The following is a 57,179-nucleotide window of genomic DNA, read 5'->3' as shown; positions in this document are numbered from 1 at the left end:
AACCTCAATACCTTCCACGTGCTGCAGACCGTCGCCGCGGTGGACGCCGACCTCGACGCCGGCGTCCCGGCGCGGGGCCTGCACGGCGAGGGCTACCGCGGCCACGTCTTCTGGGACGAGATGTTCGTCTACCCGGTGCTCACCCTGCGCCGCCCCGACCTGAGCCGGGCCCTGCTGGGCTACCGGTACCGCCGGTTGGGCGAGGCCAGGGCCGCCGCGCACACCGCCGGCCTCCGGGGCGCCAGGTTCCCTTGGCAGAGCGGTATCGACGGGCGCGACGTCACTCCCACCGAACTGTTCAACCCGCGCACCAACCGGTGGATGCCCGACCACTCGGGCCTGCAGCACCACGTGGGGCTGGCGATCGCCTACAGCGTCTGGGGCTATTACCAGGCCACCGGCGACGTCCAATACCTGATCGAGCAGGGCGCCGAGCTGCTGCTCGAGATCGCCAGGTTCTTCGCCTCGCTCACCGAGTACGACGACGCCGCCGACCGGTTCGACATCCCCGGCACGATGGGGCCTGACGAGTTCCACGACGGCCTGCCCGGCCACCCGGGCGAGGGGGTGCGCACCAACGCCTACACGAATGTCATGGTCGCCTGGGTGATGCGCCGCGCCGTGGACACCGTCGCCCTGCTCGAGGGCCGCGCCTGCCGGCCGCTCTGGAACCGGCTGCGGCTGGGGCCGGACGAGGTGGACACCTGGGAGAAGATCGGCCGACGGCTGCGACTGGTCTTCCACACCGACGGGGTGATCAGCCAGTTCGACGGCTACGAGACCCTGCCCGAACTGGACTGGGAGCGCTACCGCACCGCCTACGGCACCGAGGATCACTCGCTGGGCCGCCTGGACCTGATCCTGAACGCCGAGGGCGACAGCACCAACAACTACAGGGTCGCCAAACAGGCTGACGTGCTGATGCTGCTGTACCTGTTCTCCGCCGAGGAGCTGCGCGAGCTGATCGAGGAGCTGGGCTATTCGCTCTCCCCCGACGTGATCCGCCGCACCGTCGAGTTCTATCGCACCCGGTCGACGCACGGCTCGACCTTGAGCAACGTGGTGCATTCCTGGGTGGACGCCCGCGCCGACCGCGAGCGGTCCTGGGCGGCGCTCTGCCGGGCCCTGGACAGCGACCTCGGCGACATCCAGGGCGGCACCACGCACGAGGGCATCCACCTGGGCGCCATGGCAGGCTCGCTCGACATGGTCGTGCGGTGCTACACGGGCCTGGAGATCCGCGACGACATGCTCTGGCTGCACCCCGCGTTGCCGACCGAACTGGCGAAGATCGTCTTCAGCATCAACTACCGCGAGCAACCGATCAACCTCGAGGTCACCCCGACCAACCTGCGACTGCAGCTGCCCAGCGGCGGGGCCACGCCCATCCGGGTGCGCGTCGAGGGCCGTGAGGCTCAGCTCTACCCGGGGCAGACCCACGACTTCCTGCTCAGCCCGTCGTGAGCAGCCCGGCGTGAGCAGCCCGGCGTGAGCACTGTCGGACGACCCCGTTAGCCTGAGGGCATGGCCAGAAACGTCGCAACCAGCACCACCGTCTCCCTGTCCGACCTGCTGGATTTTGTCAGGCCACGGCACCGGATGCTGCTCGCGACGACCCGCGCTGACGGCCGGCCGCAGATGTCGCCGGTCTCCGGCGGTGTCGACGAGGAGGGCCGCCTGGTGATCTCGTCGTATCCGTCGCGGGCCAAGACCCGCAACGCCCAGCGCGACCCGCAGACCTCGGTGCTGGTGCTCTCGGATGAGTGGGACGGCGCCTGGGTGCAGGTCGACGGTTCGGCCGAGATCCTGCACATGCCCCAGGCCGGCGACGGGCTCGTCGACTACTACCGCTGCATCGCCGGCGAACACCCGGACTGGGACGAGTACCGCCGGGCGATGGCCCTGCAGAACAAATCCCTGATCCGGATCACGCCCACCCGGTGGAGCCCCATCGCGACCGGCGGGTTCCCCGCCGATGTGGCCGCGCGACTCGACGCGCTGAAATGACCGAGGCCATGACGAGCACGCGCGAGGCCGCTCTCGACATTCTGCGCACCCTGGTCGGCCGTCCGGACGCGGATTTCCACGAGGGCCAGTACGAGGCCATCGAGACCCTCGTCGACCAGCGCCGCCGCGCTCTCGTGGTGCAACGCACCGGCTGGGGCAAGTCGGCGGTGTACTTCGTGGCCACCCTGCTGCTGCGCCGCCAGGGCGCCGGGCCCACGATCCTGGTGTCGCCGTTGCTGGCGCTGATGCGTGACCAGGTCGCCGCCGCCGCCCGCGCCGGGGTGCGGGCGGTGTCGATCAACTCCGCGAACTCCCACGAGTGGACCGACGTGCTCGCTGCGCTCCGCGCCGACGAGGTGGATGTGCTGTTGGTCTCGCCCGAACGGCTGAACAACCCGTCCTTCCGCGACGAGCAGCTGCCGACGCTGCTCGAGCGGGCCGGGCTGCTCGTGGTCGATGAGGCGCACTGCATTTCGGACTGGGGCCACGATTTCCGGCCCGACTACCGCCGGCTGCGTGACCTGATCGCCGCGATGCCGGTGGGAGTGCCCGTGCTGGCCACCACGGCCACGGCCAACAGCCGCGTGGTGACGGATGTGGCGGAGCAGGTGGGGAGGGGCGTTTCGGCCGGAGAGGGCACGGAAGTCGTCACCATCCGCGGCCCGCTCGCCCGCGCGTCGCTGCGGCTGGGCGTGCTGCGACTGCCCGACTCCCGCGCTCGGCTGGCCTGGCTGCTCAGCCATCTGGCCGAGTTGCCCGGCAGCGGCATCATCTACACCCTCACGGTCTCCGCCGCCGAAGACACCGCCCGGCTGCTGCGGGACGCCGGCCACGCCGTACGGGCGTACACGGGCCAGACCGACACCGCCGAACGGGAGGAGTCCGAGGGACTGCTCAAGGCCAACCAGGTGAAGGCCCTCGTGGCCACCAGCGCCCTGGGCATGGGGTTCGACAAGCCCGACCTGGGCTTCGTACTGCACCTGGGGGCCCCAAGCTCCCCGGTGGCCTACTACCAGCAGGTCGGCCGCGCCGGCCGCGCCACCGAGAACGCCGACGTGCTGCTGCTGCCCGGGGTGGAGGACGAAGCCATCTGGCAGTACTTCGCCACCTCGTCGATGCCCAGCCGGCACAAGGCGGAGGCGGTCCTCGCGGCGCTCGGCGCCAATGGGGGCGCCCCGCTGTCCACACCGGCCCTGGAGGCCAGGGTGGACCTGCGCCGCTCACCGCTGGAGTTGCTGCTCAAGGTGCTCGACGTGGACGGCGCCGTGCGCCGGGTGACCGGCGGCTGGCTGGCCACCGGGCAGCCCTGGGTGTACGACAGCGACCGTTACGAACGCATCGGCGCGGCGCGGATCAGCGAGCAGAACGCGATGCTGGCCTACGAACGCCTCACCGGTTGCCGGATGGAGTTCCTGCAGCGCGCCCTCGACGACGACACCGCGGTGCCCTGCGGCCGCTGCGACACCTGCACCTCCCCCTGGTATCCCGCGGATATTCAAGGTGACGCGGCGAGCACCGCCGCCGCCGCCCTGGACCGGGTGGGCGTGGCCCTGGAGCCCCGGGCGCAGTGGCCCACCGGCGCCGACCGGCTCGGCGTCACCGCCAAGGGCCGCATCGACCCGGGCGACCGGGTGCTGCCCGGGCGCTCGCTGGCCCGGCTCACCGACCTGGGCTGGGGCAACACCCTGCGTGAGGTCTTCGCGCCCGGCACCCCGGATGCTCCCGCCTCCGCACCGCTCCTAGCCGCCTGTGTGCGCGTGCTCGCGGAGTGGGGCTGGGCCGAACGACCCGTGGGCGTGGTGGCCATGCCGTCGCGCACTCATCCGCTGCTGGTGGCGTCGGTGGCCGCCGAACTCAGCCGGGTGGGACGCCTGCCGCTGCTGGGCACCCTGAGCCTGGTCGGTGCCGGGCCCGCCGGCGAGTCCGGCGGCAACAGCGCTTACAGGCTCTCCAGCGTCTGGGGAGCGTTCGAGGTAGGCCCGGACCTCGCGGCGAACCTCGCAGCGGTCCTCGGCGAGGCCGCCGGTCCGGTGTTGCTGGTGGACGACCTCGGTGACAGCCGGTGGACGATCACTGTCGCCGGCCGGCTGCTCCGGCGCGCGGGCGCGCCGGCGGTTCTGCCGTTCACCCTGGCGCTGCGTTCCTGACCGCTGCGTTCCTGACCGCTGCGGCCCTGAAGCGCCTCACCTCACTGCGTGGAGCCGAAAGCTCTCGCGTTCGCCGGCCTCGTTGGTGTCTCGGCCGTGCGCGGCGAGCACCGACAGGCGCACCAGGTCGGCTCCGCGCAGGCCCGGCCAGCCCTGCACCAGCCGGCGCCATTCGCTGGGCACCGCGGTCAGGCCCCACGTGGCGGCCAACAGCGCACCGGCGATGCCGGCCACGGCATCGGTGTTGCCACCGCCCCGCACGGCCGCCTCGACGCCCAGCCGGTACTGCCCGCCGTTTGAACCGGCGTCTGAACCGGCGTCTGAGCCGCCGTCCGCGCCGGCCCTGGTGTGTACGATCGCGGACCAGGCGCCCTGCAGCGCCTGCACGACCCAGCCGTTGCGGGTGAAGTCGCGCGGCTGCCGGCGTTCGGCGTGGCCGATCCGGGCCGACCAGAGCTCACGGCGGCCGGGCGAGAGCGTGCCGAGCCCCACCCGCAGGTCGAGGTCGCCGGTCAGCACGGCGTGCCGGATGGCGAGACCCCAGAGCACGCAGGCGTCCCCGGCGTCGGTCTCGCAGTGGGTGAGGTCGCTCAACGTGCGTGCGGCGTCGGCGAGGGCCTCCGGGTCGTGCAGGTAGGCCAGCGCCACCGGGGCCGTGCGGATCAGGCAGCCGTTGCCGGCGCTGCGGCCGATGCGTTCGTGCTGCGCGCGGGCGGCCGCGCGCACCCCGGCGGCTGTCGGGTCGGGTCCGGACAGCGCCGCCCCGAGCTGCAGCCCGGCGAACGGCGCCGTGTCGGACCAGTCCACCCACTCCGCGGTGATCAGGTCGAGGGTCGACTCGTCCCGCAGGTCGAGCCCGTCGGCCGCGGCCCGGGCCACCGGGATCGCCAGGGCCGTGTAGTCGGTCCATTCCCCGCGCGCCCAGTTCGCGCCGCCGCCACCGCGCATCCCCACCGCGGCGGAAGGTGGCAGCGGCCCGGCGTAGGCGTAGCCGGCGCCCAGGGCGTCACCGCAGGCCATGCCCAGCAAGACAGCGGCCGAACGATCGTGTTGAACCATCGACAATTTCACGCGTACTCCTTCGGGTTGAGTGCGACGGCGGCAGCCTATGCCGAAAGCCGCGGGGCCGACAGGTGCTCGAATGGGGGGCCTGACGAGCGCAGGAGGTGTCATCCGGCGTCATCGGAATAATCCCCGGGGCCCAGGACTTGTTAACCTCGGTGTACGGGCCCGCACGCCCGCGACACCCCCTGACCCTCGATCAGCACATTGGATGACCACATACATGAAGCGCCACCTCGTCTCCGCCACCATCCTCACCCTCGCCGCAGCGGTGGCCCTGACCGGGTGCAGCAGCTCCGCCGGTGACTCCGGCAGCGACGGCGGCACGGCCGGAACCGACGATTCGCTGAGCTCGGTGCTCGAGTCCGGCACGCTGACCGTCGGAACCGAAGGCACCTACCGTCCGTTCTCCTTCCACGCCGACGGCTCCGGCGACCTCACCGGCTACGACGTCGAGGTGGCCACGGCCGTCGCCGACGAGCTGGGCGTCAAGGTCGCCTTCGAAGAGACCCAGTGGGATGCCATCTTCGCCGGCCTGGAGGCCGGCCGGTTCGACACCATCGCCAACCAGGTGTCGATCACCCCGGAGCGCGAAGCGTCCTACGCGTTCTCCACCCCGTACACCTACTCCACCGGCGTGATCGTGGTGCCGGAGGCCAACACCGACATCACCTCGTTCAAGAGCCTTGCCGGTAAGACCACCGCCCAGTCGCTCACCAGCAACTGGAACACCCTGGCCACCGAGAGCGGCGCAACCGTGCAGGGCGTCGAGGGCTGGGCGCAGTCGGTCGCGCTGGTCGAGCAGGGCCGCGTCGACGCCACCATCAACGACAAGCTCACCTACCTCGACTACAAGAAGCAGACCGGCGCCGCCGGGCTCAAGGTCGCCGCCGAGACCGAGGACCGCTCCGAGAGCGCGTTCGCGTTCGCCCAGGACGGCACCGCACTGGCCGCCGCCGTCTCTGACGCCCTGGCCACGCTGAGCGAGAACGGCACCCTCGCCGCCATCTCGGACACCTACTTCGGGGCCGACGTCTCGAAGTGACCGACTCCACCTGGCAGCTCCTGCTGGACTCGTTGTGGCCGATGATCCACGGCGCCATCACGGGAACCATACCGCTGGCCCTGTCGTCGTTCGCGATCGGGCTGGTGTTGGCCCTCGCACTGGCGCTGATGCGGTTGTCCAGGCGGCGCTGGCTGTCGTCGATCGCCCGGGTGTACATCTCGCTGGTGCGCGGCACGCCGCTGCTCGTGCAGCTGTTCGTGATCTTCTACGGCCTGCCGTCGCTCGGGGTCGTGATCGATCCCTGGCCCAGCGCCATCATCGCCTTCTCGATCAACGTCGGCGGCTACGCGGCCGAGGTGATCCGTGCGGCCATCCTGTCGGTGCCCAAGGGCCAGTGGGAAGCCGCGTACATGATCGGCATGTCGCACCGGCGTGCGCTCACCCGGATCATCCTGCCGCAGGCGGCACGGGTGTCGGTGCCGCCGCTGTCGAACACCTTCATCAGCCTGGTCAAGGACACCTCGCTGGCCTCGCTCATCCTGGTCACCGAACTGTTCCGAGAGGCCCAGCAGGTGGCGGCGTTCAGCGGGCAATTCATGGCCCTCTACCTGGAGGCCGCCCTGCTCTACTGGGTGATCTGCCTCGTTCTGTCCAGTGGCCAGGGCGTGCTCGAAAAGCGATTGGACCGATATGTCGCCCACTGACCAGAAGCTGCTCACGGTTCGCGGCCTGCAGAAGAGCTTCGGCGCGAACCAGGTGCTCACCTCCGTCGACCTCACCGTGGCCCGTGGCACGGTGCTCGCGCTGATCGGCCCGTCCGGCTCCGGCAAGACCACGGTGTTGCGGTGCCTGAACGGCCTGGAGATAGCCGACGGCGGCACCATCAGCATTGTCGGCGCCGATGACTCCAGGCACGCACCGGTGACCATCGACTTCGCCGCCGCGCACGGCACCCGCGCCGGTGTGCCCAAGAAGGCGCTCACCAACCTGCGCGACCAGTCGGCAATGGTCTTCCAGCACTACAACCTGTTCCCACACAAGACCGTGCTCGAGAACGTGATGGAAGGCCCCGTCGTCGTGCAGCGCCGAGATCGAGCCGAGGTCGAGGCAGAGGCGTTGGCGCTGCTCGAGCGGGTGGGACTCAGTGACAAGCGTGACAGCTACCCGTTCGAGCTGTCCGGTGGCCAGCAGCAGCGGGTGGGCATCGTGCGCGCCCTGGCTCTCCGCCCCACCCTGCTGCTCTTCGACGAGCCGACCAGCGCGCTGGACCCCGAGCTCGTCGGTGACGTGCTGCGCCTGATCAAGGAGCTCGCGGCCGAGGGCTGGACCATGGTGATCGTCACCCATGAGCTCGAGTTCGCCCGGGAGGTGGCCACCGAGGTGGCCTTTGTCGACGGTGGCACCATCGTGGAGCACGGCGATCCCAAGGAGATGCTGCGGAACCCGAAGCACGAGCGCACCCGGCAGTTCCTGCACCGGCTGCTCTTCCCTTTCTAGAGTGAACGCTGCACTAACCTGATCAGGTGAATTCCGCAGCTGCGCCCGCCAGACTCGACGACTCCCCGACGCCCCTCAGACGCTTCGTGGGGGTGCTGCGGATCCTGCTGGCCCTGCTCGTGCTGGCCGCCGTCGTGACCCAGATCACTGACCAGATTCTGAACGACGCGTTCGACCCTGCCGCCTACTTCGGTTTCTTCACCATCCAGTCCAGCCTGATGAACGTGGTAGTGCTCTTCGTCGGCGGGGTGCTCGCCCTCCGCGTGGCCGCCGAACCCGAGCTGCTGGCACGGGTGCGGATGTCCACACTCTCGTACGCCGTGATCACCGGGGTGGTCTACAACCTGTTGCTGCGCAACCTGCCCGCCGACGGCAGCTTCGTGGGGCTGGACTGGCCCAACGAGGTGCTGCACGTGTGGGCGCCCGCGCTGATCCTGCTCGACTGGCTGCTGGCGCCGGGCCGCCCGGCGCTGGCCTGGAAGCGGATCTGGTTCGCCCTGATCTACCCGCTGGTCTGGCTGGCCTATGCGCTGCTCCGCGGCACGTTCACCGACTGGTGGACCTACCCGTTCCTGAATCCGGGCGAACCGGGCGGCTGGCCGTCGGTGCTGCTGTACATCGTCGTCATTGCCGGGGTGATCATCGCGATTTCGGCCGCGGCCATCGGGCTGAGCCGGCTGGGGCGCCGCGAGCCGGCGCTGCTGGAACCCGACCCGGTCTGAGCTTCATCTGCCGTTCACCTCGGCGACGGATACTGGGCCGAACGTGGCCAACGGGCCATGCGAGCGTTCCGGAGGGTGAGATGAACCGTCAAGCTACTGAACAGGAGTCCGGCTACGCCGACCTGGTCGCCCACCGCGGCCGGGAGCTGGCCGGCGCGGTCGCGGTCCTCGCCGAGGGCGAGGGTCCACTACTGGTGCACGGTCCCGGCGGCGAACACCAGTCCGGCCTGGTTCTCGCCCTGGCGCTGCTGGCCGCCGGCCTGACACACGACGATGCCGTGGCTGCCGCCCTACCCGCCGAGGCAAGGCCGGATGCCCTGATCCAGGCGCTGGCCGCCATCGGCGCCCTCGGCGGCACGGAACCGTACCTGCTCCGTCACGGCCTGATGGTGTCGCACTTCCACGCGCTGCGGGAGCGGTTCGCCGGCGACGAGGCCGGTCTCGCGGCCGGCGACGTGAGCTGAGGCTCAGCGCCCCCGTACCAGGCGGCGTTCCCGCATTGCCAGGAACAGGGGGAAGGTGAACGCGAACGCGGTGACCAGCCCGAGGACGACGTAGGCCCAGCCGGCCTTCATGCCCAGCCGGCGGGCCTCCACGATGATGAAGACGCTCCCGGCGATGGCCACCACCAGCAGGTCGGTGGTCAGCGACGACACCGCGGGTCCGCTCATGGTCCAGTCGCCGATGAAATCGCTGGCGGCCAGGATGGCCTGGATGTTCCAGGTCCAGGTGCCGATCAGGCCCACGATGGCCAGGGCCAGGTAGACGAAGGTCAGGGTGGTCCAGCCCGCCGCGGCGGAGCCGGTGGCGGGCTGCTGGTCTGGCTGGGGCTCGGGCTGGGGCTGTGTGCGGCTCATGTCCATAGTGTGCCGTGATCTGCCCCGATCTGCCCGGCGTGGGCCGTTAGCCGGCCGGACCGGCGATCAGGGTGGCGGATGCTGTGTGCGCGGCGCCCGCCGCATCCGCCCAGTCGATCGTCACGGTGTCGCCGGGGTCGTGGCCGGCCAGGGCCGTTGACAGCGCGGTGGCGGTGGTCACGGCGGCGCCGTCGACCGCGGTGATGGTGTCGCCGGCGGCGAGGCCGATGGCGGCGGCCGGGGTGTCGGCGATCACGCCGGCCACGAGAGCGCTCTGGCCCGTGCCCAGTCCGATGCCGAGAAAGGCCGGGTAGCCGACGGTGATGGTGTCGGTGTCGGTGTCCGTGTCGGTGTCGGTGTCGGCGCCGGCGGCGACGGCCGCGTCGATGGCAGCGACGATCTCGAGGGCGTCTTCGATGGGGATCGCGTAGCCCGTGATGTCGGTGCTGCCGGACGATGCGGCGGTGGTGATGCCGATGACCTCGCCGTCGGCGTCGTAGAGCGGGCCGCCGGATTCGCCCGATTCGATGTCGGCGTCGACCTCGATGAGGCCGGTGAGGTCTTCGGCGTCCGAGCCGTCCGAGTCCTGCGCGGTGATCGCCTGCTCCAGGCTGAGCACGGTGCCGGCAGCTGCGGTGAGGGTGCCGGTGCCGCCGGCGTTGCCGACTCCCGTGACCGCGGCGCCGACGGTGACGTCGCCGGAGGTATCGAGGTCCGCGGTGTCGAGGTCCGCTGTGTCGAGGTCCGCGACGGCCAGGCCGCTGGCGTCGACGAGTTCGAGAACCGCGATGTCCTCGGTGGCATCGGTGCCCACCACTTCTGCGGTGTAGTCGAGACCTGTCGAGACCACGGTGACCGTGATGCTGGTGGCGCCCTCCACGACGTGGTTGTTGGTGAGGATGCGGCCGTCCGCGGTGAGGATGAGCCCGGTACCGGCGGCCTCGGCGCTCTCGTAGCCGAGCACGGTGTCGATGACGACAACGCCCACGGATTGCTCGGCGGTCGCCGCGGTCGTGTCGAGGGTGGCGGTGGTCGTGCCGGACGACGCTCCCCCGTAGCCGCCGGTCGGTCCGCCGGAGCCTCGGCCGCCGTAGAGCTGCGTGGTGGGGCCCTGTGTGGTGGAGGCGGTGTCCGATTGGGTGGTGGTCGTGTCGGCTGCGGCGGTGCTGTCCTCGATGGCGCGCGCGGCGGCGACGAGCCCGGTTCCGCCGGCTCCCACCACGAGGGCGGCCGCGAGTCCCATGGCGACGATGTCGCCGGTGCGCCAACGGGGGTGCTGCGATTCGCTCATGCTCTGTGTCCTTTCCTGGGCGACCGGGGACCGTTCGCGTCTGGATTCAGACAAGCCGTCAGGACTATGGGTGAGCTATGACGCAGCCAAGGAGAGGCTGTTGATCTCGCCGCCGTCGATCTCACTGCCGGCGATCTCGCTGTAGCCCTGCGGAGTCACCCGGATCTGCAGCTTCGCCGGGATCTGCTCCTTCATCGACTCGACGTGGCTGATCAGGCCGATGGTGCGGCCGCCGGCGCGCAGGCTGTCCAGCGTGCTCATGGCCGTTTCGAGGGTCTCCGCGTCGAGCGAGCCGAATCCCTCGTCGACGAAGAGGGTGTCAAGGGCGATGCCGCCGGCCTGGTTGGAGACCACCTCGGCCAGGCCGAGCGCGAGGGCGAGAGAGGCGAGGAAGGTCTCGCCGCCGGAGAGCGAGTGCGTCGCCCTGGCCCGGCCGGTGTGCTCGTCGCGGATCGCCAGCCCCAACCCGGCCTGACTGCCGCGGTATTGCAGGGCGTCGTCGTGTTCGAGGGCGTAACGGCCACCGGTCATGGTGCGCAGCCGGTTGTTCGCCGCGGCGATGATCTCCTCGAGCTGCGCGGCGAGCACGTAGGTCTCCAGCTTCATCCGCTTGGTGTTCGGGTCGTCGCCGTGCACCACGGCGGCGAGCTGGCGCACCTGGGCCTGGGTGGTGAGCAGGTCGGCGGCGAGGGCGATCCGGGCGCGGGCATCCGCCACCAGGGCGGTGAGCGCGCTGGAGCGTTCACGCAGCGACTCGCGCCGGGCCAGGGCGTCGTCGCGGGCGGCGCCGGCCTCTTCGCGGGCGAGCCGGGCGGGGCCCAGGTCGATGGGGTCGTCGGGCAGCCCGGCCAGGTCTGCTTCGGCCAGCACCCCGCGGGCGGCGGCGAGCTGATCGTCGTAGCCGCGGAGGGCGGCCTGGGCGGCCTGCAGAGCGGCCGGGCCGAGCCGGGCGGCGACGGCGGACTGCTCGTCGGCGAAGCCCTCCTCCCGTAATTGCCGGGCCAGGGTGTCGGCGGCGGATTCCGCGGCGCGGCGGGTGGACGCGGAATGCGCCAGCGCGTCGGCCAGGGTGCGGGCGGCGTCGAGTTCGGTCTGCAACCGGTCGGCCCGGTCGGTCACGCTGTCGAACCCGGCGCGCTGGGCCTCGACCCGGCCGGCGATGCCGTCGCGTTCGGTGCGCCGCTCGGCCAGTTGCACGGCGGTGTCGTCCCGCACCAGCTGCAGCGGGGCGACGGCGGCCTGGGCCTCGGCCTGGGCCTCGCGCAGTCTGGCCAGCTCGGCCTCGAGGGCGGGCATCCTGGCGCGGTGGTCTGTGGCCGCGGTGAGGGTGTCCCTGGCCTGCCGGAGCGCGGTAGTGATCCGCTCTGTGTTGATCCGCTCCGTGTCGACCGTCTCGGCATCCCCGTCACCGGCGCGGGTGCGGGCCGCGGTGAGCAGGTTGGCCACGGCCTGGGACTGGCTGCGGGCGGCCTCGGCGGCGGCCTGCCGGCGGCCCATCAGGCTGCGGGCGGCATCCAGGTCGGCCTCGGTGACGGGGTCGGCGGTGCCGGTCACGGGGGCCGGGTGTTCGGTGGCCCCGCAGACCGCGCAGGGGCTGCCGTCCACGAGACCGGCGGCGAGTTCGACGGCGAAGCCGCCGAGTCGGGCGTCCACGAGTTGCTGATAGTGCACGGCGGCGGCGGTGTTCTCCGCCACGGCGTCCCGTTCGGCGCGGTGCACGTCCGCCAGGTCGGTCTCCAGCCGGCGCACGTCTTCGGCCGCGGCCAGCGCCGCCTCCGCGCGGGCGACGGCCGCCTCGGCCTCCGGGGCGCGGGCGGCGCCGAGGGTGGCCTGCGCGAGTGCGTCCGAGGCCGCGTCGATGCGTTCGGGCAGGGCGAGGAGCAGCAATCTGGCCTCGTCGAGCGCGGCGACGTGGGCCGCCGAGCGGCGCTCGAGGTCGGCGATCTGCTCGTCGAGGATGGGCAGCCGGCGTTCCTCGACAAGCAGGTCGTCCAGTCCACCGAGCTGGCGCAGCCTGTCGTCGATGAGGCTCGTCAGGCCTGCGGCGTCGATGCCGTCCGCACCGGCCGGCCAGGCGTCGCGGGCGGCTGCCTCCGCGGCCTCGGCCTCGGTGACGGCGGCCCTGGCGTCGGTGGCGGCCCGCACCTGCGGCCAGACCCTGGCGGCGTGCTCGGCCAGGCGCAGGGTCTCGCGGTCGTCGTGGATCTCGTCGCCGCGGGCCTCCAGAGCGGTGAGCGTGCGTGCGGCAGCATCCCGGCGGTCCTGGCGCCGGCGGCGGTCCTCGACCGCCTGGTAGTCCGCGGTCGCGGCGGCCAGCGCCGCGGCCGCCATGTCGGCGCGCCGGGTGGCGGCCTCGAGCCGCACGTCGAGGGTGCCGAGTGCGGCCTCGAACCAGCCGAGGTCGGGGTCGACCGGGGACTCGGGACGGGTGGCATCCGCAGCATCGTCATCGTCGCGCCAGAGCTGACGCAGCGTGGCCGCCACGATCCCATCGATCTCGTGCCGCACCAGCGCCAGCTCGTCGTCGAGCACCTTGCGGCGGGCGAGCAGCTCGGCCTCCAGCTGCTGAAAGCGCAGGGTGCCGAACAGGGTGCGCAGCACGGTGAGCCTGTCGTCGGTCTTGGCCAGCAGGAACCGCTGGAACCGGTTCTGGGCGAGCAGGATCACCTGCAGGAACTGGTCCTGTTTGAGCGGCAGGATGCGGCTGAGCTCGGTGCCCACATCCACCGGGCGAGCGGCGATGCCCACCCAGGCGTCTCCGGCGGCGTCGAACCGGTCGAGGCGCGCATCCGGTTGCGCCGTGGTGGTGCCGGTGCCGCGTTTCTTCGGCTTCTCGTAGCGCGGCGTGCGGTAGACCCTGTAGGTCTCGCCCTTGAGGGTGAACTCGAGTTCGACGAAGCTCGGGTCGGCAGGATCGCAGTGGTCGCTCCGCAGCCTTAGTTCGCTGCCGTCGAAGCGGGGCACGGCGCCGTACAGGGCGAAGCAGATGGCGTCGAGGATGCTGGACTTGCCGGCGCCGGTCTTGCCGGTGATCAGGAAGATGCCGTCGGCGTCGAAGCGGGTGAAGTCCACCTGCTGCTCGGTCTTGTACGGGCCGAAGCCGGCGATGCGCAGCCGGGTGATCTTCATACCGCGGCGTCCCCGTTCTGGCCCAGCACGTCGGCGACCAGCTCCCGTTCGAAGGCGGTCAGGCCCACGCCGTTCCGCACGAATTCCAGAAAACCGGCCACGATCTCGGGGTCGCTCTTGTGCTTGACCCGGTCGGAGTAGGTCGACTCCGCGGGGGTCTCAGTGATCGCCGGGCGGTGCTCGAGGGCCACGCAGTGCCCGAAGCGTTTCTGCAGCGTGCGCATGCCGTCCAGCGGCCGCACCTGATCGGTGAGGACCGCGGCGACCCAGTCGTCTTCGAACGGCGCGAATTCGTCGTCGTGGGCGAGGGCATCCAGTTCGCCGGTGAGAACGCGCAAACGCCTCGGAATCGGGAGGTCGACCCATTCGGTCTCGGCGAGTCCGGTCGCGTCAAGCTCGACGAGCCAGGCGCCGCGGGGCTTGTCGGCCTCGGCGAAGGAGTAGTGCAGCGGAGCCCCCGAGTAGCGCACCCGGTCGGTGATCCTGGCGCGGCCGTGGATGTGGCCGAGCGCCACGTAGTCGGGGCCGTCGAACACGCTGACCGGCACGAGGTCGAGGCCGCCGGCGCTGATGTCGCGCTCCACGTCGCTCGCCGCAACGCCAGCGGCGAAGCAGTGCGAGAGCACCACGGACCGGCCGCCGCGCGCGGCCAGGTCGGCGCGCACCTGCCGCATCGCCAGGCCCAGCACCTGTTCGTGGGTCTTGAGCAGTTCGTCCGGGTAGTGGTGGCGCACCAGCGCCGGCTCCAGGAACGGGATGCCATAGAAGTGCACGGGGCCGTGTTGGTCGTCGATCGTGATCGGGGTGCGGTACTGGTCGAACCCGGTGACCACGTGGATGCCGGCCAGGCCGGCCCACTCGGACTGGAAGCCGAGCCGGGTGGCCGAGTCGTGGTTGCCGCTGGTCATCACCACGCGAGCGCCGGTGCCGTGCAGGCGTTGCAGGATGTCGCTGAGCAGGGCGTAGCTGTCGGCGGAGGGTGTGGCGGAGTCGAAGACGTCGCCGGCCACGGCGACAACGTCGACCTGGCGCTCGCGCACGATGTCGACGAGGGCGTCGAGCACTTTCGCCAAGTGGCCGAGGGTCTGGTGGGTATGGAAGGTGCGCCCGATGTGCCAGTCACTCGTGTGCAGGATCTTCATGCCACTCACGCTACCGTCGGCCACCGACAGTACTGGCCAAGCCCTGCGCGTGTACATTCCCCGTCGAACTCGTTTCTTCGAAGGTCGACTCGTAGGGAGGTAGCAACATGGCCCGTGTCAGCGGCAAGGTCGCACTCGTCAGTGGTGGAGCTCGAGGACTCGGGGCCGCCATGGCCCGGCGCCTCGTCGAGGAGGGCGCGCAGGTGGTGATCGGCGATGTGCTCAGCGAGGAGGGCAAGGACCTCGCGGCCGAGCTCGGCGAGGCGTGCCGGTACGTGCACCTCGACGTCACCCGAGCCCAGCACTGGGACGCCGCGGTCGCCACCGCCGTTGATGAATTCGGCGGCCTCGATGTGCTCGTCAACAACGCCGGCATCGTGAACTTCGGCACCGTCGAGGAGTACACCCTCGAATCCTGGAACACCATCATCGCGGTCAATCTCACCGGGGTGTTCCTGGGCATCAAGGCCGCGGTGCCCGTGATCATCCGGTCGAAGGCCGGCTCGATCATCAACGTGTCGTCGACAGCGGGCCTGCAGGGCTACGAGGCGCTGCCCGGCTACGTGGCGGCGAAGTTCGGGGTGCGCGGGCTCACCAAGGCGGTGGCGCTGGACCTCGGCAAGTACAACGTGCGGGTCAACTCGGTGCATCCGGGCGCCATCGCCACGCCGATGACCGCCGGACTCGACCTGCCGCAGAACCACGTGGCGTTGCACCGCATCGGCCAGGCCACCGAGGTGGCCAATCTGGTGTTGTTCCTGGCCAGCGACGAGTCGAGCTTCTCCACCGGTGCCGAGTTCCTCACCGACGGCGGCGAACTGAGCGGCCTGTCGCACTACCAGTAGCGCTGCGGCGCTGTCACAGGGCGGCACCCCTGGCCCGCAACCGCAGCCTGATCCGTGCCACCAACGCCGCCGGATCGCGTAGGTCGTCGTCGGTGAACTGCGGCAGGAGCTTGTAGTCGGGGTAGACGAGGTCTCCCCTGGCCAGGAACCGTCCGTGCTCGTCGAAAACGTTGTAGTTGCACTGGGGTTCAGGCAGGCCGGCGAGCACGATGATCACCCGGAGCATCGATTCCCGCGGTGATTCCGATCGGCTGCGGAGCAGGGGCAGGGCGGTTCGGGCGTGCGTGAGCCCGGTGCGGCTCGGGTACTTCTCGAGGGCGTCCGCGAGCTCGCCCCGCGTGAGGATCGGCGACCGCCAGTCGAGGAGGTCGTCGCGGTCGATCCGCAAGCTGTGGCCGACGATGTCGCGTGCCTCCATTGCGGAGGCAGGCGCAGGTATGCCTACGTGCACCGGGCGTAGCTGCGCAAGCCGCGTCGGCACGGGCAGGCCGAGCAGTAACGCCGCGGTGGTGTGCGTGAAGAATGCCTCGCGCTTCATCCGAACCAGGAGCGACCGGCAGAGCGCCTCCAACTCCGTGCGGCGCACCGGGCCACGTCCCATGCCAGACCCCACCCCGCCACTCGGGCCATCGGTGGGGCGCCGCGCCGGGGTACGGATGCCCCAGAAGGGCCGATCGAGGTCGCTGCTCCGTAACCTCGATCGCCCCACCCCGGCATCGAGGGCATCACCGACCCGAAACGGGCGGTCGGCCCATCCGTCAGGAAGAGGGATGCGTGCGGTCACCGGTCGAGGGTGCCTCACAACGCCGGGTCCCCGCTGCAGTTCTCCACAAGGAGTTGCTGGCTGGGCCTCGTTTCGGAAGAAAGCACCTTCATGGAGCCGTTCAACCCTGCGAAGTCCCGAAACGAGAGTGGTTGTTGGTCAAAACGCGCGGGCTAGTCGCCGCGAACACCCCGGAAACGTCCGGCCGGCGTCCAGGGATCTTTGTTTGTCTGTGTTTGTGTTGACAAGCAAAAACAAACGGGTCTAAAGTCAGGCATACCAACTTTTGTGCCCGGTTCCCCCTGATCGCGCACCCACCAGTTCTCACTGTCGAGGAGGCCCGATGTTCGCCGAAGAGCGTCAGTCGATGATCGCCGAAATGGTGTCCGACTTGAGCCGCGTGACCGTCAACGAACTGGCCGTCCGCTTCGACATCACCCCGGAGACCGTGCGTCGCGATCTCTCCGCCCTCGAGCTAAGCCGGCACCTGCGCCGGGTGCACGGCGGCGCCGTGGCCATCGACCGGCTGAGCATGACGGAGCCGAGCCTCGAGGAACGGCAGAGCCAGCGCCACGACGAGAAGGCCCGCATCGCCGATGCCGCCCTGGCCATGATCCCCGCGAGCACCACCGGGTCGATCATCCTGGACTCCGGTACCACCACCGAGCTGCTGGCCGACCGCCTGCTCGACTGGTCGCCCGCCACCGTCGGCGATCAGCTCCTGGTGATCACCAACGCGCTGCCCATCGCCTACAAGCTGGCCGCCAACGAGGCCATCTCGCTGCAGATCCTCGGCGGCCGGGTGCGCGGCCTCACCCGGGCCATCGTGGGCACCCGCACCACGCAGATGCTCGACGCGATGCGCCCCGACATCGCCTTCGTCGGCGCCAACGGCGTGGCCGCCGAGTTCGGCTTCAGCACCCCCGACTCGGTCGAGGCCGCCGTGAAGACCGCGATCGTGCGCTCGGCCCGCCGCGTCGTCGCCCTGGCCGACTCCTCCAAACTCGACCAGGAAACCCTGGTCAGGTTCGCTGCTCTGAGCGACATCGACGCGCTCATCACCGATGCTCCCCCTTCCCAGAAACTTGCCGAGGCCCTGGCCGCGGCGGATGTCGAGGTCGTAATCGCATGATCGTCACACTCACCCCCAACCCCAGCCTCGACCGCACCATCGAGCTCGCCGGCCCCCTGGCCCGCGGCGACGTGCAGCGGGCGCTGGACGCCCACCAGGAACCCGGGGGCAAGGGCGTCAACATCTGCCGCGCCCTCGAGGCCTCCGGCGTGCAGAGCCTGGCGATCCTGCCCGGCGATGCCGAGGACCCGGTGCTCATCGCGCTCACCGCCCAGGGCATCCCGCACCTCGGCCTGCCGATCAACGCGACCCTGCGCAGCAACATCGCGATCACCGAACCCGACGGCACCACCACCAAGGTGAACGAGCCCGGACCGGCGCTCAGCACCGACCAGCAGGCCGCCCTGGTGGAACTGGTCCTGGAGAAGGCCGCCGGCGCCGGCTGGCTGGTCCTGGCCGGCTCGCTTCCGCCCGGAGTGCCGGACACCTTCTACGCCGACCTCACCCGGGAGCTCAAGACCCGGTTCGGTGCCGATGCCCCCAAGGTGGCCATCGACTCCTCAGGCGCACCCCTGGCCGCGGCCATCAGTGCCGGCCCCGACCTGCTCAAGCCCAACGCCGACGAGCTCGCTGAGCTCACCGGCATCTCGGACCCGGAGAGCCTCGAGGCCGACCCGCACCTGGCCGCCCGTGCCGCACACACCCTGATCACCGCGGGAGTCGGCGCCGTGCTGGCCACCCTCGGCTCCAAGGGCGCCCTGCTGGTCACCGCCGAGGGCTACTGGCTCGCCACTCGTCCCCCGATCGTCGCGGTCTCCACCGTCGGCGCCGGAGATTCTTCGCTGGCAGGGTTCCTGCTGAGCGACCTGGCCGGAGCATCCGCCCCGGACTGCCTGCGTCAGGCCGTCGCCCACGGCGCCGCTGCCGCATCCCTGCCCGGCTCAACAGTGCCGGCCTTGACCCAAACCGACCCCAGCGCCGTCACAGTGACGGCATTTGCTACACATCCAAAGGAGGATGACCAGTGAGTGCACTGATTACCCCAGAGCTCGTTGCTTTGGACCAAAACCTCGGCGGCGCACCCGCGACAGTGATCCGGCACCTCGCCGAGCTCGTCGTCGGAGCCGGCCGGGCCACCGAGATCGACGGCCTCTACGCCGACGCCCTCGCCCGCGAGGCCAAGACCTCCACCGGCATCCCCGGTGGACTCGCGATCCCCCACTGCCGCTCGTCGGCGGTCACGGAGCCGACGCTGGCCGTCGCCCGCCTCTCCCAGCCCGTTGACTTCGGATCCGCAGACGGTCCCGCCGACCTGATCTTCATGATCGCCGCCCCCGAAGGCGCCGACCAGGACCACCTGAAGATCCTGTCCAAGCTGGCCCGCTCGCTCATGAAGTCCGACTTCACCACGGCCCTCCGTGCCGCGAAGACCCCCGAAGAGATCGTGACCCTGGTCACCGACATCGTCGCCCCGGTCACCGCCACGGCCGGAGCGCACTCCGGTCCGGCCGCCGCGCGTGCCACCGCAGCCCCCACCGGCGCCGGCACCGAGGGCACCCCGGCCACCGGGGCACGCCGCCTGGTCGCCGTGACCGCCTGCCCCACCGGCATCGCGCACACCTACATGGCAGCGGATGCGCTCGTCGCAGCCGCCAAGGAGATGGGCATCGACCTGCAGGTCGAAACCCAGGGCTCCGCCGGAGCGACCCCGCTGGCCGCTTCCGTCATCAACGCCGCCGACGCCGTGATCTTCGCCGTCGACGTCGACGTGCGTGACAAGGCCCGGTTCGCCGGAAAGCCCGTCATCCAGGCGCCGGTCAAGCGCGGCATCGACGAGCCCAAGAAGATGATCCAGGAGGCCCTCGCCGCCGTGGACAACCCGAACGCCCGCCGCGTCAGCGGTGGCGGCGCCGCGGCGTCCGACTCGGTCACCGAGAACGAGCACCTGGGCCAGAAGGTCAAGCGTGCCCTGCTCACCGGTGTGAGCTACATGATCCCGTTCGTCGCCGGTGGAGGCCTGCTCATCGCGCTGGGCTTCCTGCTCGGTGGCTACAAGATCACCGAGGTCGCCGACACCGTCGTGCTGCAGAACAGCCTCTGGAACCTGCCTGAGGGCGGCATGCTCATCTACCTGGGCGCCGTGCTGTTCAAGATCGGCGCACTGTCGATGGGCTTCCTGGTTCCGGCCCTGGCCGGTTACATCGCCTACGGCATCGCCGACCGGCCCGGTATCGCCCCCGGCTTCGTCGCCGGTGCGGTCTCCGGCTTCATGGGTGCCGGCTTCCTCGGCGGCATCGTGGGTGGCCTGCTCGCCGGCGTCGCTGCGGCCTACATCGGTTCCTTCAAGGTGCCGAGCTGGCTGCGGAGCCTGATGCCCGTCGTGATCATCCCGCTGCTCGCCTCGATATTCGCCTCCGGCCTGATGTTCCTGGTGCTCGGTGGACCGATCGCCTGGCTCACCGTCGCCCTGAGCGACTGGCTCAACGGCATGACCGGCGCGTCGGTCATCATCCTGGGTCTGATCCTCGGCCTGATGATGGCGTTCGACCTCGGTGGCCCGGTCAACAAGGTGGCCTACTCCTTCGCCGTCGCCGGCCTCGGTGCCGCAACGCTGGCCAACCAGGCGCCGTGGCAGATCATGGCCGCGGTCATGGCCGCCGGCATGGTTCCGCCGCTCGCCATGGCCCTGGCCACCGTGCTCGACCGCAAGCTGTTCAGCCCGGTCGAACGCGAAAACGGCAAGGCAGCCTGGCTGCTCGGTGCGTCGTTCATCTCCGAAGGCGCCATCCCGTTCGCTGCGGCCGACCCGCTGCGCGTGATCCCCGCGAGCATGCTCGGCGCGGCCACCACCGGTGCGCTGACGATGGCCTGGGGCGTCACGTCCAAGGCCCCGCACGGCGGCATGTTCGTCTTCTTCGCCATCGACAACTTCCTCCTGTTCGCTCTCGCGATCATCATCGGCACGGTCATTTCGGCCATCGCCGTGATCGTTCTGAAGCGCTACGTGCGGAAGGCGCCGACGGCCGAGAACGCCGAGCTGGCTAACACCACCCTGGTGACCGCCTAGCATTAGTGGGTTACCCACTGTTTATGAGAATCGAGGAAGTTCCGTGCAGAGTTTCACAGGAGTAGGGGTCAGCCCCGGGCGGATCGTAGGATCCGTTCGGCAGATGCCCAAGGCCGTGAGCGAGCCGCCAGCAGGAGAGAAGCTGGCCTCGTCGACGACGGCAGAGGATGCCGCCGTCACACTGCGCGCAGCCGCGAAGGCGGTGCAGGCCGAACTCAAGCAGCGTTCGGTCAGCGCCACCGGAGCGGGCAAGTCGGTTCTCGAGGCCACAGCACTGATGGCCGCGGACCCCATGCTCATCAAGGGCGCCGTCAAGTTGATCACCAACAACGACACCTCCGCTGAGCGGGCAATCTGGGAGTCCGCGGCATCCGTGGCCGAAATGCTTCACAACCTCGGCGGCTACATGGCCGAGCGGGCCACGGATGTCCTCGACGTGCGTGCCCGGATCGTCGCGGAGCTGCGTGGGGTGCCCGCACCGGGCATCCCCGCCTCCGATGAACCGTTCATCCTCGTCGCCGACGACCTCGCGCCGGCCGACACCGCCACGCTGAACCCGGCCGTCGTCCTGGCTCTGGTCACCTCAGGCGGCGGACCGCAGTCGCACACCGCCATCATCGCGCGCGCGCTCGGCCTGCCCGCTGTCGTCGCCGCCGTGGGCGTCGAGTCCATCGCGGATGGCTCCGCCGTCTACGTGGACGGCGCGGCCGGCAGCATCACCCTCGACCCCGACGCCGACCAGGTCGCCGCGGCAGAGGCCTGGGCCGCCAACGCGGCCACCCTCGCGGTGTTCGACGGCGAGGGCGTAACCGCCGACGGCCACCTCGTGCCGTTGCTCGCGAACGTGGGCGGCGCCGCGGATGCCGTCAAGGCCGCCGCAGCCGGCGCCCAGGGTGTCGGCCTGCTTCGCACCGAGTTCTGCTTCCTCGACCGCGACGAAGAACCCACTCTCGACGAGCAGGTCACCGCGTACCGCGGCGTCTTCGACGCGTTCCCCGGCAAGAAGGTCGTCGTGCGCACGCTCGACGCCGGCGCCGACAAGCCCCTCCCGTTCCTCACCGACGCGTCAGAGCCCAACCCGGCGCTCGGCGTGCGCGGTTACCGCACCGACTTCACCTCCCCCGGTGTGCTGAAGCGCCAGCTGGCCGCCATCGCGACCGCCGCCGAGGGCACCGAAGCGGATGTCTGGGTCATGGCCCCGATGATCTCCACCGCCGAAGAGGCCGGCGATTTCGCAGGTATGTGCCGCGAGGCCGGACTGAAGACCCCCGGTGTCATGGTCGAGGTTCCCTCCGCCGCATTGACGAGCGAGACCATCCTGGGTCTGGTGGACTTTGCCAGCCTGGGCACCAACGACCTCACCCAGTACGCCATGGCGGCCGACCGCCAGCTCGGCCCGCTCGCCGCGCTGAACACCCCGTGGCAGCCCGCCGTGCTCAAGCTGATCCAGCTCACCGTGGCCGGTTCCGTCGCCGAGGGCAACAACAAGCCCGTCGGTGTCTGCGGCGAGGCCGCGGCCGACCCGGCCCTGGCCGTGGTGCTGGTGGGTCTCGGCGTGAACACCCTCTCGATGACCGCCAGGGCCCTCGCGGCCGTCGCGGCCGTGCTGGCCAAGGTGACCCTGCCCGAGGCCCAGCGCCTCGCAGGCATCGCCCTGTCCGCGCCGAGCGCTCTCGAGGCACGCGCCCGGGTGCGCGCCGAGCTGCCCGTTCTCGACGAGCTGGGGCTCTAAGCCCCAGGCGTGAACCGCGCGATGTGCTCCCGTCTCAGGGCGTGCGCACATCGTGCGGGCAATACAGTTGTAATCCGTACAGTTTCAGGAGGAACCATGTCAGAACGTACCGCCACCATCGCCAGCCGCGTTGGCCTGCACGCCCGCCCCGCAGCGATCTTCGCTGAGGCCGTCGGCGCCCTGCCGGTCGAGGTCACCATCGCCCTCGAGGGCGACCCGGCCGACGACGCCATGGACGCGTCGAGCATCCTGTCGCTCATGAGCCTGGGTGCCGCAAACGGCCAGGTCGTCGTGCTGCGCGCCGAGGGCGACGGAGCGGATGAGGCCCTCGAAAGCCTCGTCAAGATCCTCGAGACTGACCTCGACGCCGAGTAATTCCCGCGTCACACCGAACAGCCCGCTCGCCTCTGGCGAACGGGCTGTTTTTGTGTGCGGGGCCGGGCCCCAGAGAGCCCAGCAGATCCCCAGTTCCGCCGCGCCGCGCCCCGCTATCGTGGCCCTATCCTCAACGACGAGCGAATAGGAATTGCCTCATGACCGATCTGCAGAATGACTCCGTCGAATCCGTGCCGGCCTCCGGACCGGACGCACACAGCATCCAGGACTGGACCGACCTGGGCAAGGAGATGTGGTCGTATCTCACCGGCAAGAGTGCCGTGATCGACTACAGCTTCATCGACATGACGGTCGAGGTTCCCCGCGACATCGGGCCGGATGCGCCCCGGGCGACCTGGAAGCTCAACGGCACGGTGCGGGTGACCACCAGCGAGAAGCCGGCCGACTAAGGCCATGGGCACGCACCTCGACATCGATCTGGCTTTCACGATCGAACCGGCGGGCGAGGAACCACCCGGCCTGCATGGCACGATTCGCGCGGACGGCCTGGACATCGACGTGTTCCTCAGCGACCCCGAGCGTTTCGTGCGTGCGCGGATGTCGTCGTTGCCGGCCCTGCGCACGGTAGCGGCCGATCTGGCCGAGCGAGGTCTCGTGGTGTCGGTGAGCGGCCCGGACGGGGTGATCGCCCGGATGGGCGCCGTTCAGGCCCCGCTGGCCCAACGCCTGGTCACGAGGTCGCCGCACCTCATGCTGGGCAGCGCGGCAGCGGTGACTCAACTCCTGCGGCGCTGGCGCCAGCCGGACGCTGCCGGACGGGCGGTGCCGGCACCGCCGCCCACACCTTTCCCGCTGGTGCCCACCCTGGCCAGGCGCATCCGGCGGCGCGTCACGACCACCCATTACGCGCCGGGGGCCGGGCGGCCCCGCCTGATCTTCGTGGTGGGCTCGGAGAACTGGAACGGCCGCCCCCCGCGCGAATTCGACCTACTGCCCGGCGTGACCCGCATCGGCAGCGACGCGGACGCCGACCTGCGCCTGGACGGGTTGTCGGGATTGCATGCCGAGATCCGGCACGACGAGAACGATGAATACCTGCTCATCGCCCACGGCCCGGTGGGCGGGGGTGCCAAAGCGGATGCGCCCTCAGCCGGCCTGATCCTGCGCACCGGCGCCCGCCTCGAGATGGGTCCGTGGCGAATGGGCTTCTTCCGCGAGGAGTATGCCGACCACGGCCGCCCGTTCGGCGGCCGCTTGGGCGGCGAACTCTCGGTGCAGAAGCCGCAGCCGAGCAGAACGGGGGCTATCCGGCGGCCGTCGTCCTGACCGGTTCCTCCTCGTGCTCGACGGGACGCGCGGTGAGCCGCAGGGTCGCGAGGAGACCGACCACCAGGAACCCGGCGGCCGCGTAGGCCGAGTACCTGGTGCCCTCGCTGAATGCCTCCCTGGCGGCTTCCGCCACCGCGGGGCTCTGGGCATCGAGTGACGGGATGACGGCGCCGGCGCTGTCCACGACGGCATCGACGATCTGGGTGCTGGTGGCCGCCGGAATATCCAGTTCGGCGAGCTTGGCGTCCAGCGAGAGCCCCACCGAGGTGAACAGCACGGTGCCGAGCACCGCGATGCCCAGCGCCGAGCCGATCTGCCTGGCCGTGCTTGAGGTGCCGGAGCCCTGGCCGCTCTGGTCGATCGGCACGTCGCCGAGCACCACGCCGGTGAGCTGGGCCGTGGCGAGGCCGACACCCAGGCCGTAGACGAAGAGGAACGGCACGATCGACACCCACGTCGCATCCACCGAGATCATGGTGCCCAGGCCGGCGACGCCGACGATCTCCGCCACAATGCCCACCCGCACGATGGTCAACGGGGTCACCTTGTTGCCGAACGCGCCGGCGAGGCCGCTGGCCACGAATGAGCCGATGGCCAGGGCCAGAAGCACGAACCCGGTCTGCAGGGCGTCGTAGCCCAGCACGTTCTGCAGCCAGAGCGGCAGCGAGAGGATGATGCCGAACTCACCGAGAGACACGATCAGGGCGGCGATGTTGCCGTTGCGGAACGACGGGATCCGGAACAGCGAGAACGCCAGCAGGGTGGACTTGCCCTGGCGTTGCCGGTGCAGGCCCCACCAGATGAACGCGGTCCCCGAGATCAAGGTGATGGCGAACGCGACCGGGATGATCGACAGCTCGAAAGGCCAGGTCCAGTCGCCGAGGGTCGGGGCGGTCTTGGTGAGCCACCAGCCGTAGGTGCGGCCCTCGATCAGGCCGAACACGAGCGTGGCGCTGGTGATGACCGACAGCACAGCGCCGACCACGTCGATGCGGCGGGGCTCGCCGGCATCCTTGGACTCGGAGACGAAGATCAGTACGCCGACGATGATGACCAGGCCCAACGGCACGTTGATGCCGAACGCCCACCGCCAGGAGAAGTAGGTGGTGAGCCACCCGCCCAGCAGCGGACCGACGGCGACCATGCCGCCGATGGTGGAGCCCCAGATGGCGAAGGCGATGCCGCGGTCCCGGCCTCGGAAGGTGGCGTTGATCAGCGACAGGGTGGTGGGCAGCACCATGGCGCCGCCGATGCCCTGCACGAGCCGGGCGGCGATGAGCAGATCGCCCGTCTGCGCGAAGGCGGCGAGCACCGACGCCACGGCGAAGATCACCACGCCGGTGAGCAGGATGCGCCGGCGGCCGTACCGGTCGGCCAGGGTGCCGAAGACCAGCAGCAATGCGGCGAAGACCAGGGTGTAGCTCTCCTGCACCCACTGCACCTGGGTGGAGGTGATGTCGAGGTCGTCGATGATCGACGGGATGGCGACGTTGACGATGGTGGAGTCGACGATGATCAGGGCGACGGCGATGCTGATGAAGACCAGGCCGAACCAGCGGCGGCGTGCCCCGGTCATGCGCGGGCGGATGCTACGACGGGCGCTGTCTCGCCCAGGCGGCGCGGTGCCCGGATGCGGAGGACCACGGTGACGGCGACGACCACGACGACGGCCACGATGGCCGCGATCGCGGTGGGGGTGGAGAGCAGGTCTCCGGTGAGCCGGGCGACGGCCACCCACGACAGGCCCCAGCAGAGCGCGATGGTCGGGGTGAGGCGACCCTGGCCGGCCACGGCGATAAACACGCCGACGAGTCCGGCGACGGCGATGATCACGACGCTCCAGACGTCGGCGGCGAGGCCGAATCCATTGAAGCCGGCATGAACGAGAACCGCCGTGATATTGGCGGCGGTGGCCACGCACACCCAGCCGAGGTAGAGCCCCAGAGTGCCGTCCACGAGGACGGTTTCCACCAGGGTGCGGGGTCGGCTGTCCAAGATGATGCGGAAGGTCCAAACCAGCACGGCCAGGAGCACGACGATGACCGGTATCGTCAGCCAGAGCAGGTCATATTGCACGCAGAGGATCCAGGCGGCGTTCAGCAGTAACGAGGCTGCGATGGGATACCCGAGCCGGCGCTGGCGGGGGTCGGACTTCTGCTTGGGCAGCAACTGCCAGATGGCGTAGAGCACCAGACCGGCGTAGATCGGGGTCCAGATGCTGAAGGCCGGCCCACCGGGAGCGATCGGAGTGGCATCCGCGGCGAGGGCACCTCCCGAAGCGGTCTCGACGGCGTTACCGCCGGCGGCGCCGGAACCGATGAACGCGCCGACGAGGCCGAGGATCGCAGAGAGCAGCACTACGATCTGGCGGGACAGGTCTCTTGACGTGATCACGGGTTCTCCTTCGTCGAGGTATTGATCAGCTAGCTGACTAAACCACGCTAGCAGTACATTGAGAGGGTGACCACTCCCGATTCCGACGCCATGTCTCAGTGGCCGAACGGCCGGCTGCTCTCAACAGCGGCCCGGCTGGTGGAGCATGCCTGGGTGGACGCTCTGGACTCCCTCGGCCTCACCCACGCCGGGCTGATCGTTCTCCATCTGCTCGGCCCCGGCGCACAGAGTCAGACCGAGCTGGCCCGGCAAGCCCGGGTGCAGACGCAGACCATGTCACGCACTCTGGACCGGCTGGAGCGGGAGGGCCTGGTGGCCAGAATCCGCGATGAGCGAGACGCCAGGCGCCACCTGGTCACCCGCACGGATGCCGGCACCGCCGCCTGGCAGCAGGCCCGCACCCTCGAGGCCGACGTTTTCCCCCCGCTCGAGAACGCCGAAGAACTGCGTGCGGCCCTGCTGCAGATCATCACGGCGTCCTCGGCCAAGCGCTGGTAGCCGCGAAGACTCAGAGATCGCGGATGAGCCGCTTGAGCGCGCGCACCGCTCGCTCGGCTTCACACAGAACCACGGGTACGGTCTCGTCCAGGCGTTCGGCGCGGGCCACGAGCAGGCCGTAGACCAGAGTGTTCTCGCCGCCCTCGTGTGCCGCCTGCGCGGCCCTGTCGAGTTCCTCGATGTAGAGCAGTCCGTCGTGCCGGTCGCCGAGCCGCTTCACCAGCGGCTTCGCCACCTTGGCCAGGCGAGCGTAGCCGCGGCGGTGCTTGGCGAATCGGGCGGCGGCCTCGGCGCGCTTGGCTGCTTCCTTCTTGGCCGCCTTCTTGGCGGGCCGTGCTGCGGGTTCTGTCGCCGGTCCGCCGGCCACGGGCTGGGCCGCTGCCACTGCCTCGGCTGCGTAACGCAGCCGGCGGGCGGCCTTCCGCACCTCGTGCAGCGCCGGCTCCGGGGCATCCGCGTCGGTCACGGCGCTGGTGCGACGCGCGAGGACACCGACGGCCCTCTCGAGGTCGCGGGCGATCTCGGCTGCGGCGGGCCGCTCGGCCCTGCTGGTGAGCGGCGGCCAGGCCACGAAGCGCTCCAGGGAGTCCAACAGTCGGTAGTAGCGCGGGCTCAGGAGGTAGCTGCGGACCGCTCCGAGGCCTTCCGCGTAGTCCCGGCGCGCTCCGCCGACAAGCCGGGTCTGGGCGTCGTCGGTGGGATAGCCGCTGGGATAGCCGGCGACGCCGGCGAGTTCGCCGGCCAGCCGGGCGCCGCGCACCTCGGCATCGCGGGCTCGGCCCAGTTCGACGCCGAGGCGCCCCAGTTCGAGGCGGAGGTCGGTCACGGCCGACTTCTCGAACAGCCGGGCGTAGACCGCGAGGACGCTGCGCAGGCGGCGAACGGAGGTGCGCATCTGGTGCACGGCATCCGGGGCATCCGCTCGCGCCAGCGGGTCGTTGGCGATGAGAGTGGCGGTCAGCTCGCGGAGTGCGCCCACGACGATGGCGCCGGCCGAGTCGGGGTGTTGCAGGGCCGCTGCAGGGAGCAGGCCGGGCAGCATTTCGGCGGTGCTGAGCTCGGTGAGGGACCGAACGCCGACGGCTCGGGCGATCTTGGCCACGCTCGTCGAAGGGGTCGCTCCGGCGGCGAGCAGTTCCTGCTCGATGGCGTCGAGCAGTCTGGTGCGCTTCTTCCGGGTGTCAGGGGCGCCGCCCAGCAGTTCGGCCTCCCACTCGCGCCACTTGCGGTACGTTCCGCCGCGCGCGTCGGAGGCAGAGACGAGGTCGTCGGCGATCTCGGCGAGGGCCTGGCCGTCGGCACCGGAAATCCGCACCGCGGTTCGCACGGTGCTGATCCGGGCCAGCGGGGTCAACGGTCGGTCGCGCACGATCGCGCGCACCGGTTCGAGCACATCGGCGGGGATCGGTTCGCCCTCAGCGGAGTCGGCACCGCCGATATCGAGAGGCCAGTGCACCTCGGTGCGGCCCTCGTCGGCCGGGGTCTTGAGGTGCCAGCCGGCGTCGCCGCCGCCCTCACGACGGCGCAGGACGATGCGGTTACGCGCCAGGGCGTGATCGTCGGTGTCGTAGTAGACGGCCGACAGGATGACTGGTTCCTCCGCCGTTTCGGCGGTGATCCCGTCAACCCCCAGCAGGGACGGAACGGGCCGGAGTCCCTCGATGTCGTATTTGCGCTCGATCTCGGTCTGCTCTTGGCCAGTCATGTGTCCTGTCTACTACCTTGGACGGGTCAGGAGAAACATCTGAGGGGAGATCATGACCGCCACCACGCCAGAACTCGGGGAACCACGTTGGCACGCCGATCCGGAGGGAGGGCCAGGCTTGCGCTGGTGGGACGGCACCCAGTGGACCTCTGCCGTGATGGGTCCGGCCGAGTTGGGGCCGCCCGTGCAACAACCGTTGGCGGCCGACACCGTCGTCTACACAGTGCCGCTCTGGATCATCGTCTTCCTGCCCCTGCTGTCGACGCTCGGTCTCCTGCTGATCCCCGTCGGTTCGCTCGCGTCGGTCTTCGCCGAACAATCCTCTGGCCGACTGCAGACTTTCGACCCGTCGACGATGCTGCGCAATCTGTTGAACCTGCTCGTCTACGGCACGACGATCGCCCTGGCCTACGCCGACCGGCGCACCCTGTTGCGGGCCGGTTACGCGCGTCCGTTCCACTGGGCGTGGGCGTTTCTCTCGACCGGGGTCTACATCGTGGGCCGGTCGATCATCGTGCAGCGCCGCATCGGTCGTGGGCTCACGCCCATCTGGGTATGGGTGGGCGTGACGATGCTGGGAGTGGTCGCGTCCGTCGGCCTGCTGATCGAGGCGTTGACCGCGATCTGGGGGCTTACGACTGGGGCGTGAGCGAGAACACCACGCCGTGGTCGTGCAGCTCGATGCGGAGGCGGTCGAGGCTGGGCACAACAAGGTCGGCGTCCAGTTCGTCGGCGGAGTGGGTGCCGACTACGCCGATGGTTGCGCAGCCCGCCGCGCGGCCGGCGGCGAGGCCCGCGGGAGCGTCTTCGATGACCACGCACTGGCGGGCATCCAGGCCGAGCCGGTCGGCTGCCTCGAGGAACGGGTCCGGGGCCGGCTTGCCCTTCACGGTGTCCTCAATGGTGACGACGGTGGCGGGCGCGGCGAAACCGGCAGAGTCGAGGCGGATGCGGCACAGCGCGCTGTCGCACGAGGTCACGATCGCCCGGCGACCTTCCGGCAGGGTCGCCATCAGCTCCGCGGCTCCGGGCAGGATGCTGATGTCGTCGGTGTCGGCGAGCTCCAGCTGGTTGACGCGGAGGATCGAGGATTCGACCAGCTCGGGTGCGACCAGGTCGGCCACCATCTCCCGGGCCGGGCGGCCGTGCTGGATGCCGGAGAACAGGGCGCCGAAGCCCATTTCGTCTGCCCACTGCTGCCAGGACCGGTTCACGGCCTTGGTCGAATCGACCAGGGTGCCGTCCATGTCGAAGAGCACGCCCTGGAAGACCCGGCCGAGCACAGCGTGCGCCCCGCTCTCGGGCGCCGCCTCGAGACCAGTTTCAGGAACCGCTTCAAGACCAGTTTCGGGAGCAGCCTCGGGAACCGCCTGCAGAATTCGCTGGAGATCGGCCTCGATATCAGCACGCGCGGTGTTCTCGGACGTGGATTCGGCGTTCGTCATGGTGGATCCTTCTTCCGAAGCACCGTCGGAGTCGCTGTGATGCCTCTTCTTCGACCCTAACGAAGCCCCCATCGCGGCGGTAATCGTCGCCGCTCGGGTCATTCGGTGTGGGGTGGTTTTCGGGTTGTGGGGTTGTGGGCGCGGTGTTGGGGTGGTTTGCGCCAGGTGCCGGTGGGGTCGATCCAGTGTGGTGCTTTGACTTCGGGCATGCCGAGGAGCATGCGGATTTTCCAGCCGTCGGTGTTGGTGATGCCGTGGTGGTGGCGCCAGCAGAGGAGCACTCCGTTGGTGACGTTGGTGGGTCCGCCGTGTTGCCAGGGGATGACGTGGTGGACTTCGGTCCATTGGGGTGGGCAGGTGCAGCCGGGGATGATGCAGCCGCCGTCTCGGGCGGTGATGGCTTTGCGTTGCATGGGGGTGAAGCAGCGGGCTTTGTTGCCCAGGGCCAGGACGGCGCCGGTGCCGCCGAAGAAGATCGGTCGGAAGCCGCCGTTGTCGATCATTTGGTTGATGGTGGTCATCGAGATCGGCCCGTCGATGCCGTCGATCCAGCCGACGCCGATGCCGGCGAGGAGGTCGGTCGCGCTCACGTGCACCATCACGGTCGGTGGCATACCGCCCATGGTCGGGGTGCGGGGGTCTTGGGCGACCTGGACGAGGATGCCGCGGAGGATGTCGGCGCGTTTTTCGCCGCCGGTGCGTTCGTCCAGGATCTCGCCGGGCACGAGTTCGCCGGCCTCGATGCGTTGCTGCTCTTCGGCGGAGGGGAACGCGGGTGCGGTGCGGGCGGATTGGAAACTGTCGAAGAGCGTGTGGATGATGCCTTTGAGCTCCGGGGTGACTCCGCCGCGCAGCGGGTGCAACCCTCGGGTCAGCCTGCCGAAAGACAGCGTGGATTTGGCCTCGAGGACAGCTTCGGTGGGTGCGGCGCCGTCGGGGTTCAGCGCGGCCTGCCAGGTCAGGGTCATGTCCCGGATCCGGTCGGCGGGGAAGGTGAACCCGGCCGAGTCACCCAGACGGGCGACCGGACCTGTGCCGGTGGCCGTGCCGGGCGTGGTGCCGGTGCCCGAGTCGGTCCCGGTGCCGGTCCCGGTGTCCGCGGGGCCGGGCGTGCGGCCGAAGACCGACCCGGTCGCGCTTTCGACCAAACCGGCCTCACCGGCGTCCACGTCGGCCTGGTTCGCGTCGAAGCGGCCGTGCACCTTGTAGTCGGCCAGGCCCTTGACGATGTTCTCGGCCGCGTCGATGCCGAGCTCGCCCGCGGCCAGTGCCGCGGCCACGAACGGGAACACCGGCTCCAGCACCGCCCCGCCCATCACCCGCGGGGCCACCTTCTCACCCAGCAGCACCCGGCGTTTCATCTCCGGCACCGACGCGCCGGTCAACCGGATCAACAAGTCGTTCGAGTGTGTCGCACCCAACCGCCAGGCCATCGACTCCCGGCCCAACCCGGACCGGGACCGGTAGCCCACCACCGTCGCGGTGCTGACCCGGGCCGCATCCACCGGCCGGCCCGCCCGCTCCACCATCTGCGTCAACGCCACCACCTCGGCGTCACTCAGAGCATTCACGTCCAGCGAGTCCATCACCGCCCGCACCGTGCGAGCCGCATCCTCCAGGGCCTGCAACTTCTCACCGAACACCCCGGTGCGCGCACGCTGCACCCCGGGCAGATCGGCCGGATCCCGCCACGCCGGCCGCCCCTCACCCGAAGCGAGACGCGGCGTCGACGGGCGGCGGATAGCGGCCCCGGACTCCGTGTCGGCGGTGCCCCCTAGCCTGTGAGCATCCGAGCCGGTAGCGCCTGAGCTGTGCGCATCGGAGTCAGCCGCATCAAAGTCGGAGGCATCCGGCGCCGGAGCGGCCAGTGCCGTGTTCCAGTCACAGAGATTGGAGCCGGCGGGAGGAGTTCCCGTCGGTGCGGTGGAGCCGGCTAGCTCTTCATCCATAACCCCATTCTCTCACAAATCGGAGGTATATGTGAGGAAATCTCAGATAGTCCACAAGGGAGTTTCAGAAGTGTGTACGGAAGGGCCAGGCAATAACTAGACGGCGTCCGCATAGCGCGCGTAAGCCCTCACGGCGAGCGCCGTGGCATCCGCGAGGTCGGCCGGACCGGTGGTGGTCACGGTCAGCCACACCCCACCCGCGAGCAGGGTCACCTGACAGTCCGACTCAGCACAGCCCGAGTACGCCTGCACCCCGGCCTTCGGCCAGGCGGCTCCTGCCTCGCGCGCCAGGTCGACCGCCTGCAGGGCGATCGGTGAATTCAGGGCACCGAAGGCCATGCTCCTCCACGCGTCACCGGCCGCGGGGAGCACCGTCAGCCTCACCACGTCCCAGGGTGCGCTCTGGTCGGACGCCCAGGAACAATCCACCAAGCCGGCACGGTACGCCGGAACCTGGAACCTGAAGTTGCCGCTGCCGACGGGCGTGACGTCGCCGCCGCTCGCGCCTACCAGGCGGCCGGCCGCGGTCAGGTCGTGCGGGCTGAGGAGCGTCGGACATTCGGCCCGGGGCGGCACCAGCGGATCGGGCAAGGTCACGTGCCTGACCTGGTCGACCATTGTGGCCGCATAGGCCAGGAATGCGTCGTCCGCCGGCTCCTGCATGGCCACGGTGATCGAGAGCCAGGTCGTGCCGACCAGCACCTGGGCACGGCAGCCGTGCCATTCGCCGCCCCGGCAGGCGTAGTAGGCGGCGTCGCCGAGTTCCACCGGCGCCATCGGGTGACCGTCGTTGGAATCAGGCTCGGTAAGGGTGAAATAGGTTCCACTGTCGGGCAGAACCGTGACCACGACAGAAGGCCCAGGGTCATCGCCGGCCGGCACCACGTACCGGCACGACTGCTGCCCCGATGCCTCCAGCGCGGCAGAGGCCATGGCGATCCCCACCAGCGCGGTGCTCGGGGCGAAGCCGTCGGTCTGCTGCACAGGGTCGCCCAGGATGAGGTCCTCGACCGGCACGCCGAGGACTCCGGCGACGCCCGCTGCCGGCACCACGACCGAGCAGTCCAGCCGCACGCCGTCGGTGGCCGCCGGGGCGGCATCCGTCACGGTGGGCGTCGACGACGGCACAAGGGCTATCGACCCAGGCCCGGCCGTGCAGCCCGCCAGCAAGACCAGCAGTGCGGCCCCCGCCACCCCTCGCCGTGCCATTGCTCCCAGCCGATTCCGCGGATGCATACCCCTCAGCCCTTTCGTCGGTTCACCTGCCCCGAGCCTCACCCTAGGCCCCGGGATCGGACCGGTATCAACACCGGCCACCCCCAAACCGGGCGGGCAGGCGGGCACGCCCGCACCGCCCTCACACGGGACACGGTCGGATCGGATGGTTACGCTGAATGCATGAGCCTTCCTCCCGTCGCCGCCCAGAAGCCCACGCAGCGCATCCACCACAACGATGTGTACGTCGACAACTACGAGTGGTTGCGAGACAAGGATGCCCCCGAGGTCACGGCGCACCTCACGGCCGAGAACGCCTACACGGATGCCCGCACCGGCCACCTTGAGCTGCTGCAGGAGCAGATCTTCGAGGAGATCAAGGATCGCACCCAGGAGACCGACCTCAGTGTTCCGGTACGGCGGGGACAGTGGTGGCACTACACCCGCTCGGTCGAGGGCATGGAGTACGGCATCCACTGCCGCGCCCCCATCGCCGGCCCGGACGACTGGACTCCCCCGGTGGTCGAGCCCGCGACCGGCACAGACACCGTCGCTCCAGGCCTGCCCGGCGAGCAGATCCTGCTCGACGACAACACCGAGGCCACCGGCCACGACTTCTACTCCCTGGGCAGTTTCGACGTGAGCGACGACGGCACCCTGCTGCTCTACGCCGTCGACCTCGAGGGTGACGAGCGCTACACGGTGCGGGTGCGCACCATCGCCACCGGAGAGGACCTCGCCGACGAGATCCCGAACACCAGCGCCGGCGCCCTGTTCGACCCGAGCGGCCGTTACGTCTTCTACACAACCGTCGACGACGCCTGGCGTCCGGACACCGTCTGGCGCCACGAGGTGGGCGGCCAGGCAGCCGACGCCAAGGTGTTCACCGAGCCCGACGAGCGCTTCTGGGTGGGCGTCGGCCGCTCGCGCAGCAACCGCTACCTCATGATCGAGGCCGGCTCCAGCGTCACCAGCGAGACCTTCCTGCTCGACGCCAACGACCCCACCGGCGATTTCACCGTGGTCTGGCCGCGCCGTGACAACGTGGAGTACGACGTGGAGCACGCCGTCATCGACGGTGAGGATCGCCTGCTGATCGTGCACAATCACAACGCCGTGAACTTCGAACTGGTCAGCGTGCCGGCCGGCGACCCGCAGAGCGAGGGCCGAGTGGTGTTGCCGCACAACGAGCGCATCCGCCTCGAAAGCGTCGACGCGTTCCGGGACTTCGTGGTGGTGGAGTACCGCAAGGACGGGCTGACCCAGGTGGCCTACGCCACCAAGCGCGGCGGCGGCCTCACCGAGATCACCTTCGACGAAGAGCTCTACTCGGTCGGAACGGGCGGCAATCCGGAATGGGACCAACCGACCATCCGCCTGGGGTACACGAGCTTCGTGACCCCCTCGACGGTCTACGACTACGTGGTCGCGACCGGCGAGCTGCGACTGCTCAAGCAGCAGCCGGTGCTCGGCCACTACGACCCGTCCCTGTTCGAGCAGCGCCGCGAGTGGGCCGTGGCCGCCGACGGCACCAGGGTTCCCATCTCGATCGTCTATCGCACCGACCTCGTCGAGCCGGGCACGCCCGCGCCGACCCTGCTCTACGGCTACGGCTCCTACGAGATCAGCATCGACCCGTCGTTCAGCATCTCCAGGCTCAGCCTGCTCGACCGCGGCATGATCTTCGCGGTCGCCCACGTGCGCGGCGGCGGCGAGCTCGGCCGGCTCTGGTACGAGAACGGTAAGACCCACCAGAAGCGCAACTCGTTCACAGACTTCATCGCCTGCGCCGAGCACCTCATCGACTGCGGTTACACCTCGGCCGACAGACTCGTGGCCGAGGGCCGCAGCGCCGGCGGCCTGCTGATGGGCGCGGTGGCGAACATGGCCCCCTCCCTCTTCGCGGGCATCCTGGCCGGGGTACCGTTCGTCGACCCGCTCACCTCGATCCTCGACCCGAGCCTGCCGCTCACCGTGATCGAGTGGGACGAGTGGGGCGACCCGCTGCACGACGCCGAGGTGTACAGCTACATGAAGTCGTACTCACCGCTGGAGAACGTGCACCAGACGCACTATCCGCGCATCCTCGCCGTCACCAGCCTCAACGACACCCGGGTGCTCTACGTGGAGCCGGCCAAGTGGGTGGCCAGGCTCCGTGAAGTGGGCGCAGATGCGCTGCTGAAGACCGAGATGTCGGCCGGCCACGGCGGGGTCTCCGGCCGCTATGCCGGATGGCGCGAGCGGGCATTCGACTACGCCTGGCTGATCGACGTGGCCGGGGCGCATCCGTCGGGTGAAGGTGAATTGGCTTCCTTCGACAGTGCGGAGGCCGGCGCGGTTTAACCCGCGCCCGGGTCGGCATCCCTACCCCTGCTCAGGGGTGCTTGTCGACGCAGTAAAGTGAGCAGGTCGCGGCACTGTGTCCCGAAGATATCCAGTCTCGGAGGGAGCTCGGCCGTGAAGCCCGCGTCGACAGTTCCGAGCCGCATTCCGCGCCTGCTCCGCACAGATTGGGTCGTATTCGGCGGCATCGCCGTGGTGCTTGTCGCCAACCTGATCGGACTCGTTTCTCACGGTGACGGTTTCAACCCGTTCGTCGACGGCTGGCTGGCTGTGTTCAGCAACTGGGCGGCCGTGGTTCTTGTTGGGCTGGCCGTCGCCCGGGTGCGCCTCAGCCGCCCCGACGTGGTCTTCGCGGCGGCCGCGGTGACGGCGCTGGCCATCGGCGACACCGCCTACCGGCTGCTGCCCGGGGATGCCGGCACCGCTTTCACGCCCTCGCTCGCGGACGCCGGATACCTGTTGTTCTACGTCTTCATGGTCGCCACTCTCGCCGTGATCGCGCACCGGTCGTTGCGCGCCCAAGCCCGTCCGGTGCTTCTCACCAGCGCCGTCGGCGCGTTGGGCGCCACCTCGGTACTCGCCGTGCTGCTCGCGCCGGTCCTGGAGTCGGCCATCGCTTCCCCGTTCTCGATCTCGGTCCTGCTCAGCATGGCGTTCCCCCTGCTCGACCTGCTGCTGGTGGCGGCCCTGGCCGGCATTGCCGCGACACCGGCGAGGGTGCTGGGACGAAGCGGCCTGCTGCTTGTCGTCGGTCTGCTGCTCTTCGCCGCCGCCGACATCGTCTACGCCCAGCACGCGCAGGGGCAGCCGGTGCTGATCGGATCGGCTCTCAACGGCGCCTGGGCGATCGGCTTCGCCCTCATCACCTCCTGGGTTCTGGTCTCGGTGCGCGTTCGCGACCGGCCCGAACGACCGACGATGACGACCCTCGCCGCCGGCACCGGCGACGCCGCCTCGGCGGTCGCCGCCCCCATGGTCGCCACGGCGGCCAGCCTGGCCGTACTCCTGCTGGCCAGCCAGACCCGCGTCTCACTGCTGGCGGTGATCCTGGCCTGCGCAACCCTGGCCCTGGCGACGATCCCGCTGACCTTCCGGCAGCGCCTGCTGCACTCGCTCTCCCGCACCGACGAACTCACCGGCCTGCCCAACCGTCGGGCGCTGGCCGTGGATGTCTCCACCCGGCTTCGGGCAGCCGACGCCCGGCCGAGTGCGCTGCTGGTGCTGGACCTGGACCGGTTCAAGGAGATCAACGACAGCCTCGGCCACGAGGCCGGCGACAGGCTGCTCGAACGGATCGGCGCGCGCCTGTCCGGCGCTCTGCAGGCCGGTGACCTGCTCGCCCGGCTCGGCGGTGACGAGTTCGCAGTGCACCTGCACCACGCCGACGGCAAGCGCGCGTCGGCGATGGCCCGCCGGTTGCGGTCCGTGACCGCCCGGCCGCTCGTGATCGACGGCCTGAGCCTCGAACTCGGCCTGAGCATCGGTATCGCCCTCTCGCCCGAGCACGGCTCCGACCTGAGCGGGCTGATGCGCAAGGCCGACATGGCCATGTACGCGGCGAAAGCCACCCGGATGGGCCAGCGGATCTACTCCCCCGACGACGACAGCAACGACGAGGCCCGCCTGCGCACGCTGCACGAGCTGCGTGTCGGCCTGGCCGAGAATCAGCTTGTCCTGCACTTCCAACCCAAGGTCCACCTCGCCACGGACACGGTTCCCGGCGTCGAGGCGCTGGTGCGGTGGAACCATCCCACCAAGGGGTTGCTCTACCCCGGTGAGTTCCTGGACGTGGCCGAGACCGGCGGCCTGATGCGCACCCTCACCCGCGTGGTCCTCGAACTGGCCCTCGACCAGGCCGTGATCTGGCAGGACCAGGGTCGCAGCATCACCGTGGCCGTCAACCTGTCGTCACGGTCGCTGGCCGACTACCAGCTCGCCGGCGTGGTCACCGGGATGCTCACGGCACGGGGCCTGCCAGGCGCAGCCCTCATGCTCGAGGTGACCGAGGAGTTCCTGCTGGTGGACCGGCACCGGGCCCGCAACATCCTGATGCGCCTGCGGGAAGCCGGGGTGCTGATCGCCGTCGACGACTTCGGCACCGGCTACAGCTCGCTCGCCTACCTGCGCGACCTGCCGATCGACGAACTCAAGCTCGACCAGTCCTTCGTCATCCCGATGCTCGACGACGACCGGGCATCCGCTCTGGTCGCGTCCTCGATCCACCTCGGCCACAGCCTGGGGATGCGCATCGTGGCCGAGGGCGTCGAGACCGAGGAGGTGCTCGAGCAGCTGACGCGGTTCGACTGCGACGTGGCCCAGGGCTACCACCTGTCCCGGCCGATCCCCGCGGCGGAGCTGGAGCGCTGGCTCGATGCCCGCGCGGTGCTCCCGGCCGTGGTTCCCGCCCAGGGTTAGCCTCCGGCACCGGGTGTGCCGCACGCACGGGGCGGAATAGAGTGTCCCCGAGCGAAGGAGCACACCATGCAGATCGATCGTGTCGAATTGGAACCGCGCACCATGCTGGGGGTCCACGAGAGGGTCAAGATGGCCGACCTTACCGAGTATTTCGGCCGCGCCTTCGAGAAGTCGGCCGCGGCGCTGGCCGAGCAGGGCCTGGCCCCCGCCGGGCCGCCGCTGGCGCTCTATCACGGCATGCCCACCGACACCGTCGACGTCACCGCGGGCTTTCCGGTCGCCGGCGCCGCCCACGGTAGCGCCGACGTGGTGGTGACCGAGTTGCCCGCCGGCGAGGCCATCACGAGCATCTACACGGGCCCCTACGACGGGATGACCCGCACCTACGACCAGATCGCGGCCTGGCTCCAGGAGCAGGACCTCACAACGGGGGCGGATATGTGGGAGGAATACCTCACCGGCCCCGACTCCGATCCGGACCCCGCGACCTGGCAGACCCGCATCGTGTTCCCGCTCGCCTGAGCGGCCCCCCGGCGCCGGTCCCGGCCCGGCTGTCGGCGGGTGCGTGAGAACATTGAGCCATGCCGCCCACCGTCCCGCCCGACTGGAAGTCGGCCGTTGAGGCTCTCACCGGCGACGCCCCGGCGGATCAGACGCTGCCGGCCATCGCCGGGCCGGACGACGCCCGCACGGCCATGGGCCTGCTCTTCGAACTGCGCGAGCAGACCCCGCGCAGCAACGATCGCTGGCGCGGCGCCACCGCCGTGCGCGCCTCGGCGAGCCGGGCCGGGGCCGGTGCCATCAGGCTCGGCGTGCGCCCGGTGATCCTGAGCGACTCCGGTAAGTGGGTGAAGTCCACGATCACCTGGAGCAACGTGGGCTACCAGCTCAATCGGCTGGGCCTCAACGTTGAACAGCACCGCTGGTTCTGCCAGTTCGTGCCGCTGCACAGGGTGGATCGGCCGGTATACAACGGCCAGGACACCGAGTGGCTCTACCTCGATGAGTTCGAGAGCCCGCTGCTCTGGCATCTGCTCACTGAGGCGAACCGTCTGGGCATCGCCCTGGTCGGCAGCCACAAGGACGCCGCCGTGACCGTGGCGGGCACGGCGACCGTGGCGCTGGATGCCGTGCGGACTGCCGAGGCCCTCACCCTCTCCCCGGTGCTCAGCATCGACGGGCAGGGGCATCCGGTCGATGCCGCCGGCGCTCTCGGCGACCACGGCGTCTACGCCTACCGGCTCGGCGCCGACGCCGCCATCGTGCTGGCCCCGAGCATCGAGCCACTCAGCACCGAACAGCGCCGCCTGCTCGGCAGTCCCGGTGGCCGTACGCCGGCCACACCCGACCTGGTGGTGCCGGCCGGTGAGGTCGACGAGTTCCTGCGCGCGTACTACCCGGCCCTGCGCCGCAGCCTGCCGATCGAGAGCGCGGATGCCTCCATCCAGTTCCCGCCGCCACCGCCGCCGGTGCTCGTACATACCGTGAGCTTCCAACCCAAGCAGGCGGTGCGGCTGGACTGGCAGTGGCAGGGCGACCGCGACGACGAGGCCGAAGACGATGTGCTGCACCGGCTGAACACCGCCCTGCCCGACCTCTCGGCACCGGCAGACCCCGCCGCGCCGGCCGTGACCCTCACCGGCCTCCCCGCCGCGGAATACACCGACAAGACCCTGCCCCGGCTCGAGACGATCGCGGGGGTGTGGGTGCAGCTGGTCGGCGAGAAGCCGGACTACCGCGAGCTCACCGCCACCCCGCAACTGATCGTGACGACGGTGGAGACCGAGAAGCGCGACTGGTTCGACCTCGGCGTGATCGTGCGGATCGACGGCCGCAGCATCCCGTTCAACCCGATCTTCACGGCCCTCGCGAAGGGCCGGAAGAAGCTGCTGCTGGTGGACAACAGCTACCTCTCGCTCACCCAGCCGGTTTTCGACCGGCTGCGGGAACTCATCGAGGAAGCCAGGGCGCTGTCGGAGTGGGAGACCGGGCTGCGCATCAACCGGCACCAGGCCAGCCTGTGGTCGGACTTCGAGGACCTCGCCGACGAGACCGAGCAGGCCGTGTCGTGGCGGGCTGCGGTGGGCGGGCTGCTGCAGCTCGAGCGCGGCCAGGCAAACGCCGAGGGTGTCGCGGCCCTGCCCCGGGCCACCCCGCTGCCGGCCGGCCTGAACGCCACCCTGCGCCCGTACCAGCGCGCCGGTTACGAATGGCTGGTGTTCCTCTGGGAGCACGGCCTGGGCGGCATCCTCGCCGACGACATGGGCCTGGGCAAGACCCTGCAGGTGCTGGCCCTGCTCAGTCACGCCGTGCAGCACCCGGCCGATCCCGTGGCGCCCGCACGGCCGTTCCTGGTCGTCGCGCCCACCTCCGTGGTGGCCAATTGGCTGGCCGAAGCGGCGAAGTTCACGCCGGGGTTGCGGGTCGGCTCCGTCACCAGCACCCAGGCCACCAGCGGGCGTCCCCTGGCCGACCAGGCGCGGAACGTCGATGTGCTCGTCACCTCCTACGCGCTGTTCCGCCTCGACTTCGACGCCTACCAGGCGCACGGCTGGGCGGGTCTGATCCTGGACGAGGCCCAGTTCGTGAAGAACCGCACCTCGCAGGTGTACCGCTCGGCCGTCTACATCGACGTACCGTTCACGTTGGCGGTGACCGGCACTCCGGTGGAGAACAACCTGCTCGAGCTGTGGGCGCTGTTCTCCATCGTGGCCCCCGGCCTGTTCCCCTCGGCCCGACGGTTCACCGAGGAGTACCTGCGCCCGGCCGAGCGCGGGGTGCGTTCCCAGGCGGAGCTGATCGGTCGGCTGCGGCGGCGCATCCGCCCGCTGATGCTGCGGCGCACCAAGGATGTCGTGGCCCGCGACCTGCCGGCCAAGCAGGAGCAGGTGCTGCGCATCGACCTCGATCCCGAGCACCGCGAGATCTACGACACCTTCCTGCAGCGGGAGCGGCAGAAGCTGCTGGGACTGATGGACGATCTGGAGGCCAATCGGTTCATCGTGTTCAGGTCGATCACACTGTTGCGGATGCTGAGCTTGGACGCGTCGCTGGTCGACGACCAGTATGCGGGCGTGCCCTCGAGCAAGCTCGACGCGCTGTTCGAGCAACTCGACGAGGTGGTCGCCGAGGGCCACCGTGCGCTGATCTTCAGCCAGTTCACGTCCTACCTGGCCCTGGCCGCCGCGCGACTGGACGCACGCGGCGTGCGGTACAGCTACCTGGACGGCTCGACCACCGACCGCCCGGGCGTCATCGACGAGTTCAAGACCGGGGATGCCCCGGTGTTCCTGATCAGCCTCAAGGCCGGCGGCTTCGGCCTGAACCTCACCGAGGCCGACTACGTGTTCCTGCTCGACCCGTGGTGGAACCCGGCCAGCGAGAGCCAGGCCATCGACCGCACGCACCGCATCGGCCAGACCCGCAATGTGATGGTCTACAGGCTCGTTGCCGCCGACACGATCGAGGAGAAGGTGATGGCCCTGAAGGAGTCCAAGGCCAAGCTGGTCGAGGCGGTCCTCGACGACGAGGCCGTCTTCGCGAAGACTCTCACCGCCGACGACATCCGCGCCTTACTCGAATAGGGCCCGCGAACCGTGAGAAAAGCCCCAAAAATCGCGGATTTTCGGGGCTTTTCTCACAGTTCGCGGGGGTGGTTACTTGACCAGGGCGAAACCACCGGTCCAGCCCGTGGCGCCTGCGGCGGCGAGGGTGAGCTGCAGGAAGCCGAGCGCCTCGAGCTCGCGGGCGCGCTTGAGGGCACCGGCGTCCAGGGCCAGCACGCCACCGGCGACCAGCAGGCCGATGAGGGCGTTCTTGGCGTCGGTGTCGTCGCCGGCGACCAGCACCGTGGTGGGCGCGACGCCGTTGACGCCGCCGGTGGCCAGGGTGGCCGCGAAGGTGGTGTTGAACGCCTTCAGCACGCGGGCGCCGGGGACGGCCTCGGCGATGACCTGCGCGGCGGAGCCGTCGGCCGGCACCACGAGCGAGTCGAAGGTGGCGAAGTCGAGCGGGTTGGTGATGTCGACGAGGATCTTGCCGTCGAGCCGGCCCTGGTACTGCGCGAGGACTCCGGCGACAGCCGGGTACGGCAGCGCGAGAACAACGATCTCGCCGGTGAGGGCGTCGCCCACGACTCCGGCGACGACGGATGCGCCCGCCTGGGTGGCCGCGGTCCTGGTCTTCTCGGCATCCTGCGCCAGCAGCTGAACTGAGGCGCCGCCCTTGGCCGCGATCGCCGCGATGGCGGTTCCCATGTTGCCGGCCCCGATGATGCTGATGCTCGTCATGACGTACTCCCTCTCGCCTTCCGGCGGATGATTAGTTGTTGATACAAGTAATGTACCGCCTTTTACTTGTCGCGTCAACCAAACTCGGCCTGGCTTGATAAGCTGTGCCCATGGACACGAACGAAACGCCCGCCGTGCAGGGACTCAATCCGGCCCAGATGCACGCGTGGCTGCGTTTTGTCGCCGTGGTGGAACTGGTGCCCGGGCTGCTGGACTCCCAGCTGCAGCGCGACTCCGCGCTGAGCCACTTCGAGTACTACGTGCTCGCCATGCTCTCCGAGGCGCCCGACCGCACCCTGCGGATGACCGGGCTGTCGTCGATGACGAATTCCAGCCTGCCGAGACTGTCGCATGTGGTGCGCCGCCTCGAGGACCGTGGCCTAGTGCAACGCACCCCGTGCCCGAGCGACCGCCGAGCCACCAACGCCTCCCTCACCGAGGCGGGCTGGGCCGTGGTGCAGGCCGCCGCGCCCGGGCACGTGCGCACCGTGCGGGAGAACGTGATCGACCCCCTCACCGACGAACAGGTGGCCCAGCTGGACGCCATCTCGAACCAGCTGCTGATGAAGCTCGACCCCACCAATCGCCTCAACCCCGGGGTCCCGAAGGGAGCCTGAGCCGACGGCCGTCGTGCCGGGTCAGCCCTCGACGAGTTCGATGAACGCGCTCAGCTGCGCGAGCGTGCCAGCGTTGTGCGGCAGGGCATCCGTGAGTGCGGGCGAGTAGAGCAGGTAGGCCGCCCACTGGGCGCGGGAGATGGCCACGTTGAGCCGGTTCGCCAGCAGCAGGAACTCCAGCCCGCGCGGAACCTCCTCCGCGCTGGACGCCGCCAGCGACACGATGGCCACGGCCGCCTCCCGCCCCTGGAACTTGTCGACGGTGCCGACCGACACGTCGTGCCAGCCGCCCAGGGCCAGTCGCTGCCGAATCACCTCGACCTGCGCGTTGTACGGGGCGACGACGATGAGATCCTGCTGGCCGAGCGGGGTGCTCGCGCCGTTCACGGTCCAGCTGCGACCGAGCAGCGAGCCGATCAGACCGGCCACGGCCTCGGCCTCCTCGGGCGACGAGGTGGAGTTGAACGTGTGCGGCACGGGCAGCGGATGCAGGCCAGGAATGATGCCGTCCAGGTGCCGGTCAGCGGCCTGGGATTCAAGCTTGCCCTCGTAGGAGAGCCTGGACACCGGCGCACACACCGCAGGGTGCATCCGCCAGCTCTTCGCGAGGAAGTAGCCGAACTCGGGCGGGAGCACATCGTGCCCATCGGTGAGCCAGCCGAGCGCCGAGACGTCCACGGGCTCGGGGTGGGAGCCCTGGCTCACCTGCGGCAGCTGCTGCGGGTCGCCGAGCAGCAGCAGGCGCCGGGCCGCGACGGCGGAGGCGATGGTGCTGGCCAGTGAGAACTGGCCGGCCTCGTCGATCACGAGCAGATCGAGCGAGCCCGGTTCGATGCGGGCGGCGTTGCTGAAGTCCCAGGCGGTGCCGCCGAGCACGAACCCGCCGGCCTGGCCGGTGAACTCGGCGAACCGGTTGGGCGCCAACGCAGTCCAGCCGTTCTCCCGCGGCTCCTCCCCCGCCTTGGCCTTCTTGCCCACGCGCTCTGAGCCGAGTCCGGCCTTGAGCACGGCGCTGAGCATGTTCTCCACGGTGGCGTGCGATTGGGCGACAACCCCGATCTTCCAGCCGTGGTCACGCACCAGCTCGGCGATCACGCGGGAGCCCGTGTAGGTTTTGCCGGTGCCAGGCGGGCCCTGCACCGCCAGATAGGACCTGTCGATGCCGAGCAGGCTGTCCCGGATGGCCGTGGTGATGTCGCCCCCGCTGGTCGAGCTCAGGACCCCACGTGGCGCCACCCGCCGCAAAATGTCCAGCGCCGCATCCGGCAGCATGGCCGGCAATGTGTCGAGCACCCGCTGGCCCCACTCGGCGATCGCGGGCACCTGGGTGCCCGGTGGTGGCGGGGTGGCCGGGGCCAGCGCCATGGGCAGCTGGTCGTAGGCATCGACGCCGCGGCCGAGCTTCTCGGTGACGTAGAGCACCTCCTCGCCGGTGACCTCGTCGACCAGGCCGGTGATCTCGGTGCGTTCGTGGGCCACCCGGGAGCCGGGCTCGCCGGTCACACCGAGCGGCGGGTAGGGCGCGTCGTAGAGCAGGAACGGTTTCTGGCCGAGCTTGAGCGAGCTGCCCGGCGCCGGCTCCCCCTCGATGCGCAGCACCCTGGACAGGTTGCGGTCCCGACCCGCCAGGGCCCAGTCGCGGTCGACGGTGACGGCCGTCACGATCAGAACGTCGCGGGTGGCCGACCATTCGTCGACGGGGTTCCGCAGCCGGTCGAAGTGCTCCTGCCAGAACTTCTTGCCCTCCCGGCGGTGGTAGTCGATGGCGGCGGAGGCCAGGGCGATCGCGGTCTGGTCCGCCGTGCGGTCGCCGGCCGGGGCATCCGCCACCTGGGCGGCGAGGGCCAGGTAGACCGGGCTGGGCTCCCGCACCGGGATGGCGAGCTCGAGGTCGCGGGATGCCGCTCGTGGGATGCCGGCCTCGTCAGCGCGGGCCAGCAGCCAGTCGCGCAGGCGCAGGGTGGAGAGGCAGTCGTATTCGTTGTAGTCGGCAATGGCGTCCAGCTTGGCCTGGGCGGCATCCGTCTGCCCGGCCCTGAACAGGTCGCGGGAATCGGCGTACTCGGTGATGGAATCGGCAGCGTTGTCGACGCCCTCGCGGTGGTCGTCGCCCATATAGAGCGGTTCGAGTTTCTTGATCGAGTAGCTGCGGGAACCCACCCGCAGGCTCTTCTTGACCACCGGATACAGGTCAACCAGAACGTTGTCGCGAAGCAGATCGTCGACGGCGTCTTCACCCACACCGTGCCGCGCGGCCAACGAGAGCAGGTGGGTGCGCTCGTACGCCGCGTAGTGGTAGATGTGCAGGTTCGGGTACCGGGCGCGGCGCTGGGCGACGTAGGCCAGGAAGTCGATCAGGGCCTGGCGCTCCTCGGCGTAGTCGTGCGCCCAGAACGGACGGAAGGTGCCGTCGGTCTCGATAAGGCCGAAGAGGTAGTCCAGGCCCCACTCGGGGCTGTCGGTGCCGGCGGCCGTCTCGCTGTAGAGCGGGTCGCCCTCGAAGTCGAAGAAGATGTCACCGGCGTCGGGCTCGGGCAGGGCGCCGAGAGCCACCGGGTTGTAGACCTCGAAGGCGGGGGCGTCGGTGTGGCCGGGCTGCCCGGTGGCGAGCTGGCGGGACTGCAGCTGCAGCCGGGCCTGGGCGCGGAGGGCGTCGGTCGTGGCATCCACGAGCCCGTCGACCGGGCCGGTGCTCGCCGCGAGCGCCTCGATGGTGGTCAGGCCGGCCTCCAGCAGGTGCCGACGCTGGGTGAGCCGCATGCCGGCGACGAGCAGCACATCGCGGTGGGCCTCGACCTCCACGGAACAGGCCGCGCAGCGCCCGCAGGCGGTGTACCGCGGGTCACCCCACGGGGTGGGCTGCGGGTCGGCGACGCGTTCGTCGATGAGGCGCTCGAGCCGGGCGCGGCGCTTGCGGTAGACCGGCAGGATGTCGCGGAGCCTGTGTGTGCTGGTGCGGCCGTCGCCGAGCAACAGGTGCACGTGCTCGCCGGTGCGGATGCCGAGCCGGTCGAGTTGGTCGCTGTACGCGGCCACCTGCAACAGCGCGGTGATCTTCGCGGAACGGGCCAGTTTGGTGTCATAGACCTCGTACGCGCCGCGCTCGGTGCGCATGATGAAGTCGGCGAACCCGACAAAACGGCCATCGAAGAAGGTGGCCTGGAAGAGCACATCGGCCCCGGCCCTGAAGGCCTCGGCCGTGGCGGCCGCCGCCGCCGGCAGCTCGCGCATCGACGGACGGGCGAACTCGACCACGTCGCGGTTCTGCCGCAGTCGTTCCAGATAGCGCAGCTCGTGTTCGTCGCCCAGGGCGCCGGCCCGGCGCAGCATGGCGTCGCCTTCGTCGGGCACGGTGTCGATCCGGCCCAGCTTGCCGTCGAGCTTACGCATGACGGCCCACTCGCAGCCCGCGGCGGCACCGAGGTCGCTGGCACTGAAGATCACCGTCGTTTGTGCCGACGGCTGTGCTGCCGGCTGTGCTGTCGAATCGAGCAAGAACACGAAGGCGCCTCCACCTGCTGGGATGTCGTCAGGTTACCGGAGACCTCCGACACCGGCCCGCTCCCCGCAGCCCGGGCGGCGGTCTACGCTTAACCAGTGACCACAGTCCTCGTCCACGAACCGGATGCCTCCCGCTACGCCCTTTACATCGACGGCGAGCTCGCGGCCCTGGCCGACTACCTCGTGCGGGGCGACACTGTGTCGTTCAACCACACATTCACCGATCCCCACCGCCGAGGCCAGGGCCTGGCCGGGCAGGTCGTGCGGTTCGCGATGGACGACGTCGAGGTCACCGGCACCCGCGCCGTGTCGCCGGACTGCTGGTACGTGGCCAGATGGTTCGCCAAGCATCCCGAGCGTTCGAATCTGCTGCGGGTGCGCGGCTGACCTCTCCGCGGCTCGGGATTCCGGTGTCCTGAGAAATGCCCGGCGCTCAGGCTCCGGCGAAGCGTGCGCCGGCCAGCCGGGCGAGGGTGGCCTCGTCGACGATGGGGATGCCGTAGTCGCGGGCCTTGCGGGCCTTGCCGGAGAGCGAGTCGGGGTCTGCGGCGACGAGCAGCTTGACCTTCTTGGTCACCGCGCGCCAGGGCACCAGGCCGAGGTCACGGAGCTCCCGCTCCAGGTCGCTGCGGGTGCGGCTCATCTCCCCGGTCAGTACGACCAGGTCGCCGGCCACTAGCGCGAAGCCCGCACCGGCCGAAACCGCGGTGGCCAGCGCCGGCGTCTGCTGCCGGGTCTCGTCGAGGGATGCCGCGATGGTGTCGGTGGGAAGCGCGAGGAGCATGCCCACGCTCACGAGGTCGGCCAGTTCAGCGCCGGTGAGGATGCCGTCCGACCAGGCGAGTGCGGTCAGCGCCGCGTAGTACTGCCGGTGCAGCGACTCGCAGGTGGCCCGGCCCAAGCCGAGGTCGGCGGCCAGGCGCACCAGCGACTGGGCCTCGTGCACCGAGAGCGCCCGGTCGAGCAGGCAGCGGTCGAGCAGGGCCAGATAGTCCACGTATTCGGCCGGGCCCGCCACATCCGGCAGCCGGGTGGTGATGCGTTCGAGGAACGAGTCCGCGGTCATCGGGTGCGACGAGACCGTACGGGCGCACCACAGCACCGACGAGGCCTCAACGGTAGGCCACCGCGACACGGCGGCCGCATCGAGGTGGGCGAACCAGAACTCCGGCGCATCCGCCGCCTCGATGTACGCGGCGAGCAGCTGCGCGGTGGCGAACGCGTCGACCGAGGCACGATGGGCGCCGCCCGGATCGATGTCGAGGGCCGCGCAGCAGTCGGCGAGGGAACGCCCGGCGCCGGGCAGGAAGTCGCGGGCCAGCTGCATCGTGCACAGGCTCACGACCTCGGCGGGCGGGGTATGGCCGGCCCGGCTCAGTTCGGCCAGCAGAAAGCGGATGTCGAAACTCGCGTTGTGCGCCACGACGACCCGGCCGCGCAGCAGGTCGATGAGCTGCGGGGCGATCTCGGTGAAGGAGGGCGCGTCCAGCACGTCGGCGGCGCGGATGCCGTGGATGTCCTGCCGGCCGAGGTCCCGGCGCGGGTTCACCAGCGTTTCCCAGCGGCCTTCGATCCGTCCCCGGTCGGAGACGTGCACCACGGCCAGCTCGATGACCCTGTCGTTATGGGCGGGAAAAAGACCCGTGGTTTCGAAATCGATCACAGCGAAGCCAGAACCGGCCATGGGGCTCCTTCGCATTGGATATGCCTGACTCTAGACCCGTGGGCAGGTCGGACCGCGCCACGGGTCTGTGGCAGTGCTGGAGCGGATCGGCCGGGTGGCGGTTCCGCGGGGAACGGCAGGTGCCGCTAGATCGAGAACTCTCCGTCGACCGGGGCAGCGACGGTCACCGCGGGAGCGGCCGGGACGGTGCCGTAGGACGAGGTGACCAGGATCGGCATGTGGTCGGAGGTGCCGCGCGGCAGCGTCTCGACGTTGTCGATGGTGAGGCCCACCGAGGTGGCCAGGTCGAAGTGGCCGCGGAAGAATTTGTACCGGGTGTAGGTGCGGCTGTCGCTCAGCGTGAGGTCGTAGCCGGACTCCCTGACCTCGTTGCTGAGGTGCTTCTTGAAGATCGGGTAGTTGTAGTCCCCCACCATCAGCGTGGGCAGGTTCGGGCCCAGCACGGCGAGTTCCTCGTGCGCCGACCGGATCTGGTTGCGCCGCAGCGAGTTGAGCGCCGTCAGGGGCGCGGCGTGGAACGAGGCCACCACCAGTTCCCGCTGCGCGGCCATGTCGAACAGGCGGGTGCCGATCAGCCGTTCGTGCGCCGGCGTGAGCACCAGGTCGTGCAGCGACTTCTTGAGCGCAAAGGTCTGGGTCTTCTGCGCGGTGAACCGGTCCCGCCGGTAGTACACCGCCAGCCCCAGCCGGTTGCGGGTGGTGGAATCCGCCAGGTGCAACAGGCCGACCTCGGCCGGCAGGTCGAGCGTGTCGCACTCCTGCAGGCACAGCAGGTCGGGGTCGTATTGCTCCGCCAGGGCGATGAGTTCCCCGCTGGCACGGTTCTTGCGCAAGTTGTAGCTGATGACCTTCACGTCAGACCTATCTATGAATCGACGGTAGACATCAAGCCTACGTTCGCTGGGTGACGAAAGCAGCATCGGCGCCGCCCGCACTCGACAGGCCCTGCGAGTATTCCGGGTCTGCTGGGAGCGCGCTGGTACCGTTGGTCTCGGACCGGCGCCCGAACGCCGACCGCCACAGATTGGATGCTCACCCCGTGAAACCCTGGACGTTCACCACGTATACAGTTGCCGCTTTCGCGTGCAGCGGCCTCGCCCTGGCCCTCCTGATCCTCAACGCCGCCACCGGCAATGAGATGCTGTCAACGCTGCTGCCCCTGGCCATCGGGGCGCTTGTGCTTGGCGGCATCTTCTCGGTGCGCGCCCGCGTGCTGCGCTACCGCAACAGGGACATCACCAAGAGCTGACCCGGCGCGGCCCCGCCGTATCGGGGCGACCGAAACCCTGCTACCGTCCCCAGCACGGATGCCTCGCGGCACGCTCTGGCGTGCCCGGCGCCGTTGACCGGCCGCTAACTGGGGAGCTCCTGCCATGACCGATGCCTCAGCGCCGTCAGCGCCGTCAGCGCCGTCACCACCGTCACCACCATCACCGGCGGCACCGGCAGGGAAGCGCCCGACTCCCCTGTGGCGCATCCTGCTGTACATATTCATCCCGATCGTCGGGCTGCTCCTGCTCATCACGGCCTTCGCTTTCGCGTTGTGGGGACGGAGCGGTTCGGTGGATCGGAGCGCGGACCTCGCGCCGGGCACCAGCCTGAGCGTGGAGATGCGAAACGCCGAGATCGTGCTGGCCGCGAGCACCGACGACCAGGTGCACGTGCGCATGACCGGGTCGTACTTCGGTAACGAGCCCACCCTCTCCGCTCGCACCGACGGCGGCGTCACCGAGGTGCGCGGCGGTTGCCGGTCCCAGTTCTTCTCCCGCTGCTCCGTCACCGTCACCGTGCAACTGCCCCGGGCACTGCCGGTCACCGCGGTCGGCGAGAACGGCCGCATCACGGCATCCGGGCTCACCGGCCGGGTCACCCTGAGCACGACCAACGGCGTCATCGAGACCGTCGGCACGGTGGGACGGGTGGACCTGCAGACCACCAACGGCGCTATCCGGGTGACCGAGGCCGTCTCCAAGTCCGTGGCCGCGTCGACCACCAACGGGTCCGTCACCCTGGAGTTCGCGGATGCGCCGGAGGTGGTCGACGCCGGCAGCACCAACGGGCAGATCACCGTTCGGGTGCCCGTGGACGGGGTGACCTACCGGGTCACCGCGCAGACCACAAACGGCTCCGTGACCGACGACACCGTCCCGTCCGACAGCACCTCGCGTCGCGCCATCACCGCGCAGACCACCAACGGCTCCGTCACTATCGAGGCCGCACGGTAGCGCGCCGATCTGCAAGGATGGCGGCATGAGCGAGCAGCAGACAGGCATGATTGCGGCCGTGAGCCGGGACGACAAGCACCGGTTCAGCAAGCCGGTGGTGGCCGGCATCCGCCTGGTGGCCGGGCACGGCGTCGAGGGCGACTCCCACGCCGGGGCCACCACCCAGCACCGCTACCTGATCCGCACCGATCCGGCCAGGGCCAATCTCACCCAGGTGCACCTGCTGCGCTCGGAGTTGCTGACCGAGCTCGCGGCCGAGGGGTTCGACGTCTCCCCCGGTCAACTCGGCGAGAACATCACAACCACCGGCATCGACCTACTGGCGCTGCCGCTCGGCACCCGGCTGCACCTCGGCGCCGAGGCCGTTGTGGAGGTCACCGGCATGCGGGACCCCTGCTCGATGATCGACAAGTTCCAGTCCGGCCTCAAGGGCGCGCTCAAGCACACGGATGCGGCGGGCCGCATCGTGCGGAAGGCCGGCATCATGGGCATCGTGCTGGTCAGCGGCGAGGTGGCCCCGGGTGACGACCTGCGCGTGGAGCTCCCCGCCGGCGAGCAGCTGCCCCTGGGCGTCGTGTAATCGGGAAAAAGTGACTTCCCTAGGACGGAATCAGACCGAGAGTCCTAATTTCCGCCCTTTTTCCCGATAAACGTCCCACGCGGGTTAGTCCTCGTCGGTCGGGTGGAACCACGGCGGGTAGACGGCGACCTTGGGCTTGTGGCTGGCGGCCGCGAGGATCGGCTTGACGGCATCCCGCACCCGGTCGTTGGCGACGCCGATCAGGGTGATCAGGCCGAACGGCACCTCGCCGGGCACGAGCAGCTCGGCCTTGAGGATGGTGTCGGAGTCGAGGTCGGCGCGGAGCACGCGCAGCATCCGGTCGGCCGTGTCGGCCGTGGCGCCGAACCGGGTGGCGGCGAACGCGGCGTCGCCATCGGTCACGGTGAAGTGGCTGGCGGACGGGTCGGCCGCGGCGGCGACCTGTGCGTCGAGAACCTTCTTGACGGTGGAGACCAGGATCACGAAGTCGAACGCGGCGGCGTCGTGGGCGTCGTCGGAGAGGCGCGGGTCGAGCGACTGCGCGCGGATGTTCTCCCAGACCAGGGCGTTGGGCGAGAGGAAGAAGGGCACGTGGTCGGCGACGGCGAGGCTGTCGGCGCCGGCGACGCGGGCATCGCGGCGGGCGTCGCGGTTCGCGGATGACGAGATGTCGACGACGGGACGGTCGGCCCAGTCGTCGCTACTGTCGGCCAGCAGCCGGCCGGTGGCCAGGATGCCGGGCAGGTTGCGGATGTGGGTGAGGTGGTAGATGCGCTGCTCGCCGACATTGTCGTCGTTGCGCTTGGTCTTGGCGGTGCCCGTGGTGATCGGGGCGACGATGGTGCGCAGCGCCGTCGGCGCCTCGGGTGTGCGTGCTCGGCTGGCACGCGGGGCGCGGGCAGCGGGCACGGTCGGTGCGACGGGGGCGGCGGGTGGGAAACACAGGGCGCACAGCTCCCCGTCCAGTCCGTGGATGCATTCCTCGTTCACTACTCAACCCTTCGTGTGCGCAGGCTCGGCCGCGTCGGGTTCGACGGACGTGTGCCTACCTATCTAAGTTACGGTCATTTCGCCGCCCGCGGTGACACAACCTTCCCCGTCCGGGGGTGATCCGCTCTGGATCCGGGTCCAAACGGGCGTTTGAGCCCTGGCAGGGCCACAGATCGGTGGCCCGGCAGGAATCATCCCATCGGCGTGGGGAATCGTCCCTCAGATCGACGCGGGCGCATCGGGGCGCTCCCTACCGTGGGATTATGCCTGCCGTCGACGCCCTCAACGCCCTCGTCCTTGCCCTCGCCGGGTCGGCCTGGGTCTACCCCGTCGTGTTCGCCCTGGTGGTCGTGGACGGGTTCTTCCCGCCGCTTCCGAGCGAGACCGTTGTCGTAGCTCTCGGCGCCCTGGCCATCTCGGCCGGGGCGCCGAATCTGGGTTGGCTCATCGGGGTGGTCACGGCGGGCGCCGTGCTCGGCGACAGCATCGCCTACCTGATCGGCCGGCGCATCGGCCTGACCAGGTTCGGCTGGCAGCGTCGCCCCGCGGTGGCGCGAATCGCCGACAAGGCCCGCACTGCCCTGCTCAACCGCCCGGCATCCCTGCTGCTCACCGCGAGATACATCCCCGTCGGCCGGGTTGCGGTCAACATGACCGCAGGGGCAACAGGCTTCCCGATCCGCCGGTTCCTGCCGCTGGCCGCGCTCAGCGGGCTCGCCTGGGCCACCGCCTCCGTGCTGGTCGGCGTGCTCGCCGGCGCCTGGCTGCAGAGCAACCCGCTTCTCGGTGCACTGCTGGCGGTGGCCGCGGCCCTGCTGCTGGGCGTGCTCATCGACGCCGTTGTGCTGCGAGTCGTGCGCAACCGCACCGCCCGGCAGACCGGCAACCGTGCCCAGCGGGGCGAGACGCCGTCACTCCATCGAGAAGTCGGCGAAGTCGAAGCCGGGTGACACCAGGCAGCTCACCAGGGCGTCCTCGTCGCTCGGCACCGTGCGCTGCCAGACATCCGGCGGGATGATCACCTGGCTGCGTTCGCCGCGCAGCAGCCGGCCGCCGACAACAGGGCTGGTCTCCGTGTCGGGTTCGTCGCCGTCGCCGCCGAGTTCGAGCTGCACCGCACCCTGGCCGTTCCAGATCCAGATCTCGCTGGAGGCCACCCGGTGCCAGGCCGAGAACTCCCCGGCCGGCAACAGAAAGTGGATGAGCGTGGCCGCCGGACGCACCCGCTCTGAGCCGTCGGCATCCGTGAGCGTCACGGCCACGGGCGAGGTCCAGGTGCGCCGGTACCAGCCGCCTTCCGGATGCGGCTCCAGGCCCAACTCGATCGCCGACGCCGGGCGCTCCAGACGTTCGATGAACTCGCCGGCGGCAGTGCGGCGGGTGGCGAGGCGGCTGTTCTGGTCGTTCGTGGCCATCGGTTCTCTCCATGTGGGGTGGGGGGGGCGCAACTCCTGCAATTCTGCCGGAGTTGCTCAGCCCAGAAGTTGCCCGGCCAGCTGGGCGAGACCGGTCAGCACCAGGAACACCCCGAGAAGCAGCACCGTGATGACCGTGATCAGCGACATGTTGCGCACCAGCCAACCGCGCAGCCCCACCAGCCGCACCCGTACAGCAGGGCCGCCGAACGCGTAGGCCAGCACCGGGCCGAGCATGGTGATCGAGGCCAGCGCGGTGAAGACCGCCACCGAGATCAGGATGCCGGTCGGGTCGGTGTGCGCGCCCAGGATCACCACCCCGGCAGCGGCGGCCATCACCAGGTTCTTCGGCCTGAAGGCGGCGTAGCCGACCCCGATGATGGTCGCCCGCGCCGGGGTCAGCCGGTCGAGGGCGTTCAACCAGCGCGGCAGCGGCACCTCCACACCGCGTTGCGGCCGGTCGTGCCACTGCACCAGGCCCAGAACGATCAGGACGATGCCGAGCACCAGCGGCACCACCACCTGCAGCGCGCGGCTGCCGGCCGACCTGTCGTGCGGCAACAGCGACGACAACAGCGCGAGCAGCGTCGCAGAGAACAACACCCCGACGAACCAGCCGATGCTGAACCCCGCGGCCGCCTTGAACCCGTCTGGCGCGAGCAGCATCAGCAGCAGTCCGGCCAACGGCAGCGGGCTGAGCGCAATGGTCAACGCCAGTGGCAACAGCTGGCCCCACTCGTTCACCCGCGCACCTCCCGTTCCGGCTATTGCAGTGACGAGGTCAGCCGGGCCAGGTTGTCGAACACCTTGGCGCCGGCGGGGCGGCCGAGCCAGTCGGCCAGTTCCACCTTGCTGCTGTTGGCCCGGTAGCCGTCCTGCACCTCGCGCATCCGCCGCACAAAATCGGCCCCGTGCACGAGTACCGACACCTCCATGTTCAGGCTGAACGAGCGGATGTCCATATTGCTCGACCCCACCACCGACACGTCATCGTCGATGGTGAAGTGCTTCGCGTGCAGGACCGTGGGCTCGGCATAGAGGTAGATCGACACCCCGGCCCGCAGCAGTTCCTCGTAGTACGACCGCTGCGCGTGGTAGACGAGCGCCTGGTCGCCGATGTGCGAGGCGAACAGTTCCACCTCCACACCGCGCGACGCCGCCGTGACGATGGCCAGCATCGTCGATTCCTCCGGCACGAAGTAGGGGCTGGTGATGCTGACCCGGCGCTCGGCCTTCTGGATGAGCATGGCGTAGAGCTTGAGATTGTTGTCATTCTCGAAGCTCGGCCCGCTCGGCAGCACCTGGGCGTCGAGTAGGTCCGGCGCCGGATCGAGCACGATCGGCGACGTGTCGAAGGGCAGCACCTCATTCGTTTCGCTGTACCAGTCGGCCAGGAACACCGCGTTCAGCTCACGCACCGCCGGCCCCTCGATGCGCATCATCAGCTCGTGCCAGCGCAGCCCGCGTTTGAGGTTGCCTGGCTTGAGGTAGGTGGCGTCGATCATGTTCTGCGAGCCACTGAAACCCAGCCGCCCGTCGACGACAAGAAGTTTGCGGTGGTTGCGCATATCCGGCCGGCGCCACTGGCCCTTCCAGAATCGCAGCGGCAGCAGCGCGTGCCACTCGGCGCCCATGTCGGCCAGCGCCGCGAGGGTTTCCTTGCGGCGCGGCAGCATCAGGCAGGCAAGGTAGTCAGAGAGTACCTTGACCTGCACGCCGCGTTGGACCGCCCGGGCCAGGGCATCGAAGAACGGCTGGGTGACGCTGTCGAGCACCAGGATGTAGAACTGCACGTGCACGAATTCGGTGGCCTCGTCGACGGCCTGAACCATTCGCATGATGGAGTCCTCGTAATCCGGCAGCAGCTCCACCCGGTTGCCGCCCACCATCGGCAGCGCGCCGAGGTTGCGGTTCAGCCGCACCGCCGACCCCAGCCAGGCGGGCCACTCGTCGCGGTGGCTGACCTGGTCAAGGCCCTCGGTGCGGGCCAGGATCAACTCGTTCACCTCGCGCTGTTTCTCACGGCGAGCCTTCGGCAGCCGCCCGACGCCCACCAACAGGAAGATCAGCACGCCGAGGTACGGGATGAAGATGATCGCCAGCACCCAGGCGATGGCCGCGGATGGCCGCCGGTTGGCCGACACATAGACGGTGGCGATGAGCACCAGCAGGGCGTGCAGCGCCACCAGCAGCCAGGCACCGAGCTGAAAATCCACCATCGTTCCTCCCAGGTTTCGTCGTGAACCTACACCGGCATCACCGTGCGCACGACACATATCCGCGCCCCGGCTGGGCAATCCGCCGTTGCCTCCGGCGCCAGGTTGCATTAGATTGCCGGTGCGGTGAGCGCCGCGTCTGGTCAGCTGCACCGCATGCTGCACGGCGCCCGACCGGCCGAGAGGTAACGCGCATGGCACATTTGTCCCCCGCCCGAATCTTGGTGTTCTCGGCTCTCGCGCTGCTGACCGTGGCCGGCTGCACCATCCAGACGCCGAACACGGCGTCCCCGAACACGGCCACCCCGTCTGGTACTGCTCAGCCCGGCGCGTTGGTGGGCACCTGGGTGATCGACCAGACCTTCGACAGCCCGGAGCAGCCCTACGTGTCATTCGTGCAGGACAACACCTGGAGCGCCTCGGACGGCTGCAACCGGGTGCAGGGCACCTGGGAGCTCAGCGCGGACGGCACCCTGACCACGACGTCGGGCCCGCAGACCATGATGGCGTGCGACGGCGCCCAGCTGCCGTTGGCGGTCAGCCGCGGCACGAGTGTGGAGGTCGACGGCGACACCCTGGTCATCCACAGCTCGTTCGACTCGACCGAGACCACCCTGGTGCGCTCGACCGACAGCACCGTCGGTCCGCAGGGTCGCCCGATCGGCTACTGGGTGGAGTCGAACACCCCGACCGCCCCGTTCCTGTCCATTCAGGCCGACGGCCGGTACTCCGGCAATGACGGCTGCAATGTGCTCACCGGCACCTGGGAGCAGGCCGACGACGAGGCGATCCTGCTCACTCCCGGCGCGACGACGCTGAGGGCCTGCGAGGGCGTCGACCAGTGGCTGAACCAGGCCGTGCAGGGCAGGGTGCGCGCCGGCGTGATGACACTGCAAGCGGCCGACGGCACCGTGGTCGGCCAGCTCACGGCACGCTGAACCGACACAACCTGCTGAGAGGAGGCTTCACGTGGGCGCCTATCCGATCACGATCGTGCTCATCGTGGGTGGTGCGATCGCGCTGATCTTCCTGCTGCGGTTCGGCATCCGCCAGAACGCGAAGGCGGCAGCGGTGGACCCGGATCCGGACGCCACCGGCGCGCTGGCCGTACTCAGCTTCGTGCTGGCGCTGATCCTGCCGGTGATCGGGGTGGTGCTGGCCCACGTCACGCTGGCCCGTATCGCCCGCGGCGAGGCGAGCGGACGGGTGTTCGCCTACGCCGCCCTGTGGGTGGGGTATGCGCTGATCGCCCTCGAGGTGGGGGTCGTCGTCTTCCTCTACCAGAACAACTACTGGACCTGACCGGCCTCGGGCTTAGTACCAGTCCATCGCCTGCGAGTGTGACCAGGCGGCGCACGGGGTGCCGTAGGAGCCGTTGATGTACTCGAGGCCCCAGGCGATCTGGGTGGCCGCGTTGGTCTTCCAGTCCGAGCCGGCCGAGGCCATCTTGCTGCCGGGCAGGGCCTGCGGGATGCCGGTGGCGCCGCCGTTGTCGTTGTAGGCCGTGTACTTCCACTCGGATTCCTTCTGCCAGAGCTGGACGAGGCAGGAGAACTGGGACTCGCCCCAGCCGTAGCGGGAGGAGGCCAGGCTCGCGGCGGTGGCCTTGGCCCCGGCGGGGGTGTTGCCGGCGGAAAGGGCTTCGGCGGCGGCCTGCGCCTCGGCAGCGGCCTGGGCTTCGGCGGCGGCCTGCGCGGCGGCGGCCTCGACGGCGACGCGGTCGGCCTCGGCGG

The 57,179-nt window shown here is 69.8% G+C and carries 51 protein-coding genes (1 of these 51 running past the window's edge); 30 read left to right on the top strand and 21 right to left on the bottom strand.

All coding sequences use genetic code 11. The annotated features are described in order from the left end of the window. The 3 genes in view from E3T61_RS12745 to E3T61_RS12735 are tightly spaced (at most 60 nt apart) and all read left to right on the top strand, a layout consistent with a single transcriptional unit that may run on beyond the window. Positions 1–1,464, top strand: partial view of a glycoside hydrolase family 65 protein gene (locus tag E3T61_RS12745; protein ID WP_166793227.1) — the 3' portion only. 1,131 nt of this gene lie to the left of the window's left edge; 1,464 of the gene's 2,595 nt are visible here — the last part of the coding sequence; the start codon falls outside the window, past its left edge; it ends in the stop codon at positions 1,462–1,464. A 60-nt stretch (positions 1,465–1,524) separates the two neighbouring features. Continuing rightward, positions 1,525–2,007 (top strand): PPOX class F420-dependent oxidoreductase, encoded by a 483-nt coding sequence (locus E3T61_RS12740; protein WP_134641235.1) that lies wholly within the window; start codon positions 1,525–1,527, stop codon positions 2,005–2,007. An 8-nt stretch (positions 2,008–2,015) separates the two neighbouring features. Then, positions 2,016–4,154, top strand: coding sequence for a RecQ family ATP-dependent DNA helicase (locus E3T61_RS12735; protein WP_134641234.1), 2,139 nt, complete (start codon positions 2,016–2,018; stop codon positions 4,152–4,154). A 36-nt stretch (positions 4,155–4,190) separates the two neighbouring features. On the opposite strand, the gene E3T61_RS12730 is transcribed toward E3T61_RS12735, so the two are convergent. After that, a complete protein-coding gene (locus tag E3T61_RS12730; protein WP_198418689.1) occupies positions 4,191–5,225 on the bottom strand; it encodes an ADP-ribosylglycohydrolase family protein in 1,035 nt (344 codons plus the stop codon). 214 nt (positions 5,226–5,439) lie between these two features. Between E3T61_RS12730 and E3T61_RS12725 the strand changes: the two genes are divergently transcribed. The 5 genes from E3T61_RS12725 (at position 5,440) to E3T61_RS12705 (ending at position 8,905) form a co-directional block, all read left to right on the top strand. After that, positions 5,440–6,261: an amino acid ABC transporter substrate-binding protein gene (locus E3T61_RS12725; protein ID WP_134641388.1), complete on the top strand. Its 822-nt coding sequence runs from the start codon at positions 5,440–5,442 to the stop codon at positions 6,259–6,261. A gap of 41 nt (positions 6,262–6,302) precedes the next feature. Next, positions 6,303–6,926, top strand: coding sequence for an amino acid ABC transporter permease (locus tag E3T61_RS12720; RefSeq protein ID WP_134641387.1), 624 nt, complete (start codon positions 6,303–6,305; stop codon positions 6,924–6,926). Continuing rightward, the gene (locus E3T61_RS12715; RefSeq protein WP_134641233.1) at positions 6,913–7,719 is read left to right on the top strand and encodes an amino acid ABC transporter ATP-binding protein; all 807 of its coding nucleotides are present in this window, start codon (positions 6,913–6,915) and stop codon (positions 7,717–7,719) included. The genes E3T61_RS12720 and E3T61_RS12715 overlap by 14 nt, the downstream gene beginning before the upstream one ends. Positions 7,720–7,745: 26 nt before the next feature. Then, positions 7,746–8,441 (top strand): Pr6Pr family membrane protein, encoded by a 696-nt coding sequence (locus E3T61_RS12710; protein ID WP_134641232.1) that lies wholly within the window; start codon positions 7,746–7,748, stop codon positions 8,439–8,441. An 80-nt stretch (positions 8,442–8,521) separates the two neighbouring features. Then, the gene (locus E3T61_RS12705) at positions 8,522–8,905 is read left to right on the top strand and encodes a tyrosine-protein phosphatase (protein ID WP_134641231.1); all 384 of its coding nucleotides are present in this window, start codon (positions 8,522–8,524) and stop codon (positions 8,903–8,905) included. A gap of 3 nt (positions 8,906–8,908) precedes the next feature. On the opposite strand, the gene E3T61_RS12700 is transcribed toward E3T61_RS12705, so the two are convergent. The 4 genes from E3T61_RS12700 to E3T61_RS12685 all read right to left on the bottom strand — a co-directional run bounded on the left by E3T61_RS12700 (position 8,909) and on the right by E3T61_RS12685 (position 14,860). After that, on the bottom strand, positions 8,909–9,298 hold the full coding sequence (locus E3T61_RS12700; RefSeq protein ID WP_134641230.1) for a DUF2834 domain-containing protein: 390 nt from the start codon (positions 9,296–9,298) through the stop codon (positions 8,909–8,911). A gap of 46 nt (positions 9,299–9,344) precedes the next feature. Continuing rightward, positions 9,345–10,589, bottom strand: a complete 1,245-nt coding sequence (locus E3T61_RS12695) for a S1C family serine protease (protein WP_134641229.1) — start codon at positions 10,587–10,589, stop codon at positions 9,345–9,347. A gap of 75 nt (positions 10,590–10,664) precedes the next feature. Beyond that, complete coding sequence (locus tag E3T61_RS12690; protein ID WP_134641228.1) at positions 10,665–13,718, bottom strand: AAA family ATPase; 3,054 nt, start codon at positions 13,716–13,718, stop codon at positions 10,665–10,667. Further along, entirely contained in the window at positions 13,715–14,860 is a 1,146-nt protein-coding gene (locus tag E3T61_RS12685; RefSeq protein ID WP_134641227.1) for an exonuclease SbcCD subunit D, read from the bottom strand. The genes E3T61_RS12690 and E3T61_RS12685 overlap by 4 nt, the downstream gene beginning before the upstream one ends. Before the next feature lie 107 nt (positions 14,861–14,967). On the opposite strand from E3T61_RS12685, the gene E3T61_RS12680 reads away from it, so the two are divergent. Continuing rightward, positions 14,968–15,705 carry a glucose 1-dehydrogenase gene (locus E3T61_RS12680; RefSeq protein WP_134641226.1) on the top strand — a complete coding sequence of 246 codons (738 nt, stop codon included), beginning with the start codon at positions 14,968–14,970 and terminating at the stop codon, positions 15,703–15,705. Positions 15,706–15,718: 13 nt separating this feature from the next. On the opposite strand, the gene E3T61_RS12675 is transcribed toward E3T61_RS12680, so the two are convergent. Then, entirely contained in the window at positions 15,719–16,306 is a 588-nt protein-coding gene (locus tag E3T61_RS12675) for a hypothetical protein (protein WP_134641225.1), read from the bottom strand. 505 nt (positions 16,307–16,811) lie between these two features. Between E3T61_RS12675 and E3T61_RS12670 the strand changes: the two genes are divergently transcribed. The 7 genes from E3T61_RS12670 to E3T61_RS12640 all read left to right on the top strand — a co-directional run bounded on the left by E3T61_RS12670 (position 16,812) and on the right by E3T61_RS12640 (position 24,001). Then, a complete protein-coding gene (locus E3T61_RS12670; RefSeq protein ID WP_134641224.1) occupies positions 16,812–17,600 on the top strand; it encodes a DeoR/GlpR family DNA-binding transcription regulator in 789 nt (262 codons plus the stop codon). Next, positions 17,597–18,568, top strand: a complete 972-nt coding sequence (locus E3T61_RS12665) for a 1-phosphofructokinase family hexose kinase (RefSeq protein WP_134641223.1) — start codon at positions 17,597–17,599, stop codon at positions 18,566–18,568. Before E3T61_RS12670 ends, E3T61_RS12665 begins: the two co-directional genes overlap by 4 nt. Further along, complete coding sequence (locus E3T61_RS12660; protein ID WP_134641222.1) at positions 18,565–20,607, top strand: PTS fructose transporter subunit IIABC; 2,043 nt, start codon at positions 18,565–18,567, stop codon at positions 20,605–20,607. Before E3T61_RS12665 ends, E3T61_RS12660 begins: the two co-directional genes overlap by 4 nt. 43 nt (positions 20,608–20,650) lie before the next feature. Continuing rightward, positions 20,651–22,339, top strand: coding sequence for a phosphoenolpyruvate--protein phosphotransferase (gene ptsP / locus E3T61_RS12655; protein WP_134641221.1), 1,689 nt, complete (start codon positions 20,651–20,653; stop codon positions 22,337–22,339). A gap of 96 nt (positions 22,340–22,435) precedes the next feature. After that, complete coding sequence (locus E3T61_RS12650; RefSeq protein ID WP_110127836.1) at positions 22,436–22,714, top strand: HPr family phosphocarrier protein; 279 nt, start codon at positions 22,436–22,438, stop codon at positions 22,712–22,714. A 158-nt stretch (positions 22,715–22,872) separates the two neighbouring features. Further along, positions 22,873–23,124: a hypothetical protein gene (locus E3T61_RS12645; protein WP_130176686.1), complete on the top strand. Its 252-nt coding sequence runs from the start codon at positions 22,873–22,875 to the stop codon at positions 23,122–23,124. 4 nt (positions 23,125–23,128) lie between these two features. Beyond that, a complete protein-coding gene (locus E3T61_RS12640) occupies positions 23,129–24,001 on the top strand; it encodes an FHA domain-containing protein (RefSeq protein ID WP_134641220.1) in 873 nt (290 codons plus the stop codon). Here the strand turns inward: E3T61_RS12640 and E3T61_RS12635 are convergent. Beyond that, a complete protein-coding gene (locus E3T61_RS12635) occupies positions 23,979–25,580 on the bottom strand; it encodes an MFS transporter (RefSeq protein WP_134641219.1) in 1,602 nt (533 codons plus the stop codon). The genes E3T61_RS12640 and E3T61_RS12635 overlap by 23 nt on opposite strands. Next, positions 25,577–26,398, bottom strand: coding sequence for a tryptophan-rich sensory protein (locus tag E3T61_RS12630; protein WP_134641218.1), 822 nt, complete (start codon positions 26,396–26,398; stop codon positions 25,577–25,579). Before E3T61_RS12630 ends, E3T61_RS12635 begins: the two co-directional genes overlap by 4 nt. A 66-nt stretch (positions 26,399–26,464) precedes the next feature. Here E3T61_RS12630 and E3T61_RS12625 point away from each other — a divergent pair, with 66 nt between their 5' ends. After that, complete coding sequence (locus tag E3T61_RS12625; protein WP_241992547.1) at positions 26,465–26,896, top strand: MarR family winged helix-turn-helix transcriptional regulator; 432 nt, start codon at positions 26,465–26,467, stop codon at positions 26,894–26,896. A 10-nt stretch (positions 26,897–26,906) separates the two neighbouring features. On the opposite strand, the gene E3T61_RS12620 is transcribed toward E3T61_RS12625, so the two are convergent. Beyond that, entirely contained in the window at positions 26,907–28,601 is a 1,695-nt protein-coding gene (locus tag E3T61_RS12620) for a CYTH and CHAD domain-containing protein (protein WP_134641217.1), read from the bottom strand. Positions 28,602–28,653: 52 nt separating this feature from the next. Between E3T61_RS12620 and E3T61_RS12615 the strand changes: the two genes are divergently transcribed. Continuing rightward, the gene (locus tag E3T61_RS12615; RefSeq protein ID WP_134641216.1) at positions 28,654–29,250 is read left to right on the top strand and encodes a DUF2510 domain-containing protein; all 597 of its coding nucleotides are present in this window, start codon (positions 28,654–28,656) and stop codon (positions 29,248–29,250) included. Here E3T61_RS12615 and E3T61_RS12610 read toward each other — a convergent pair. From E3T61_RS12610 to E3T61_RS12600, 3 genes are all read right to left on the bottom strand, one after another. Continuing rightward, positions 29,234–30,046, bottom strand: coding sequence for an HAD-IA family hydrolase (locus E3T61_RS12610; RefSeq protein ID WP_198418688.1), 813 nt, complete (start codon positions 30,044–30,046; stop codon positions 29,234–29,236). The two genes, E3T61_RS12615 and E3T61_RS12610, sit on opposite strands and share 17 nt — an antisense overlap. Positions 30,047–30,144: 98 nt before the next feature. Beyond that, positions 30,145–31,995 carry an HNH endonuclease signature motif containing protein gene (locus E3T61_RS12605; protein WP_134641215.1) on the bottom strand — a complete coding sequence of 617 codons (1,851 nt, stop codon included), beginning with the start codon at positions 31,993–31,995 and terminating at the stop codon, positions 30,145–30,147. 96 nt (positions 31,996–32,091) lie between these two features. Then, a complete protein-coding gene (locus E3T61_RS12600) occupies positions 32,092–33,204 on the bottom strand; it encodes a hypothetical protein (protein ID WP_134641214.1) in 1,113 nt (370 codons plus the stop codon). A gap of 189 nt (positions 33,205–33,393) precedes the next feature. Between E3T61_RS12600 and E3T61_RS12595 the strand changes: the two genes are divergently transcribed. The 4 genes from E3T61_RS12595 (at position 33,394) to E3T61_RS12580 (ending at position 41,552) form a co-directional block, all read left to right on the top strand. Further along, complete coding sequence (locus E3T61_RS12595; RefSeq protein ID WP_134641213.1) at positions 33,394–35,553, top strand: S9 family peptidase; 2,160 nt, start codon at positions 33,394–33,396, stop codon at positions 35,551–35,553. A 114-nt stretch (positions 35,554–35,667) separates the two neighbouring features. Continuing rightward, entirely contained in the window at positions 35,668–37,968 is a 2,301-nt protein-coding gene (locus E3T61_RS22090) for a putative bifunctional diguanylate cyclase/phosphodiesterase (protein ID WP_174777016.1), read from the top strand. A 66-nt stretch (positions 37,969–38,034) separates the two neighbouring features. Then, on the top strand, positions 38,035–38,490 hold the full coding sequence (locus E3T61_RS12585) for a GyrI-like domain-containing protein (RefSeq protein ID WP_134641211.1): 456 nt from the start codon (positions 38,035–38,037) through the stop codon (positions 38,488–38,490). A 59-nt stretch (positions 38,491–38,549) separates the two neighbouring features. After that, positions 38,550–41,552 carry a DEAD/DEAH box helicase gene (locus E3T61_RS12580; protein WP_134641210.1) on the top strand — a complete coding sequence of 1,001 codons (3,003 nt, stop codon included), beginning with the start codon at positions 38,550–38,552 and terminating at the stop codon, positions 41,550–41,552. A gap of 72 nt (positions 41,553–41,624) precedes the next feature. Here E3T61_RS12580 and E3T61_RS12575 read toward each other — a convergent pair whose 3' ends face one another. Continuing rightward, positions 41,625–42,257, bottom strand: a complete 633-nt coding sequence (locus E3T61_RS12575) for an NADPH-dependent F420 reductase (RefSeq protein WP_134641209.1) — start codon at positions 42,255–42,257, stop codon at positions 41,625–41,627. Between the two features lie 110 nt (positions 42,258–42,367). On the opposite strand from E3T61_RS12575, the gene E3T61_RS12570 reads away from it, so the two are divergent. Then, positions 42,368–42,874, top strand: a complete 507-nt coding sequence (locus tag E3T61_RS12570; RefSeq protein WP_198418687.1) for a MarR family winged helix-turn-helix transcriptional regulator — start codon at positions 42,368–42,370, stop codon at positions 42,872–42,874. Positions 42,875–42,895: 21 nt separating this feature from the next. Here E3T61_RS12570 and E3T61_RS12565 read toward each other — a convergent pair whose 3' ends face one another. Then, positions 42,896–46,375, bottom strand: coding sequence for a TM0106 family RecB-like putative nuclease (locus tag E3T61_RS12565; RefSeq protein WP_241992546.1), 3,480 nt, complete (start codon positions 46,373–46,375; stop codon positions 42,896–42,898). A gap of 96 nt (positions 46,376–46,471) precedes the next feature. On the opposite strand from E3T61_RS12565, the gene E3T61_RS12560 reads away from it, so the two are divergent. After that, entirely contained in the window at positions 46,472–46,762 is a 291-nt protein-coding gene (locus E3T61_RS12560) for a GNAT family N-acetyltransferase (protein ID WP_134641208.1), read from the top strand. 46 nt (positions 46,763–46,808) lie between these two features. Here the strand turns inward: E3T61_RS12560 and E3T61_RS12555 are convergent, their stop codons facing one another. Together E3T61_RS12555 and E3T61_RS12550 are read right to left on the bottom strand one after the other, a co-directional pair. Next, the gene (locus E3T61_RS12555; RefSeq protein WP_134641207.1) at positions 46,809–48,059 is read right to left on the bottom strand and encodes an exonuclease domain-containing protein; all 1,251 of its coding nucleotides are present in this window, start codon (positions 48,057–48,059) and stop codon (positions 46,809–46,811) included. Positions 48,060–48,184: 125 nt separating this feature from the next. After that, positions 48,185–48,913 carry an endonuclease/exonuclease/phosphatase family protein gene (locus E3T61_RS12550; protein WP_134641206.1) on the bottom strand — a complete coding sequence of 243 codons (729 nt, stop codon included), beginning with the start codon at positions 48,911–48,913 and terminating at the stop codon, positions 48,185–48,187. 185 nt (positions 48,914–49,098) lie between these two features. Between E3T61_RS12550 and E3T61_RS12545 the strand changes: the two genes are divergently transcribed. From E3T61_RS12545 to E3T61_RS12535, 3 genes are all read left to right on the top strand, one after another. Then, on the top strand, positions 49,099–49,308 hold the full coding sequence (locus E3T61_RS12545; protein WP_134641205.1) for a hypothetical protein: 210 nt from the start codon (positions 49,099–49,101) through the stop codon (positions 49,306–49,308). Between the two features lie 124 nt (positions 49,309–49,432). Continuing rightward, on the top strand, positions 49,433–50,284 hold the full coding sequence (locus E3T61_RS12540; protein WP_134641204.1) for a DUF4097 family beta strand repeat-containing protein: 852 nt from the start codon (positions 49,433–49,435) through the stop codon (positions 50,282–50,284). Between the two features lie 25 nt (positions 50,285–50,309). Next, complete coding sequence (locus E3T61_RS12535) at positions 50,310–50,864, top strand: MOSC domain-containing protein (RefSeq protein ID WP_134641203.1); 555 nt, start codon at positions 50,310–50,312, stop codon at positions 50,862–50,864. A gap of 84 nt (positions 50,865–50,948) precedes the next feature. Here E3T61_RS12535 and E3T61_RS12530 read toward each other — a convergent pair whose 3' ends face one another. Then, positions 50,949–51,815: a DarT ssDNA thymidine ADP-ribosyltransferase family protein gene (locus E3T61_RS12530; RefSeq protein ID WP_134641202.1), complete on the bottom strand. Its 867-nt coding sequence runs from the start codon at positions 51,813–51,815 to the stop codon at positions 50,949–50,951. Between the two features lie 263 nt (positions 51,816–52,078). Between E3T61_RS12530 and E3T61_RS12525 the strand changes: the two genes are divergently transcribed. Then, positions 52,079–52,765 carry a DedA family protein gene (locus E3T61_RS12525; RefSeq protein WP_134641201.1) on the top strand — a complete coding sequence of 229 codons (687 nt, stop codon included), beginning with the start codon at positions 52,079–52,081 and terminating at the stop codon, positions 52,763–52,765. Here the strand turns inward: E3T61_RS12525 and E3T61_RS12520 are convergent. The 3 genes from E3T61_RS12520 to cls are packed head-to-tail and all read right to left on the bottom strand — an operon-like array spanning position 52,727 to position 55,449. Further along, positions 52,727–53,230, bottom strand: coding sequence for a cupin domain-containing protein (locus E3T61_RS12520; protein WP_134641200.1), 504 nt, complete (start codon positions 53,228–53,230; stop codon positions 52,727–52,729). The two genes, E3T61_RS12525 and E3T61_RS12520, sit on opposite strands and share 39 nt — an antisense overlap. Positions 53,231–53,287: 57 nt before the next feature. Then, positions 53,288–53,974 (bottom strand): GAP family protein, encoded by a 687-nt coding sequence (locus tag E3T61_RS12515; RefSeq protein WP_166793226.1) that lies wholly within the window; start codon positions 53,972–53,974, stop codon positions 53,288–53,290. Between the two features lie 20 nt (positions 53,975–53,994). Then, positions 53,995–55,449, bottom strand: coding sequence for a cardiolipin synthase (gene cls, locus E3T61_RS12510; protein WP_134641198.1), 1,455 nt, complete (start codon positions 55,447–55,449; stop codon positions 53,995–53,997). A 191-nt stretch (positions 55,450–55,640) separates the two neighbouring features. Between cls and E3T61_RS12505 the strand changes: the two genes are divergently transcribed. Both E3T61_RS12505 and E3T61_RS12500 read left to right on the top strand, forming a co-directional pair. Continuing rightward, positions 55,641–56,384 (top strand): META domain-containing protein, encoded by a 744-nt coding sequence (locus tag E3T61_RS12505; protein ID WP_134641197.1) that lies wholly within the window; start codon positions 55,641–55,643, stop codon positions 56,382–56,384. Positions 56,385–56,415: 31 nt separating this feature from the next. After that, positions 56,416–56,748 carry a DUF4190 domain-containing protein gene (locus E3T61_RS12500; RefSeq protein ID WP_134641196.1) on the top strand — a complete coding sequence of 111 codons (333 nt, stop codon included), beginning with the start codon at positions 56,416–56,418 and terminating at the stop codon, positions 56,746–56,748. 12 nt (positions 56,749–56,760) lie between these two features. Here the strand turns inward: E3T61_RS12500 and E3T61_RS12495 are convergent. Then, positions 56,761–57,179: aggregation-promoting factor C-terminal-like domain-containing protein (locus tag E3T61_RS12495; RefSeq protein WP_478213450.1), on the bottom strand; the 419-nt coding region annotated here is incomplete at its 5' end.

It is taken from the genome of Cryobacterium lactosi (assembly GCF_004403945.1).
In the GTDB taxonomy this organism is placed as follows: Bacteria; Actinomycetota; Actinomycetes; order Actinomycetales; family Microbacteriaceae; genus Cryobacterium; species Cryobacterium lactosi.
The sequence above is the reverse complement of the archived record's forward strand: the minus strand, read 5'-3'. Positions and strand labels throughout refer to the sequence as shown.

Bases quoted from the DNA above. Each gene is read 5' to 3' on its own strand.
- E3T61_RS12670 (WP_134641224.1), top strand. From the start codon at position 16,812: ATGTTCGCCGAAGAGCGTCAGTCGATGATCGCCGAAATGGTGTCCGAC.
- E3T61_RS12700 (WP_134641230.1), bottom strand. From the start codon at position 9,298: ATGAGCCGCACACAGCCCCAGCCCGAGCCCCAGCCAGACCAGCAGCCC.
- E3T61_RS12555 (WP_134641207.1), bottom strand. From the start codon at position 48,059: ATGGCCGGTTCTGGCTTCGCTGTGATCGATTTCGAAACCACGGGTCTT.
- E3T61_RS12650 (WP_110127836.1), top strand. From the start codon at position 22,436: ATGTCAGAACGTACCGCCACCATCGCCAGCCGCGTTGGCCTGCACGCC.
- cls (WP_134641198.1), bottom strand. From the start codon at position 55,449: ATGGTGGATTTTCAGCTCGGTGCCTGGCTGCTGGTGGCGCTGCACGCC.
- E3T61_RS12740 (WP_134641235.1), top strand. From the start codon at position 1,525: ATGGCCAGAAACGTCGCAACCAGCACCACCGTCTCCCTGTCCGACCTG.
- E3T61_RS12680 (WP_134641226.1), top strand. From the start codon at position 14,968: ATGGCCCGTGTCAGCGGCAAGGTCGCACTCGTCAGTGGTGGAGCTCGA.
- E3T61_RS12610 (WP_198418688.1), bottom strand. From the start codon at position 30,046: ATGACGAACGCCGAATCCACGTCCGAGAACACCGCGCGTGCTGATATC.
- E3T61_RS12605 (WP_134641215.1), bottom strand. From the start codon at position 31,995: ATGGATGAAGAGCTAGCCGGCTCCACCGCACCGACGGGAACTCCTCCC.
- E3T61_RS12685 (WP_134641227.1), bottom strand. From the start codon at position 14,860: ATGAAGATCCTGCACACGAGTGACTGGCACATCGGGCGCACCTTCCAT.
- E3T61_RS12665 (WP_134641223.1), top strand. From the start codon at position 17,597: ATGATCGTCACACTCACCCCCAACCCCAGCCTCGACCGCACCATCGAG.
- E3T61_RS12600 (WP_134641214.1), bottom strand. From the start codon at position 33,204: ATGGCACGGCGAGGGGTGGCGGGGGCCGCACTGCTGGTCTTGCTGGCG.
- E3T61_RS12640 (WP_134641220.1), top strand. From the start codon at position 23,129: ATGGGCACGCACCTCGACATCGATCTGGCTTTCACGATCGAACCGGCG.
- E3T61_RS12595 (WP_134641213.1), top strand. From the start codon at position 33,394: ATGAGCCTTCCTCCCGTCGCCGCCCAGAAGCCCACGCAGCGCATCCAC.
- E3T61_RS12720 (WP_134641387.1), top strand. From the start codon at position 6,303: ATGATCCACGGCGCCATCACGGGAACCATACCGCTGGCCCTGTCGTCG.
- E3T61_RS12540 (WP_134641204.1), top strand. From the start codon at position 49,433: ATGACCGATGCCTCAGCGCCGTCAGCGCCGTCAGCGCCGTCACCACCG.
- E3T61_RS12580 (WP_134641210.1), top strand. From the start codon at position 38,550: ATGCCGCCCACCGTCCCGCCCGACTGGAAGTCGGCCGTTGAGGCTCTC.
- E3T61_RS12675 (WP_134641225.1), bottom strand. From the start codon at position 16,306: ATGGGACGTGGCCCGGTGCGCCGCACGGAGTTGGAGGCGCTCTGCCGG.
- E3T61_RS12570 (WP_198418687.1), top strand. From the start codon at position 42,368: ATGGACACGAACGAAACGCCCGCCGTGCAGGGACTCAATCCGGCCCAG.
- E3T61_RS12575 (WP_134641209.1), bottom strand. From the start codon at position 42,257: ATGACGAGCATCAGCATCATCGGGGCCGGCAACATGGGAACCGCCATC.
- E3T61_RS12715 (WP_134641233.1), top strand. From the start codon at position 6,913: ATGTCGCCCACTGACCAGAAGCTGCTCACGGTTCGCGGCCTGCAGAAG.
- E3T61_RS12525 (WP_134641201.1), top strand. From the start codon at position 52,079: ATGCCTGCCGTCGACGCCCTCAACGCCCTCGTCCTTGCCCTCGCCGGG.
- E3T61_RS12725 (WP_134641388.1), top strand. From the start codon at position 5,440: ATGAAGCGCCACCTCGTCTCCGCCACCATCCTCACCCTCGCCGCAGCG.
- E3T61_RS12535 (WP_134641203.1), top strand. From the start codon at position 50,310: ATGAGCGAGCAGCAGACAGGCATGATTGCGGCCGTGAGCCGGGACGAC.
- E3T61_RS12645 (WP_130176686.1), top strand. From the start codon at position 22,873: ATGACCGATCTGCAGAATGACTCCGTCGAATCCGTGCCGGCCTCCGGA.
- E3T61_RS12695 (WP_134641229.1), bottom strand. From the start codon at position 10,589: ATGAGCGAATCGCAGCACCCCCGTTGGCGCACCGGCGACATCGTCGCC.
- E3T61_RS12520 (WP_134641200.1), bottom strand. From the start codon at position 53,230: ATGGCCACGAACGACCAGAACAGCCGCCTCGCCACCCGCCGCACTGCC.
- E3T61_RS12635 (WP_134641219.1), bottom strand. From the start codon at position 25,580: ATGACCGGGGCACGCCGCCGCTGGTTCGGCCTGGTCTTCATCAGCATC.
- E3T61_RS12585 (WP_134641211.1), top strand. From the start codon at position 38,035: ATGCAGATCGATCGTGTCGAATTGGAACCGCGCACCATGCTGGGGGTC.
- E3T61_RS12690 (WP_134641228.1), bottom strand. From the start codon at position 13,718: ATGAAGATCACCCGGCTGCGCATCGCCGGCTTCGGCCCGTACAAGACC.
- E3T61_RS12620 (WP_134641217.1), bottom strand. From the start codon at position 28,601: ATGACTGGCCAAGAGCAGACCGAGATCGAGCGCAAATACGACATCGAG.
- E3T61_RS12505 (WP_134641197.1), top strand. From the start codon at position 55,641: ATGGCACATTTGTCCCCCGCCCGAATCTTGGTGTTCTCGGCTCTCGCG.
- E3T61_RS12615 (WP_134641216.1), top strand. From the start codon at position 28,654: ATGACCGCCACCACGCCAGAACTCGGGGAACCACGTTGGCACGCCGAT.
- E3T61_RS12735 (WP_134641234.1), top strand. From the start codon at position 2,016: ATGACGAGCACGCGCGAGGCCGCTCTCGACATTCTGCGCACCCTGGTC.
- E3T61_RS12705 (WP_134641231.1), top strand. From the start codon at position 8,522: ATGAACCGTCAAGCTACTGAACAGGAGTCCGGCTACGCCGACCTGGTC.